Raw genomic sequence first — 56,203 nt, forward strand, 5'->3', positions numbered from 1 at the left:
GAACGTGCTCCTCCAGGCCGGCACGCCCGGGGTGGCCGAGCTGGCCCGGCTCGGGGTGGCCCGGGTCAGCCTCGGCGCCGGCGTGTACGCCGCCGCCCAGGCCCGGGCCGCCGCGATGCTGGCCGCGCTCGCCAGCGGCGACGATCCTTTCGCCGGCTGACCGCCGCGTCGGGTTGCCCCGGGCCGGTACGGCCGGCAAGGTGGGCGGATGAGCGGGGCGGAGGAGACGCGGGACGGGGTCGGACTGACCAACCTGGACCAGCCGCTGCTCGCCGGCGGTGACGAAACCAAGCGGGACCTGGTCGAATACCTGGACGCGGTGCGCGACCGGATCCTGCCCGGCCTGCGGGACCGGCCGCTCTCGGTGATCCGGCTGCTGCGCGGCCAGGACCCGTTCATGCAGAAGAACCTGCCGAAGTACACCCCGGACTGGGTGCGCCGCACCTCGGTCTGGGCCGAGGCGTCGCACCGGCAGGTGTCGTACGCGCTCTGCGACGACCGGCGCACCCTGCTCTGGTTCGCCAACCAGCGGGCGATCGAATACCACCCGACGCTGAGCACCACGACGGACCCCGGGCACCCCACCCACCTGGTGCTCGACCTCGACCCGCCGGAGGGGGAGGCGTTCGGGCCGGTCGTCGGGACCGCCGAGCTGGTCCGGCGGGCGCTCGCCGACGTCGGCCTGGCCGGGGCGGTCAAGACCAGCGGGGCGAAGGGGCTGCACGTCTTCGTACCGGTCGTCGGGGAGACGACCGCGGAGGAGGCGGCCGCCGCCACCCGGGCGCTCGCCGGGCACGCCGAGCGGCTGGACCCGGCGCTGGCGACCACCGCCTTCATCCGCGAGGACCGGGGCGGCCGGGTCTTCGTCGACCCGACCCGGGCCGGCGGGGCGACCGTGGTCGCCGCGTACAGCCCACGGATCCGACCGGGCCTGCCGGTCTCCTTCCCGGTGGCCTGGGACGACCTGCCCGCGGTGACGCCGGCGGACTTCACCGTGCGGACCGTCCCGGCGCTGGTCGCCGAGCGGGACCCGTGGGCGGAGGCGATGCCCGCGCCGCAGCGGCTCCCCGCCGACCTGGTCGCCGAGGGGCGGACCATCCCGGTGGCCCGGGTGCAGGCCATGCACGAAGGGAAGCGTCGTGCCCGTGCCCGCCGGGAAGCCGGCTGAGCGCCGGCCTCCCGGCGGTCCGCCGGCGTCCCGGGGCCGGTTCAGGCGGGCTGGAGCAGGCCGACGACGTTGCCGTCGGCGTCCCGGACGGTGGCGATCAGCTTGCCGCCGCCGACGTCCCGGACGCCCTGCACCGTCTCCGCCCCGGCCTCGACCAGCGCCTTCAGGCTGGCCGCGATGTCCTCGCACGACCTGTTCGCCGTACCGTTCGAGGAGATCGCGCCGATCGTGGACCGCTCGCCGGCCGCGGCGCGGCAGTTGGCCAGCCGGGCCCGCCGACGGGTCCGGGACCCGGCGACCGACGCGGACCCGGCGGCGGATCCGGCCCGGCAGCGGCGGGTGGTGGAGGCCTTCCTGGCCGCCTCCCGGGACGGTGACTTCGCCGCGCTGCTCGGGGTGCTCGACCCGGACGTGGTGCTCCGGGCCGACGGGGCGGCCGTGCGGGCGGGCGCGCCGGCCGAGGTGCGCGGCGCCGACGCGGTCGCCCGGACCTTCTCCGGTCGGGCCCGGGCGGCGCGTCCGGTGCTGGTCGACGGGGTGGTGGGCGCCGCCTGGGCGCCGGGCGGACGGCCGCGGGTGGTGATCCGGTTCGCGGTCGACGGCGGGCGGGTCACCGCGATCGAGATGATCGCCGACCAGGACGCGGTGGTCCGGCTCGACCTGGCCTTCCTGGACGACTGACTCGCGCCGGCCGGGCGCTCCGAGGATCCGGTCCCGGGACGCCCTAGCCCGCGACCCCGGCGTTCAGCGGGTCCGCCAGCAGCTTGTCGAAGGCCAGTTCGGCGGCGCCGACCAGGGGGGCGTCGCGGCCGAGCGCCGCCGCCCGCAACCGCACGTGCTCGCGGGCGGCGGGCAGCGCCATCGCGCCCAGGCGGCGGCGGACCGTGTCCGCGCCGGCGATGTAGACCTCGCGCAGCGAGCCGCCGAAGACCACGGTGTCCGGGTTGACCACGTTGACCAGGTTGGCCACGCCGAAGCCGAGCCAGTCGGCGACCTGCTGGACCGCCGCCCGGGCCGTCCGCTCGCCGTCGGCGGCCGCGCGCAGGACCTCGAGGACCGCGCCGCGCTCGCCCGGGTCCCGGCCGGCGTGCCGCAGCAGCGCCGCCTCGCCGATCTCGGTCTCCCAGCAGCCGCGTGAACCGCACCCGCAGGGCAGGCCGTTCGGATTGACCACCATGTGGCCAACCTTGCCGCTGTGCCCCCGGTGGCCGAGGACCAGCCGGCCGCCGATGATGATGCCGGCGCTGACGCCCACGTCGCCGTGCAGGTAGACGAGATCGTTGATGCCCGCCGCCACGCCCCGGATGTGTTCGGCGAGGCCGGCGATGTCGGCCATGTCGCCGGCGACGAAGCCCGGGCCGGCGGCGAACTCGGCCTCGAGGGCGGTGCCGAGTGTCTCGTCGGCGCCGCCGATCCCGATCTTCCCGCCGGGGCCGCGGGTGGTGTCGGTCACGGCGACCGCGCCGCCCACGAACAGCGCGTCGGCGGCGACGGAGCGTTCCATGTCGCGGACGAGGCCGGCCAGCGGGCGGACGGCGTCGAAGGTCGACATCCCGCAGGGGCGGCTGGCCTCGCGCAGGTCCAGGATGCGGCCGCCGAGACCGATGCGGGCGGCGCGCAGCTGGTCCGTCTCGATGCTCAGCGCGTGCGCGTAGACGCGGTCGGAGCAGGGGCTCACCACCAGCGAGGGACGGCCGGCGCGGCGGGCGGTGGTCGGCGCCTCCTCGGTGACGAGGCCGGTGGCGGTAAGGTCCGCCGCGAGCGCGCCGATGGTGCTGCGGTTGAGGCCGAGCCGGCTGGTCAGTTCGGCACGGGAGGTCGGACCGTGCACGTGGACGTAGCGCAGCACGGCGCCGAGGTTCTGCCGGCGCATCTCCTCCTGGCTCGCGCCGGGCGCCGAGGGCATGGGGAACTCCGGGCCGCGGCCGGGCCCGGGGAGCCCGGACCGCACAGGTGTCACCACGGTCGGGCCTCCTCCCGGGTCGATGCCGCGTCGTTCGCCGGGCGTGATGACGACGAAGGGCCCCGGAAGTAGGACTCCGGGACCCAACGGTCGTCGATGACTACCCTGCCTGCTTACTTGGTGAGCGGCGAGAGCTTCGGGTCGTTCGCGTACGCCTCGGCCGCGTTCGCCTTGGTGACGGCGACCGGCGGGAGCAGGTACGTGTCGACGACCTTGCTGCCGTTGTTGTAGGACTTGGTGTCGTTCACCTCGGCCTTGTTACCGGCCTGCAGCGACTTGACCATGGCGATGGTCTGCTTGACCAGGTTCCGGGTGTCCTTGTTGATCGTCATGTACTGCTCGCCAGCCATGATCGACTTGACCGACTCGACCTCGGAGTCCTGGCCGGTGACGACCGGGACGGTCTTGCCGGCACCCTTGATCGAGGTGATGATCGCGCGGGCCAGCGTGTCGTTCGGGGAGAGGACGCCGTCCAGCTCCTTGTTGCCGTAGGTCGAGGTCAGCAGCTGGTCCATGCGGGCCTGCGCACCCTCGGCCTTCCAGCCCTGGATGGCGGTCTGCTTGACGTCGGTCTGCTTGGAGGCGACAACGACGTTGCCCTTGTCGATCTCCGGCTTGAGGACGTCCATGGCCCCGTTGAAGAAGACACCGGCGTTGTTGTCGTCCGGCGAACCGGAGAACAGCTCGATGTTGTACGGGCCGTTCGGCTTCTTGGCCTTCATGCCCTCCAGCAGGGCCTGGCCCTGGAGCTGGCCGACCTTGAAGTTGTCGAACGCGACGTAGTAGTCGAGGTCCGGCGTGTTGGTGATGAGGCGGTCGTACGCGATGACCTTCGCGCCGGCCTGGTGCGCCGCGGCGACCTGGGTCGACAGCTGAGCGGCGTCGGTCGCGCCGATGACGATGACCTTGGCGCCCTTGGTGACCATGGCGGTGATCTGCGCCTGCTGGTCGGCGACCGTGGTCGACGCGCCCGCGTACTGCACGTCGCTCTTGAAGCCGGCCTCCTTCAGGCCGTTGGTGAACAGGTCACCGGCGAGAACCCAGTTCTCCGAGGTCTTGGACGGCAGGGCGACGCCGATCAGGGAGTCGGCCGCGAAGCCCTTGGCCTCGGAGCCCGAGCCGCCGGATTCCTCGTCACGGCCGGAGCCGCAGGCCGTCAGGGCCAGCATCGCGATGGCACCGATCGCCACCGACTTGCCAAAGAATCTACGCATGAGGAGGTAGTGCCCTTCTACAGAGGTGATACGGGGAGAGAGGTCGGTGGCCGTCAGCCGGGCACCGACGTCCGGGCGGGCTCGCGGTCCGCGTCGGACGATGACGGGGGTGTGGCGGGTGCGTCACGGCGGAACGAGCGGGTGATGCTGCCGATGACGGAGAAGCGCCCCTGGCTCTTGTTGTAGACGTCGAGCGCGACGGCCAGCAGCAGGACCAGGCCCTTGATGATCTGGACCCAGTCTGTGCCGACGCCCAGGAGTTGCAGGCCGTTGTTGAGCACGGCCATGACGAGACCACCGACGATGGAGCCGCTGATGGTGCCGATGCCGCCGGAGACGGCCGCGCCACCGATGAAGACCGCGGCGATCGCGTCCAGTTCCCAGCCGTTGCCGTCCTGCGGCCCGGAGGCCGCCGAACGGGCCACGAAGATCATGCCGGCCAGTGCGGCCAGGACGGACATGTTCATCATGACGAAGAAGTTGACCCGCTTGAGCTTGACGCCGGACAGTTCGGCGGCGCGGGAGTTGCCGCCGATCGCGTAGATGTGCCGGCCGCCCGCGGTGTTGCGGGTGTAGAACCCGTACGCGATGACCAGCGCCACCAGGATGATGCCGGACACCGGGAAGCTGGTGCCGACCCGACCGCTGGCGAAGCGCATCGCGGCGAAGACGATTACGCCGACCATGACGGCCATCCGTAGCACCGAGATCCACAGCGGGGCCGCGTCCGCGTCCATTTCCCGGCGCGTCCTGCGCGCCCGCAACTCCCGCCACACCACGGCGACACACGCGGCCAGGCCGAGCAGCAGCGTCAGGTTGTTGTAGTCGGTGCTCGGTCCGACCTCGGGCAGGAATCCAGAGCCGATCACCCGGAAGCCCTCGGGCACCGGGATCGTGTTCGCGTTGCCGATGTACTGGTTGCCGCCGCGGAACAGCAGCATGCCCGCCAGGGTGACGATGAACGCCGGCACCCCGATGTAGGCCACCCAGAAGCCCTGCCAGGCGCCGATCACCGCGCCGATCGCGAGGCCGAAGATGATCGCGACCGGCCAGGGCAGCGACCAGTCCGCCATCGCCTTGGCCACCAGGATGCCGGCGATGGCCGCGACCGAACCGACCGACAGGTCGATGTGCCCGGCGACGATCACCATCAGCATGCCGATGGCCAGGATGAGGATGTACGAGTTCTGCTGGAACAGCGCGATCAGGTTGTCCGACCGCAGGGTCAGGCCGTCCGTCAGGATCTGGAACAGGACGACGATCGCCACCAGGGTGAAGATCATCCCGAACTGGCGGGCGTTGGAGGTGGTGCCTCCGAAGAGGTTCTTCTGCAGGTCCTTCAATCGGCTCATTGTGTCTGCATCTTCTTCGTCGAGGTCATCTGCTTCATGAGGGTCTCCGGGTCCGCGTCCTGCCGGGCGATCTCGCCGGTGATGGTGCCTTCGAACACGGTGTAGATGCGGTCGCAGAGCCCGATCAGCTCAGGCAGTTCCGAGGAGATGACGACGACGCCCTTCCCCTGGTCGGCGAGCCGCTGGATGATGCCGTAGATCTCGTACTTGGCGCCCACGTCGATGCCACGGGTCGGCTCGTCGAGGATCAGCAGGTCGGGGTCCGTGAACATCCACTTCGCCAGGACGACCTTCTGCTGGTTGCCGCCGGAGAGCTTGGAGACGCTCTCGTCGACCGTCGGGGCCTTGGTCCGCAGTTCCCTGCGGTACGCCTCGGCCGCCTTGTACTCGGCTACCTCGTCGAGGACGCCGTGGCGCGAGATCTTGGACAGCTTGGCGGCCACCGTGGACGCCTTGATGTCGTCGAGCAGGTTGAGGCCGATCGCCTTGCGGTCCTCGCTGACGTACGCGAGCCCGTGGGTGATCGCGTCGGCCACCGATTTCAGTACGATCTGCTTGCCGTCCTTGACGATCGTGCCCGACTCGTACACGCCGTAGGAGCGGCCGAAGACGCTCATCGCCAGCTCGGTGCGCCCCGCGCCCATCAGGCCGGCGAAGCCGACGATCTCGCCGCGGCGTACGACGAAGCTCTCGTTCTTGCAGACCTGGCGCTCGGCGGAGATCGGGTGCCGGACGTTCCAGTCGCGGACCTCGAAGAAGACCTCGCCGACCTTCGGCGTGTGGTCCGGGAACCGGCTGCTCAGCTCGCGACCGACCATGCCCCGCACGATCCGGTCCTCGTCGACCCCGTCCGCCTTGACGTCCAGCGTCTCGACCGTCCTGCCGTCACGCAGGATGGTGATCTGGTCGGCGATCGCCTCGATCTCGTTCAGCTTGTGCGAGATCATGATCGAGGTGACGCCGCGCGAGCGGAAGCCGCGCAGCAGGTCCAGCAGGTGCCGGGAGTCGGCCTCGTTCAGCGCGGCGGTCGGCTCGTCCAGGATCAGCAGCTTGACGTCCTTGGCGAACGCCTTGGCGATCTCCACCAGCTGCTGCTTGCCGACACCGATGTCCTTGACCAGGGTGTCCGGGTCCTCCTGCAGGCCGACCCGGGCCATCAGGTCCAGCGCCATCCGGTTCGCGGACTTCCAGTCGATCGCACCGCGCCTGCGCGGCTCATTGCCGAGGAAGATGTTCTCGGTGATCGACATGTGCGGGATGAGCGCGAGCTCCTGGTGGATGATCACGATCCCGGCGTGCTCGCTCGCGCGGATGTCGGAGAAGCGGGTCTCCGCACCCTGGTAGGTGATCTGGCCGTCGTACGTGCCGTACGGGTAGACCCCGCTGAGGACCTTCATCAGGGTGGACTTGCCGGCGCCGTTCTCGCCGCAGATGGCGTGGATCTCGCCGGCGCGCACCACCAGGTTGACGTCGGAGAGGGCCTTGACTCCGGGGAACTCCTTGGTGATGGAGCGCATCTCCAGGAGGATGGGCACGTCGCTCATGGTTGCCACCACCTCGCCAACGTCATGGATGCCTCCGGAAGGGGTTATGACCTTCGCTTGGTTTTGTTGTCGACGGCAACGTATTCCGAGCGGAAGATGATTCGCAAGGCTCCGGCCGCCCGGAGATGTAACAATCCGGCAATGTAGACGTGCTCTGCCCCCGCAGCCGGGGCGAAAGCCCTCATCACGTCGCATCCCACCCGGCTGCCTGACGGTCGGCGCGGGGTGCCAGGAAGCCTTCGCGCCCAGACCGGTTGGCCGGTCCACCGGGACGTCGTCGCCCACCGGGCGTTCCGGCAGCCCCTCCACGGCGGTGAACGCGAAGATGCCCCGGTGCGCGCACCGGGGCATCTTCGCGTGTTCGTCTGTGTGTGCCCCCGGCAGGATTCGAACCTGCGCCACCGCCTCCGGAGGGCGGTGGGCGCGTCGGTGGGTATCCGGACGCTGACCTGCGCAAACCTGCCGGCTCGGCGGTGTTGGCTTCACGGGTTGGGCACGTATTCGGCACGCGGGGCCGTATCGCAGACTACGCGTGGATCACCGAGGTGCTTGGCGCGCCTGACATCGTCCGTAGGGGACGCAAGTCGGACGACTCCGGTTCGGGCGGGGCACTTACTGAACCGGGGAACCCGCGGATCGCCATAGCGGGATGTCTCGCCCTGCACCCGCTTCCCGCCCTCACCACTTCCGGCGGAATGGAGACCTACCCGGCCGGCGTCTGACCGCCCAGATCGTGCCGATCATTCAGTCCGTCGTGCCGTGCGCCTGGTCGTAGGCGCCCCGGGCGTCGGCGACCGCGGTGTGGTGCCGCTCGGCCCAGCTGGTCAGGGCGACCAGTGATTCGTAGAGCTCCAGTGCGATCGGGGTGGCGGTGTACTCCACCTTCGGCGGCACCGTCGGGTACACCCGCCGGTGCAGCAAACCGTCGCGCTCGAGGTTGCGCAGGGTCAGCGTGAGCATCCGCCGGCTGATTCCCTCGATCTGCCGTTCCAGCTCGGTGAAGCGCACCGGACCCTGGGACGCGGCGACCAGGATGCCGATGCTCCACTTGCCGCCCACCCGGTCGAGCACCTCGCGGACCGTGCACGCCTTCGCCTGGCCGGGGGCGAAGGGGCCGTCGCTGGCTTCGCACCTCGTCAAGCGGCCGGGCATCACGGACACATTGCTGTTCCCCTGGGACATGAAAGTGCCTCCTTACGCTCCGCCCCATGGTCACAGATGATGGTGTCGGTAACAAACCGTGCACCAAGGAGACATCTGATGATGACCCGTCCCGTCCCGTCCCGCTGGCCGGCGCTGCTCGTGCTCTGCGCCGGCAGCCTGATGATCATTCTGGACGGCACCGTCGTCGCGGTGGCGCTGCCGGCGATCCAGCGCGACCTCGGCTTCACCGCGACCGGCCTGGCCTGGGTGGTAAACGCCTACCTGGTCGCCTTCGGCGGGCTGCTGCTGCTCGCCGGGCGCCTCGGCGACCTGCTCGGCCGCCGGCAGGTCTTCCTCGCCGGCGTCGCGCTCTTCACTCTCGCCTCGCTGCTCTGCGCGGTGGCGACCGGGCCGGGGGTGCTGGTCGCCGCCCGCTTCCTCCAGGGCGTCGGCGGAGCGCTCACCATGGCGGTCAGCCTCGGCATGATCGTCCGGCTCTTCCCGGAACCGGCCGAGCGGGCCCGGGCCATCGCCGTCTTCAGCTTCACCGGGGCCGCCGGCGCCTCGCTCGGCATGCTCGCCGGGGGCGTGCTCACCGACCTCGCCGGCTGGCCGGCGATCTTTCTGATCAACCTGCCGATCGGGGTGGTGATCCTGCTGGCCGCCGTACGCCTGATCGGGGCCGACCGGGGCATCGGCCTGCGGGCCGGCCTGGATCTGATCGGCGCGGTGCTGGTCACCGCCGGACTGATGGCCGCCGTGGTGGCGATCGTCGGCACCGGTGAGCACGGCTGGACGTCGGCCCGCACGCTCGGCGCCGCCGCGCTCGCCGCTGTCCTGCTCGGCGGCTTCGCGCTGCGGCAGCGGGCGACCGCCACCCCGCTGTTGCCGCCGAGGGTGCTGCGCACCCCCGGCCTGGTGGCCGCCAACACGGTCCAGTTCCTCATGGTTTCCGCGTTCCTCGGCCTCCAGTTCCTGCTCGCAGTGGAACTCCAGGTGGTCCTCAAGCTCGACGCGGCGGCCACCGGGCTGGCCTTCCTGCCCGCTCCGCTGATGATTGGGGCGGTCTCGATCGGCCTCGCCGGCCGGCTGATGGCCCGGTACGGTGCCCGGGCCGTGCTGCTCACCGGGCTGGCGTTCGCCCTGGTCGCGTTCCTGCTGTTCGCCCGGCTACCGGCCGACGGCGGCTACCTGGCCGACGTGCTCCCCGCGATGCTGCTCTTCGGCCTCGCCGGTGGGCTGTCGCTGCCGGCCGTGACCACGCTGGCGATGGCCGGCGCCAGCGAGGCCGACGCCGGCCTGGCCTCCGGGCTGGTCAACACCACCCAGCAGGTGGGCGGCGCGCTCGGGGTGGCCGCGCTGGCCACCCTGGCCGCCACCCGCACCGACGGCCTGCGGGGGGCCGGCTGGACCGAGGTCGCCGCCCTCGCCGCCGGCTACCGGACCGCCTTCGCCGTGGCAGCCGCTTTGGTCACCGCGGCCCTGCTGGTCGCCCTGGCCACCCTGCGCCGCCGGTCGGCCGGACCGACGCCGGCGGAGGTCGGCGAGTCGGTCCCGGTGCGGGAGCCGGCCGGCGAACTGGCTCACTGACCGGGCGCGACGTCCGGCGCGGCGCGAGGACGGACCCCGCGTCGCGCCGGTCCGCGTCCGGCCTGCGGCCCGCGCTTCTGGTCCCGCGCCGTCCCCGGTCCGCGTCCGCGCTCGCGGCCCGCGCTTCTGGTCCCGCGCCGTCCCCGGCTCGAGCCGGCTGGTCTCGGCGGCCTCGGCGTGGGTCAGGGCCGATCAACGGCACGCAGCACCCGGACCAGCGCGTCGAGGGCCGCCGGATCGGCGTGCCGGCCGATCACCAGGAATGCCCGGCGACGCGATAGGCGTGCGAGGGACGTGCCTCATCTGCTCGGCATGCGCTCCTGAGCTGGGCAAACGCCTGTCGAGGCGGAGAAGCGCGGTCGACTTCGGCACGCATTCGGCACAGACGCCCGCCGCCGGCCGCTGATGGCCGGACACAGCCGGACACACGATGAAGGCCGCTGACCGGGTTCGCCCTGGTCAGCGGCCTTTTTGTGCTGCGCATCGGTCGTGCCCCCGGCAGGATTCGAACCTGCGCCACCGCCTCCGGAGGGCGGTGCTCTATCCCCTGAGCTACGGGGGCTCAGCGACCCGAGAAGAGTAGCAAACCCCTTCCGCGATCGCCGAATCGGTCTCCGGTGATCCACTCCGGGTCGGCGACATCTGCGTTGGCGGCGCCGCTGGGATGCCCCGTGTCGCCGACGGGGCGGCGTCGCGCCGCTGAAAAACCCCCCGGGTCGCCGACGTGGCGGTGTCGGCGACCCGGGGTGGATCAGGCGGTGGGAGCCGGGTCAGGCGGCGGCGAGGGCGCGGCCGCAGCTGGGCAGCGGGTGCAGCACGACGCGGCGGGGCAGCCGGCGCGGCCACTCGTTCTTCGGCCAGGAGCCGTCCACGATCACGTGCACCGTGCGCTCCTCGGCGCCGCTGAGCCGCAACACGAAGTCGCGGGGGAGCGGCGCGTCGACGCCGGGCGTGGTCACCATGAACCGGACCCGCCCCCGGGACGACACCGCCGAGATCACGTCCGCGGCCGGCATGGTGCCGCGCAGCCGTACCCGGCCGATCCAGTGGACCTCGGCGTCGTGCTCCTGGGCGGCCCGGATGATGGCCGGGTACTCGCTGCGTACCCAGCGCTCCACCGCGCCGACGCAGAGGCCGCAGGCGCGCTCCCGCGGCTCCCGCGGACCCAGCCCCCAGGCCCGCAGGTACGCCCCGACCGTGCCGGCGTCAATCGCCAGGTCGAACCGGCGCTGGATCAGCGTGGTGAGGCTCTGCCGCGTCCAGAGCTCCTCGTCCAGCCCGAACTCGTCGGGGTGGACGCCCCGCAGCGCGTCGATCAGTTCGAGTTCCTGTTCGCGGCTGAGCGTTCCCGACTCGCCCTGCCGGTGTCCGCGACGGATGGCTGCCACCGCTCCGTCACCGCCGATGGTGTGGCGCCGGCACCAGCTGGTGACCGAACGCCGCGCGTCTCTGAGTGCAACCCCCACGTCCTGCGCAACGAGCCCGAATCGCAACTGGTCACGATATGTGGGGAGAAAAGTCTCCAACGAGCGCAATGGGTCGGACGTCACAATAGTTATCAAACGGGCAAAAAGGAGGGCCGACGCACGGAGGCCCGCGTCCGCCGGAGCGGTACGCGGGCCTCGGGCCACGCCGGACGGCCGGTCAGCCGCCCAGGCGCTTGAGCGCGTTCTGCAGGTTGGTCAGATCCGTCTGCTGGGTGTTCTTCATGGTCCGCGCGACCTTGAGCACGTCGTCGTCGCCGCCGGCATCGAGGATGCCGTCGAGCATGTGGATCCCGCCGAGGTGGTGATTGATCATCATTCTCAGGAAGAGCACGTCCAGCTCCCGGCCCTGGGCGGCCCGCAGCTTGGCCATCTCCTCCGGGGTGGCCATGCCGGGCATCAGCCCGTTCCGCACCAGACCGGCGCCGTCCGGCATCCAGGCCATCCGCGGCGCGGAGCCGGTCGGGTCCAGCCCCCACGACCGCAGCCAGGTCTGCATGGTGCCGATCTCGCCCTGCTGGCCGCTGGCGATGTCGCCGCCGATCTGGCGCACCTCGGGGTCGGTGCCCCGCTGGAAGGCGATCAGCCCCATCTCCACCGCCTGCGCGTGGTGGCTGGTCATGTCCCGGGCGAAGCCCGCCTCGGCCGAGGTGTCACCCGGGCGGGTGAGGCTCGGCGTCAGCAGGCCGCCCGCGTACCCGAGGAGGAGGCCGACCACGACGGCGGCGGCCAGCGCGAGGACGCCGAACCGGCGCGCGGACCGCCGGTCGCCGTCGGCGGTGGCCGGGATCTCGTCGGGCGCGCTCTCCGTCATCGTGGGAGCGGTCATCGGCCGTCCTTACTGAGTGGGCTGCTGGGGCATGGCGCCCGCGTCACGCGGGGTGGTGCCGGTGGCGGTGATGCCCTCGCTGCAGGGCGCCGTCGGGCCCTCGACCGAGGCGTTCACCCGCAGCGTCTTGATGAAGTCGTCGATCCGGCCGTCGTCGGCGTTGTCGACCTTGAGCTGGTAGCCCCAGGCCTGCAGCGAGATCGCCTTGTCCAGCCCCTCGAACGGGCTGAGCATCAGCTTCTCCTGGCCCTGCACCTTGCTCTTGAGCTTCGCCACCTGGTCGGCCGGCAGGTCCGGACGGTAGGTCATCCAGACCGCGCCGTGCTCCAGGCTGTGCACCGCGTGCTCGCTGGCGATCGGGGCGTCGTAGACGTCACCCATGCAGTTCTGCCAGGCCGCGTTGTGCGGGCCGGCGACCGGCGGGTTCACGTCGTACTTGATCGGGCCCTGCTGGTGCTGGCCGCCCTGGACGAGCTTGGCGTCCTTCTCGCGGAAGTCGACGATGCCGTCGATGTCGGCGGCCCGCTTCTCCCACGGCTTGGAGCCCTGGAAGGCCGCGAACGCGCCGTAGCCGATGATCGACGCGGCGATCACGCCGACGGCGACGAAGAGCGCGATCGGGCCCCAGGAGCGGCCCTGGCTCACCTTGACCGGGGTGACCGGCTTGCGGGGGCCCTTGCCTCCCGAGGTCGGGCGGGGGGCGCCCGCCGACTTGCCGGCCCCGGGCTTGGCGCCGGACGCGGGCCGGCCAGCCGCCGGCTTCTTGCCGGTGCTGACCACGGTCGGACGGCGCTCAGGGCCGCCCGGGGTGCTGATGCTCATCGTGCCTCGTCAGGTCGGTCGGTCAGGGGATTGGCGGGCCGGGTGACGCGCAGGGTCGCCGCCGAATGCCCGAGTCTACCCCCGATAACATGGTTCGGTGACTCCTGCAGAACTCGCCGAGGTCGTCCTCTCCGCAGCCCACGCCGTCCTCACCGAGCGGGGCCTGGACCCCGCCGCGCTCCCGGCGCGCACGGCGGTGGAGCGACCGCGCAACCCGGAGCACGGCGACTACGCCTCCACGCTGGCGCTCCAGCTCAGCAAGAAGGTGGGCGTCCCGCCGCGGGAGCTGGCCACCGCGCTCGCCGAACAGCTCGGCCGGGCGCGCGGAATCAAGTCGGTGGAGATCGCCGGCCCCGGCTTCCTCAACATCCGGCTCGACGCGGCCGCCGCCGGCCAGCTCGCCCGGGTGATCGTCGAGGCCGGCCCGGAGTACGGCCGCAGCGACCGGCTCGCCGGCGAGAAGATCAACCTGGAGTTCGTCTCGGCGAACCCGACCGGCCCGGTGCACATCGGCGGGGTCCGCTGGGCGGCCGTCGGCGACGCGCTGAGCCGGCTGCTCCGGGCCGCCGGCGCTGAGGTCGGCACCGAGTACTACTTCAACGACGCCGGCTCCCAGATCGACCGGTTCGCCCGTTCGCTGCTCGCCGCCGCCAAGGGCGAGCCGGCGCCGGAGGACGGGTACGGCGGCGCGTACATCGCCGAGATCGCCGACGAGGTCCGCAACCGCCGCCCGGACGTGCTGGAGCTGGACGACGCCGCCGCAGAGGAGGTCTTCCGGGTCGAGGGCGTCGCGCTGATGTTCGACGAGATTCGCACCTCGCTGCGCCAGTTCGGGGTGGAGTTCGACACCTACTTCAACGAGAAGGACCTGCACGACCAGGGCGAGCTGGAGCTGGCCCTCAACCGGCTGCGTGAGCAGGGTCACCTGTTCGAGGCCGAGGGGGCGACCTGGCTGCGCACCACCGACTTCGGCGACGACAAGGACCGGGTGCTGCGCAAGTCCAACGGCGAGTGGACCTACTTCGCCGCCGACTGCGCCTACTACCTGGACAAGCGCGAGCGTGGCTTCGAGCGGGTCGTGATCATGCTGGGCGCCGACCACCACGGCTACATCGGCCGGATGAAGGCGATGGCCGCCTGCTTCGGCGACGACCCGGACCGCAACCTGGAGATCCTGATCGGCCAGCTGGTCAACCTGGTCCGCGACGGCGTCCCGGTGCGGATGAGCAAGCGGGCCGGCACCGTGGTCACCCTGGAGGACCTGGTCGACGCGATCGGCGTGGACGCGTCCCGCTACGCGCTGGCCCGCTACTCCAGCGACTCCCCGATCGACATCGACGTCGAGCGGTGGACCCGGGCCACCCGCGACAACCCGGTCTACTACGTCCAGTACGTCGCGGCCCGGACGGCCAGCGTCGGCCGCAACGCCGCCGAGACCGGGCTCGGCCGGGGCGACGCGGACGCCTTCCACCCCGAGCTGCTCGACCACGAGAAGGAGAACGAGCTGCTCAAGGCGCTCGCCGAGTTCCCCGCCGTGGTCGCCTCCGCCGCCGAGCTGCGCGAACCCCACCGGGTCGCCCGCTACCTGGAGGACCTGTCCGGGGCGTACCACCGGTTCTACGACAACTGCCGGATCCTGCCCCGGGGCGACGAGGAGGTCACCGACCTGCACCGGGCCCGGCTCTGGCTCAACGACGCCACCCGGACGGTGATCGCCAACGGCCTGCGGCTGCTCGGCGTGTCCGCCCCCGAGAGGATGTAACCACCCATGCGCGCTCACGAAGCCGGTGCCCTGCACGGCGACATCGGCACCCGGCCGGCCTGGCTGCGTACCCCGGGTGACGTCAACGCCCTGGTGCCGCAGCTGTGGCCGCGCAACGTCGTGCGGGCCGCGGACGGCGTGCTCGCCGTCGCGGGCCGCTCCGTCCGCGACATCGCCGCCGAGTTCGGCACCCCGTTGTACGTGCTCGACGAGGACGATCTGCGCTCGCGCTGCCGGGACTTCCGTGCCGCCTTCCCGGACGTCGACATCTACTACGCGGGCAAGGCGTTCCTCTGCCGGGCGGTGGTCCGGATGATCGCCGAGGAGGGCCTGCACCTCGACGTCTGCACCGGCGGCGAGCTGGCCACCGCGCTCTCGGCCGGGATGCCGGCGGAGCGGATCGGCTTCCACGGCAACAACAAGTCGGTGGCCGAGCTGACCCGGGCGCTGGACGCCGGGGTGGGACGGATCATCCTCGACTCGTTCACCGAGATCGACCGGCTCACCGCGCTGGCCCGCGAGCGCGGGGTACGCCCCGGTGTGCTGATCCGGGTCACCGTCGGCGTCGAGGCGCACACCCACGAGTTCATCGCCACCGCCCACGAGGACCAGAAGTTCGGCTTCTCGCTGGCCGGCGGGGCGGCCGCCGCGGCGGCGTTCAAGGTCATCGACGAGGGCGTGCTCGACCTGCGCGGCCTGCACTCGCACATCGGCTCGCAGATCTTCGACGCCAGCGGCTTCGAGGTCTCCGCCCGCCGGGTGCTCGCCCTGCAGGCGCAGATCCGCGACGCGCGCGGGGTGGAGCTGCCCGAGCTGGACCTGGGCGGCGGCTTCGGCATCGCGTACACCACCCAGGACGACCCGGCCTCGCCCCAGGAGCTGGCCAAGCGGCTGCGCAAGATCGTCGACTCGGAGTGTGCGGCCGAGCGGCTGGCCGTGCCGCACCTGTCGATCGAGCCGGGGCGGGCCATCGTCGGCCCGGCCGTGTTCACCCTCTACGAGGTCGGCACGGTCAAGGACGTCGACGGCATCCGGACGTACGTCAGCGTGGACGGCGGGATGAGCGACAACATCCGCACCGCGCTCTACGACGCCTCGTACTCGGCCACGGTGGCCAACCGGGCCTCGGCGGCCGAGCCGCTGCTCGCCCGCGTGGTGGGAAAGCACTGTGAGTCCGGGGACATCGTGGTGAAGGATGAATTCCTGCCCGCCGACGTGCAGCCCGGAGATCTTGTCGCGGTGCCCGGCACGGGCGCCTACTGCCGGAGCATGGCCAGCAACTACAACCACGTGCCCCGGCCCCCGGTCGTCGCGGTGTGCGACGGGCGGGCGCGCCTGATCGTCCGGCGGGAAACCGAAGAGGACCTGCTCGCATTGGATGTTGGATGACGTCACCTGTGCGTTTGGCGCTGCTCGGCTGCGGAACCGTGGGCAGCGAGGTGGTCCGGCTGCTGCACGAGCAGTCGGCCGACCTCGCCGCCCGGATCGGCGCTCCGCTGGAGATCGCCGGCATCGCCGTACGCCGGGTCGGCCGGGACCGCGGCGACCTGCCGGTCGACCCGGCGCTGTTCACCACCGACCCGCTCGGGCTGATCAAGCGCGACGACGTGGACGTGGTGGTCGAGGTGGTCGGTGGCATCGAGCCGGCGCGCGGCTGGCTGGTGGAGGCGCTGCGGGCCGGCAAGAGCGTGGTCACCGCCAACAAGGCGCTGCTCGCCGAGGACGGCGCGGCGCTGCACGACGCGGCCGCCGAGGGCGGCGCCGACCTCTACTACGAGGCGTCGGTGGCGGGGGCGATCCCGCTGCTGCGCCCGCTGCGCGAGTCGCTGCACGGGGACCGGATCAACCGGGTCACCGGCATCGTGAACGGCACCACCAACTTCATCCTCTCCGCGATGGACGCGACCGGCGCCGGCTTCGCCGAGGCGCTGGAGGAGGCCACCGAGCTGGGGTACGCCGAGGCGGACCCGACCGCCGACGTGGAGGGCTTCGACGCCGCCGCCAAGGCCGCCATCCTGGCCTCGCTGGCCTTCCACACCCGGGTGGGCGCCGCCGACGTGTACCGCGAGGGGATCACCGAGGTGACCGCCGCCGACGTGGCCAGCGCCAAGGCGATGGGCTGCACCATCAAGCTGCTCTGCATCGCCGCCCGGGGCACCGACGGCGCCGGCCGGGAGACGGTCAGCGTCCGGGTGCACCCGGCGATGATCCCGCTGACCCACCCGCTGGCCAGCGTCGGCGACGCGTTCAACGCGGTCTTCGTCGAGGCGGAGGCGGCCGGGCAGTTGATGTTCTACGGCCGGGGCGCCGGCGGCGCGCCGACCGCCAGCGCGGTCCTCGGCGACGTGGTGGCGGTCGCCCGCAACCGGCTCGCCGGGGCGCGGGCGGCCAGCGAGTCCGCGTACGCCGACCTGTCGGTGCGGCCGATGGGGGAGGCGCTGACCCGCTACCACATCAGCCTCGACGTGGCCGACCGTCCGGGTGTGCTGGAGGCGGTCGCCGGGGTCTTCGCCCGGCACGACGTCTCCATCGCCACCGTCCGGCAGGGTCCGGCGGGCGGCGGGCCGGCCGGCCGGGGCGAGGACGCCGACCTGGTCATCGTCACCCACGTCGCCCCGGACGCCGCGCTCGCCGCGACCGTACGCGAGCTGCGTGGGCTGGACATCGTCCGCTCGGTGGCCAGCGTGCTGCGGGTCGAGGGCGGGGCGTAACCCGGCGTCTCGCCTGGTGGTTAAGGGCAAGTGCGCCGGAGCCCGGTCCGGGAGGCTGGGCCACGCTGGAGGGGGCCCCGACGCGACCGGGGCGGCGGTAGAGGCGAGGAGAGCGACATGTGGCGGGGTCTGATCGAGACGTACCGGGACCGGCTGCCGGTCACCGACGCCACCCCCGTCGTCACCCTGCACGAGGGGAACACCCCGCTGCTGCCCGCGCCGGTGCTCTCCGCCCGGCTCGGCTGCGACGTGCACCTCAAGGTCGAGGGGGCCAACCCGACCGGCTCGTTCAAGGACCGCGGCATGACCGTCGCGGTCTCCAAGGCGGTCGAGGCCGGCGACAAGGCGATCATCTGCGCCTCCACCGGCAACACCAGCGCCTCCGCCGCGGCGTACGCGGCCCGGGCCGGGATCACCTGCGCGGTGCTGGTGCCGCAGGGCAAGATCGCGCTGGGCAAGCTGGCCCAGGCGCTGGTGCACGGCGCGAAGCTGCTCCAGGTGCAGGGCAACTTCGACGACTGCCTCGCGCTGGCCTCGAAGCTCGCCCAGGACTACCCGGTGGCCCTGGTCAACTCGGTCAACCCCGACCGGCTGCATGGCCAGAAGACGGCCGCCTTCGAGATCGTCGAGGCGCTCGGCGACGCCCCCGACATCCACTGCCTGCCGGTCGGCAACGCGGGCAACGTCTCCGCCTACTGGATGGGCTACTCCGAGGACCTGAGCCTCGGGAACGCCACGAAGGCCCCGAAGATGTACGGCTTCCAGGCCGCCGGGGCCGCGCCGATCGTCACCGGCCAGGTGGTGCACGAGCCGTCCACCATCGCCACCGCGATCCGGATCGGCAACCCGGCCAGCTGGACCAAGGCGGTCGACGCCCGGGACGCCTCGCAGGGGCTGATCGCCGCGGTCACCGACCGGGAGATCCTCTCGGCGTACCGGCTGCTCGCCCGCGAGGTGGGCGTCTTCGTCGAGCTGGCCAGCGCGGCCAGCGTGGCCGGGCTGCTCCAGCAGGCCGCGGCGGGCCGGATCCCGGCCGGCTCGACGGTCGTCTGCACGGTCACCGGGCACGGCCTCAAGGACCCGGAGTGGGCCATCTCCACCGCCCCGGCCCCGGTGACGATCGCCAACGACGCCCTGGCCGCCGCCCGCTGCCTCGACCTCGTCTGAGCGGCGCCGGCCCCCCGGGTGTCCCCGCCCGGCCGGCGGCACCCGGCGGGGGCGGGGGAGATCGGGTCGGGCACACTTTGCGTACCCCGTAGACCCTCTCCCAGGAGTGAGCCAAGCCGATGTCGCTGCTCGCCAGATCCAGTCTCGCCAACCGGGGGTTGGTCGCCCTCATCGCGGTGGTGACCGCGGTCTTCGGGGCGTTCGCCGTTCCCTCGCTGAAGCAACAGCTGCTGCCGTCGCTGGAGTTCCCGGGGGCGTTCGTCGTCGCGGTCTATCCCGGCGCCGCCCCCGAGATCGTCGAATCCCAGGTCACCGAGCCGATCGAGAACAGCATCCAGGGCATCCCCGGGCTGGAGAAGGTCACCTCCGTCTCGCGGGAGGGCTCGGCCACCGTCTCGGTGCAGTTCGAGTTCGGCACCGACATCGACGACGCGGCCAACAAGATGCAGACCGCGCTGAGCCGGATCGACGTGCAGCTGCCGGACGCGGTGGACCCCCAGGTCATCACCGGGAGCACCGACGACGTGCCGGCCGTGGTGCTGGCCGCCACCGGCGGCGGTGACGAGCGCGCGCTGGCCGAGAAGCTGCGCGCCACCGTCGTACCGGAACTGGAGGGGATCGACGGCGTCCGCACGGTCGCGGTGACCGGCACCCGCGACCAGGTCGTGACCATCACCCCGGACCCGGCGAAGTTCGCCGCGGCGAAGCTGGCGCCGACCGCGATCGGCGCCGCACTGAAGACCAACGGGATCGCCGTCCCGGCCGGCGCGCTCACCGACGGCGCCAAGACCCTTCCGGTGCAGGTCGGCACCCCGATCACCACCCTGGACGAGCTGCGCGGCATCGTGCTGACCCCGACCGCGCCGAAGGCGGCCCCGGTCCGCCTCGGTGACGTGGCCACCGTCGAGCAGCAGCCCGCCCCGGCCACCGCGATCACCCGCACCAACGGCACGGAGAGCATCGGCGTGGCGGTCACCGCCGCCGCGGACGGCAATGCGGTCCGCATCTCGCACGACATCCGGGACCGGCTCGCCGACCTGAAGTCCGCCTCCGGCGCCGAGCTGACCGTGGTCTTCGACCAGGCCCCGTTCGTCGAGCGGTCCATCGAGAGCCTGACCACCGAGGGCCTGCTCGGCCTGCTGATGGCGGTCGTGGTGATCCTGGTCTTCCTGCTGTCGGTGCGCTCCACCCTGGTCACCGCGGTCTCCATCCCGCTGTCGGTGGTGGTGGCGCTGCTCGCGCTCTGGGTCGGCGACTACTCGCTCAACCTGCTCACCCTCGGCGCGCTGACCATCGCGGTGGGCCGGGTGGTCGACGACTCGATCGTGGTGCTGGAGAACATCAAACGGCACCTGGAGTACGGCGAACCGAAGCGGGACGCGATCATCGTCGCGGTCCGCGAGGTGGCCGGCGCGGTGACCGCCTCCACTCTCACCACGGTCGCGGTGTTCGCGCCGATCGCGCTGGTCGGCGGCTTCGTCGGGCAGTTCTTCGCGCCGTTCGCGATCACCGTCACGGTCGCCCTGCTCGCCTCGCTGCTGGTCTCGCTGACCGTGATCCCGGTGCTGGCGTACTGGTTCCTCAAGCCGCGTGCGGCCGGCGCCGACAACGCCGCGACGCGCCGGGCCGCCGAGGAGAAGGAGCTGCGCAGCCCGTTGCAGCGGGCGTACCTGCCGACGATCGGCTTCGCCACCCGCTCCCGGGCCACCCGCTGGATCACCGTGGCGGTCGGGCTGCTGGTGCTGCTCGGCACCTTCGGGCTGTCCACGCAGTTGCAGACCAACTTCCTGGACGACTCCGGCCAGGACACCCTGAACATCAGCCAGAAGCTGCCCGCCGGCACCGGCCTGGCCGGCACCGACCAGGCGGCAAAGCGGGTCGAGGAGGTGCTGGGGCGGACCGACGGCGTCGAGACGTACCAGGTGACCGCCGGGGGCACCGATCGGCCGTGGGAGGGCGGTGGTGGCAACAACACCGCGAGCTGGTCGGTCGCGCTCGGCGGCGGCACCGACGCCAAGGAGATGAAGGAGGTCCTGCGGAAGGAGTTCGCCGCCCTCGGCCCCGAGGTCGGTGACCTCACCTTCGGGCAGGGGCAGGGCGACCAGCTGGAGGTGGTCGTCCAGGCCGCCGATCCGGAGGCGCTGAGCCGGGCCGCCGAGGAGGCCGAGGCCGCGATGACCGGCACGCCGGGGGTCGAGGACGTCCAGACCAGCCTGGCGGCGCGGGTGTCCCGGGTCGACGTCACCGTCGACCGGGTCGCCGCGGCCCGGGCCGGGCTCAGCGAGGCGGCCGTGGGGCAGCTGGTGGCCCAGGCGTACCGGGGCGCCCCGCTGGGGCAGGTGACCCTGGACGGCGGTCAGCAGGACGTGGTGCTGCGGACCTCGGCCACCCCGCCGCTGACGGTGGAGCAGCTGGGCGCCCTGCCGGTCGGTCCGGTGACCCTCGACGCGATCGCGGACGTCTCCGTGGGTGAGGGGCCGCAGCAGGTCACCCGGATCGACGGCGAGCGCAGCGTCTCGGTGACCGGCACGGCCACCAGCTCGAACCTCGGCGCGACCACCAAGGAGCTGCGCGAGCGGCTGGCCGACATCGACGTGCCCGGCGCGACGGTGACCGTCGGCGGGGCCAGCGCCCAGCAGGAGGACGCCTTCGGCGACCTGCGCCTCGCGGTGCTGGCGGCGATCGCCATCGTCTTCCTGATCATGGTGGCGACGTTCCGCCGCATCACCCAGGCGCTGATCCTGCTGGTCTCGATCCCGTTCGCCGCGACCGGCGCGATCGCGCTGCTGCTGGCCACCGGGACCCCGCTGGGCGTGCCGGCGCTGATCGGCGTGCTGATGCTGGTCGGCATCGTGGTGACCAACGCGATCGTGCTGCTGGACCTGATCAACCAGTACCGGGCCCAGGGGATGGGCGTGACCGAGGCGGTGGTCGAGGGCGGCCGGCGCCGGCTGCGGCCGATCCTGATGACCGCGGTCGCCACCATCTTCGCGCTGCTGCCGATGGCCTTCGGCCTCACCGGCGAGGGTGGTTTCATCTCCCAGCCGCTCGCGGTGGTGGTGATCGGCGGTCTGCTCAGCTCGACGCTGCTGACCCTGGTCCTGGTGCCGACGCTCTACACGATGGTGGAGCGCACCAAGGAGTCGCTGCGGGCCTGGCGCTCCGGCGGGTCGGCCCCGGCCGACGAGGCGCCGGCGGCCGAAGCGCCGGCCACCGCGGACCGGTCGGCCGCCGTGCCGGTCCCGACCCGGTCCGGGGGTACGGCCACCGACGGTGGGTCCTCCGTCGGGGAGCCACCGGCCCGCCCGGCGCCGTCGGCCGCCCTGCTGGACGGCACCGACCAGTTCGAGGTGCTGCGGCTGCCGAGGAGCCGCCGCTCGCCGTTGCCGCCGACCGAGTAGTCCCGATCGACGAGGCGCCCCCGGCCCGGTGACACACCGGCCGGGGGTGCGTCGTGTCGGCTCCCGGACAGCCGGTGCCGGCCCGTCGTGGCCGACTACTGTCGGCTGCGGATCACCTACTTCGGGTGATGAACCGGCGGGGGTGCGGATGGCGGACGTGGACGGCGGGCGGTGGGCCCGGCGCACTCTGCTGCGCCGGGGCGTCCTGGTCGCCGGGGGCGTCGCGGTCGGGGCCGCCGAGGGGGCCTGGCTCGCCGACCGGCATCGTCCGATCATCGCCGAGCTGCGGGACCGTGGCTACACCTTCGTCACCGTCTCCGCGCTGCTGCGACGGACCGCCGTGGCCCGGGGCGGCGAGTAAGGTTGCGGCACGTGTCGCCCACCCTCTCGGTCCTCACGGGCAACCGGAACTTCCGCAATCTCTTCCTGGCCGAGCTGGTGGTCTTCGGCGCCGACTGGTTCGTCATGGTGCCGCTGCTGGTGCTGCTGCCGAAGTTGACCGGCAGCGGGGTGTGGGGAGCCCTGGTGCTCGCCCTGGACACCGGCGTGGTGGCGTTGCTGCTGCCGTACACCGGCACCATCGCCGACCGGTTCGACCGCAAGAAGATCATGATGGTCGCCAACGGCGCCGCCCTGTTCGGCGTGCTGCTGCTGCTCGGTGTGCGTAGCGCCGACACGGCCTGGCTGGCGATGGTGGCGATCGCCGCGGTGGCGGTGGGCAAGGCGTTCTACTCGCCGGCCGCGCAGGCAGCCCTGCCCAACGTGCTCGATCCCGACGAACTGGCCGCCGGCAACGCGGTCGCGGGCTCCGCCTGGGGCACGATGACGGTGGTCGGCGCCTCGCTCGGCGGCGTGCTCAGCGCGGCCGCCGGGCCGTACGCCTGCTTCTGGGTCGGCGCGGTCGGCCTGGCGCTGGCGGCGGGCCTGGCCGCGCTGATCCGCCGCCCGTTGCAGGCGCCCCGGGAGGCCGACCGGCCGACGCCGCGCACCTGGGCGGCGATCCGTGAGGCGTTGGGCTACATCGGGCACCGGCCGCGGGTGCTGGCGCTGGTCACCGTGAAGTCCGCGGTCGGCCTCGGCAACGGCGTGCTGACCGTCTTCCCGCTGCTCGCCGGGGTGTACGGCGCCGGGGCGGTCGGGGCCGGCCTGCTCTTCGCGTCGCGCGGCGCGGGGGCGCTGGTCGGGCCGATCCTGATGCGCCGGGTGTTGACCAACCGGGCCTGGCTGCTGCCCGGACTGGCCCTGTCGATGTCCCTGTACGGCCTGGCCTACCTGGGCGTCTCGGTGGCCCACTGGTTCCCGCTGGTGCTGGTGTTGGTCTTCGTCGCCCACTTCGGTGGCGGCAGCAACTGGGTGCTGTCGAACTTCGCCCTGCAGGGCGAGGTGCCGGACCGGCTGCGCGGCCGGGTCTTCGCCACCGACATGATGCTGTCGACGCTGGCCATCTCGGTCAGCCAGCTCGTGGTCGCCGCGGTGGTGGACGTGGTGGACGAGCGGGTGGTGCTGGCCGGCTGCGGCCTGGTGACCCTGGTCTACGCGGTCGGCTGGCGGATCGCCACCCGGCGGCTGTCGCTGTTGGAGCCAACGGACACCCCACTAGCATAAGCCGGTGCCGATGACTTTCGCCTCCGGGCCGGTGCGGGTGACGGTGCCCGCCACCAGCGCCAACCTCGGTCCGGGTTTCGACGCCCTCGGGCTGGCCCTCGGGCTGCACGACGACGTGGCGGCCGAGGTGACCACCGGTGGCGTCCGGGTGGCGGTGACCGGCGAGGGCGCCGGCGAGCTGCCCGAGGACGACCGGCACCTGGTGGTCACCTCCATGCGGGCCACCTTCGACGTGCTCGGCGGGCAGCCGGCGGGGCTGGCGCTGGAGTGCGTCAACCGGATCCCGCAGGCCCGGGGCCTGGGCTCCTCCTCGGCGGCGATCGTCGCCGGGGTGCTGCTGGCCCGCGCCCTGGTCGCCGACGGCGAGCAGCGGCTCGACGACGAGGCGGCGCTGCGGTTGGCCGCCGAGATCGAGGGCCATCCGGACAATGTGGCTCCCTGCCTGCTCGGCGGCTTCACCCTGGCCTGGACGGAGCCCACCGGCGCCCGGGCGGTCTCGCTGGCGGTCGCCGAGGGCGTCCGGCCGACCGTCTTCGTGCCGAGGGAACGCGGTCTCACGGCGACCGCCCGGGCCGCGCTGCCGCCCACCGTGCCGCACGTCGACGCCGCGCTGACCGCCGGCCGGGCGGCGCTGCTGGTGCACGCGCTGACCGCCGAGCCGACATTGCTGCTGCCGGCCACCGTCGACCGGCTGCACCAGGACTACCGCGCGCCGGGCATGCCGGAGACGGCTGCCCTGGTCGGTGGGTTGCGTGAGGCCGGTGTGGCGGCCGTGGTCAGTGGGGCGGGGCCGACGGTGCTGGCGCTGACCGCGCCGCCGGCCGCCTTCGACCCGGGAACAGACTGGCAGGTCCTGCGGTTGCCGATAGAGGTGCACGGAGCCACCGTCGTACGGGGTAGACTGGGACACGCCGAGCGGGACCCTGTTGCCGCAGGTCGGAAGAGTTGATTACGCTCTAGACTTAGCACAGCCGCGAAGCATGCGATCTCTCTGCGGGTCGGCGCACCCCCGAAGCTCTCGGCGGTCAGCCCGTCACCCCTGCCAAGGCCCACGCCGCGCCGCAGTTTCCACAGGTCGCCGCAGACGGCGAGACCTGCTCACCGATGTTGGTGAGTCGGGAAACCGACCGGCTGCTGTGCCACAGACTCCCGCGACGCGTCAATGCGAGGCGGGTGCACCGAGGCCGCCCGGCCACCTGGTTCTTCGACTCCGGGCAGTCACGGCCTATCGAGGGAAGGAATCCATTGAGCGACACCACCGACGTGACGTCGGATGTTTCCAACGTCGCTGGCGATGCCACCACCGCCGCCCCCGCCCGCCGTCGGCGCAGCGGTACCGGCCTGTCGGCGAAGCTGCTGCCGGAGCTGCAGAGCCTGGCCGCGTCGCTCGGCATCTCCGGTACGGCTCGCATGCGCAAGGGCGAGCTGATCAGCGCGATCTCCGAGCGGCAGCAGGGTGGCGCAGCCACCGGCACCCCTCGACCGCGGGCCGAGGTCGCCGCCGCGGCCGCCCCCGCCCGTGAGGAGGTCCACGCCGAGGTACGCGAGGAGCGGGCCGCCGAGCAGGCGCCCACCGCTCCGGCCGCCGCCGGCGAGACCGAGGGTCGTACCCGGACCCGGCGCAGCCGGACCGCCGCGGCCGAGGCTCGGGCCCCCGAGGGTCGCGCCACCGAGGCGCGTACCGAGGAGACCCCGGCCGAGACCGGTGAGCGGGCCGACCGTACCGACCGCGGTGAGCGGGCCGAGCGCGGTGACCGTACCGAGCGTGGTGACCGTACCGAGCGCGGTGAGCGGGCCGAGCGCGGTGACCGTACCGAGCGCGGTGACCGTACCGAGCGCGGTGAGCGGGCCGAGCGTGGTGACCGTAACGACCGGGGCGAGCGCGGTGAGCGCAACGACCGGGGCGAGCGGGCCGAGCGGACCGAGCGCGGCGACCGGGGCGAGCGCGGTGACCGTAACGACCGTGGCGACCGTAACGACCGGGGCGAGCGGGCCGAGCGCGGCGACCGCAACGAGCGGGCCGACCGTAACGACCGTAACGACCGGGGCGTCCAGCGGGACAACGACGGGGACGACGACGGCGAGGGCGGCGGCCGGCGCGGCCGGCGCAGCCGGTTCCGGGACCGTCGCCGTGGCCGGGGCGACCGGGCCGAGGGCGGCAACGACGGTGGCGGCCGCGACAGTGGCGGCCGCGACGGTGGCGGCCGCGAGCCGCAGGTCAGCGAGGACGACGTGCTCGTCCCGGTGGCCGGCATCATCGACGTGCTCGACAACTACGCGTTCGTCCGGACCACCGGCTACCTGGCCGGCCCGAACGACGTCTACGTCTCGATGTCCCAGATCAAGAAGTACGGCCTGCGCCGGGGTGACGCGATCACCGGTGCGGTGCGGGCCGCCCGCGACAGTGGCGGCGAGCAGCGGCGCGACAAGTACAACCCGCTGGTCCGCCTGGACACCATCAACGGCATGGAGCCGGACGAGGCGAAGCGTCGTCCCGAGTTCTACAAGCTCACCCCGCTCTACCCGCAGGAGCGACTGCGGCTGGAGACCGAGCCGCACATCCTGACCACCCGGGTGATCGACCTGGTGATGCCGATCGGCAAGGGGCAGCGGGCGCTCATCGTGTCGCCGCCGAAGGCCGGTAAGACGATGGTGCTGCAGGCGATCGCGAACGCGATCACCCGCAACAACCCGGAGTGTCACCTGATGGTGGTGCTGGTGGACGAGCGGCCTGAAGAGGTCACCGACATGCAGCGTTCGGTGAAGGGCGAGGTCATCGCGGCCACGTTCGACCGTCCGCCGCAGGACCACACCACGATCGCCGAGCTGGCGATCGAGCGGGCGAAGCGGCTGGTCGAGCTGGGCCACGACGTGGTCGTGCTGCTCGACTCGGTGACCCGGCTCGGGCGCTCGTACAACCTGGCGGCGCCGGCCAGCGGCCGGATCATGTCGGGTGGTATCGACTCCACCGCGCTCTACCCGCCGAAGCGGTTCCTCGGTGCGGCCCGCAACATCGAGAACGGCGGCTCGCTGACCATCCTCGCCACCGCACTGGTGGAGACCGGGTCCATGGCGGACACGGTCATCTTCGAGGAGTTCAAGGGCACCGGTAACGCGGAGCTGAAGCTGGACCGGAAGATCGCCGACAAGCGGGTCTTCCCGGCGATCGACATCAACCCCTCCGGCACCCGCAAGGAGGAGGTCCTCTTCGCGCCGGAGGAGCTGGCGATCATCCACAAGCTCCGCAAGGTGCTGCACTCGCTGGACTCGCAGGCGGCGCTCGACCTGCTGCTGGACCGCCTCAAGCAGTCCCGCACCAACATCGAGTTCCTGATGCAGATCGCGAAGTCGACGCCGGGGGAGTGACCTCACCCGGGTGAGACCCCCGAAGGGCACGGCCGTCCGGCCGTGCCCTTCGTCGTCCCCGGGCTGGTGTCGTTCCCGGGGCCGTTGCGGAATTTTCCTTCAATTCAGCCCGAGGGTATTGAAACTTCTGTGCGGGACTGGGTTGACTGACGTCCATGCGTACCCGCAGTCGATCCGCCCGCCTCCCCGGCGTCCTGCTGCTGACGCCGCTGCTCGCCCTGGCCGGCGCCGTCCCGGCGACCGCCGGGCCACCGGCCGACGCCGGCACCGCCGTCGAGGACGCGCCCCGCGCGTCGTCGTACCCGGCCGCCTCGGTCGCGCTGGCCCCCGCCGGCGTCGAGCCCGCCGGCGGCCTGGAGACCGGGAAGACCACCCGGCCGGTCGCCCCCGGCCTCGACCTCACGTCCTTCGACCGCTACGACGCCGCTGGCTGGCTGCGCGCCGACGCGCTCACCGCCGACCTCACCGGCGGGCTGACCGTTGACTACGTCAACTCCGGCGCGGTGTCCCGGGCCGAGCCGCTGCGCGGGGCGGTGGACCACTCCCGGGCCGTCGCCGCGGTCAACGGCGACTTCTTCGACATCAACAACTCCGGGGCGGCCCAGGGCGTCGGCATCCGCGACGGCGAGCTGATCCAGTCGCCGGTCGCCGGGCACACCAACGCGGCCGCGATCACCGCCGACGGGCTCGGCCGGGTGATCCAGGTGAACTTCGACGGCACCGCCACGCTGCCCGCCGGCCCGGTGCTGTTGACCCAGTTCAACAACATGATCCAGGCGAACGGGACCGGCGTGTTCACCCCGCTCTGGGGGTCGTACCCCCGGCAGCGGGCGGTCGCCGGGGCGAGCCGCGTGACCGAGGTGGTCGTCCGCGACGGCCGGGTCGCCACGGTGACCGGCGCGGCTGGCGAGGGCCCGATCCCGGCCGGGACCACCGTCCTGCTCGGCCGGGAGGCCGGGGCGGACGCGCTGGCCGCGCTCCGCCCGGGTGACCCGGTCGACCTCGCCTGGAAGCCCAAGCCGTCGGACGGCAGTACGCTGCACGCCGCCGTCGGCGGCGGCAACGTGCTGGTCCGCGACGGGGTGGTGCAGGCCATCACCGACCCGACGCTGGCGCCGCGCACGTCGGTGGGCTTCTCCGCGGACGGCCGGAGGATGATTCTGCTCACCGTGGACGGACGCCAGGTGGACAGCCGGGGCGTCACGCAGACCGAGATGGGCCGGATGATGGCCGAGCTCGGCGCCCACCACGCGCTCAACCTGGACGGTGGCGGATCGTCCACCCTGCTCGCCCGGGAGCCCGGTGCGGCCGCGGTGCAGGTGGAGAACAGCCCCTCCGACGGCAGCGAGCGGGCGGTGCCGAACGGGCTGGCCATCTACGCCCCGCGGGGCAGCGGCCGGCTCACCGGGTACTGGCTGGAGACCGCGAGTGACCCCACCGCCGCGCCCGGCGTCGCGCCGGTGCGGGGCGGCCGGCCGGACCGGGTCTTCCCCGGACTCACCCGCCGGCTCACCGCCGCCGGCCACGACGAGACGTACGGCCCGGCCGAGGGGGCGCCGCACTGGCGGGCCAACCCGGCCGTACGGGGGACGGTGGCCGACGGGCTCTTCCGGGCCGGCGCCCCCGGCCGCAGCACCGTCACCGCCTGGCGGGACGGGGCCAGCGGCACCCTCGACCTCACCGTCCTCGGCCCGCTGGCCCGGGTGGACTCCACGGTGGACCGGCTGGGGCTGAACCGGTCCGGCGACACCGGGCTGTTCGGGGCGGTCGGCTTCGACGCGGAGGGGAACACCGCGCCGATCGAGCCCGCCGACCTGACCCTGGAGTACGACCGCGACCTGCTCGAGGTCACCCCGACCGCCGACGGCAACCTGTCGGTGACGGCGCGCGGCGACAGCGGCTCCGCCCTGGTCACCGTCCGGGTCGGCGCGCGCACGACCGTCCTGCCGGTCACCGTCGGACTGACCGACGTGCCGGTGGCCGGCTTCGACGACGCCGCGTCCTGGACGTTCAGCCAGGCCCGGGCGAGCGGCGCGGTCGCGCCCGCGCCCGGCCGCACCGGCACCGGGCTGAGGATGACGTACGACTTCAGCCAGTCGACCGGCACCCGGGCCGCGTACGCGAACCCGCCGGCCTGGATCGAGGTGCCCGGCCAGCCGCAGGCGTTCGGCATGTGGATCCACGGCAACGGCACCGGCGAGTGGCCCAGCCTGCACCTGCACGACGCGCAGGACACCCAGCACGTGCTGCGCGGACCGCTGGTCACCTGGAAGGGCTGGCGGTACGTCGAGTTCGCGGTGCCGGCCGGGGTGCAGTACCCGCTGCGGGTCCGCCGGTTCTACGTGGCGGAGACCAACCCGGCCGCCCAGTACACCAGCGAGATCGTCATTGACGACCTGGTGGCGAAGGTGCCGCCGACGGTGGACGCGCCGGCCGAGGCCCCCCGCACCGACCGGCTGGTGCTGCGCGACGGCACGGTGGACGGTGCGCCCTGGCGCTTCGCGGTCATGTCCGACGCCCAGTTCGTCGCCGCCGACCCGGACAGCGACCTGGTCGCCCAGGCCCGCCGTACGCTGCGCGAGGTGAAGGCGGCGAAGCCGGACTTCCTGGTGATCGACGGTGACTTCGTGGACACCGCGTACCCGGCCGACTTCGCACTGGCGAAGCGGATCCTCGACGAGGAACTCGGCGGCGAGCTGCCGTACCACTACGTGCCGGGCAACCACGAGATCATGGGCGCCCCGATCGACAACTTCCGGGCCGTCTTCGGCGACACCTCCCGGGTCTTCGACCACGCGGGGACCCGGTTCGTCACGCTCAACAGCTCCACCGGGTCGCTGCGCGGTGGCGGCTTCGACCAGGTGAAGCTGCTGCGGGAGGCGCTCGACTCGGCCGCGACCGACGACGCCGTCGGTTCGGTGGTCGTGCTGCACCACCACCCGCCGCGCGACCCGAGCCCGGCCAAGGCGAGCCAGCTCGCCGACCGGAAGGAGGCCGCCCTGCTGGAGCAGTGGCTGGCCGACTTCCAGCACCGCACCGGCAAGGGGGCGCTCTTCGTCGGCGGGCACGTCGGCACCTTCCACGCCGACCGGGTGGACGGCGTGCCGTACGTGATCAACGGCAACGCGGGCAAGAACCCGTCCACCCCACCGCAGCTCGGCGGCTTCACCGGCTGGACCGAGTTCGGCGTCGACCCGGTGACCCCGGCCGAGGCGGACCGGGCCCGGCGTGACCCGCTGGCCGAGGGCCCGCGCTGGGTGTCCGCGGAGGTCCACGCTCATCTGGACCGGCTGACCCTGACCGCCCCGCCCAGCGTCGCGCTGGGCGCGCCGGCCCCGGTGACCGCGACGCTGACCCAGCCGGGTGGTCGTACCGTGCCGGTGGCGGCGCCGGTCAGCGCGGACTGGACCGGCTCGCCGAGCCTGCACATCGGGTCCGCCGCCGGCGTCCGGCCCTGGCACGTGGCCCGCTTCGACCCGGCGACCGGTGAGCTGACCGCGCTGCGGCCCGGCGCGTCGGTGATCCTGGCGGTGACCGTCAACGGCGTCCGCGCCGAGGCGACGGTCGCGCTGACGGCGGCGGAGACACCTGGAGAAGCGCCCGCCGCATGACCGGCAGGGGGTCCCGGGTCGACTTCCCGTGTCCCGGGACCCTCGCCTCAGAAGTCGCCGTCGGCGACCTGGAAGACGGTCAGTCCGAGCGAACGCCACATCCGGACCACCTGTGCCCGATCGTCGAAGACCCCGACCACCCGGTAGCGGTCGCGTACCTCCCGCTCGTAGATCTCCTGCTTCACCACCGCGTCCTTCCGGGAGTCACCCACCGCGCGCAGGTGCAGGGCCAGGTACGGCACCCGGACGTGCCGGGCCAGCCAGGCCACCGTGGCCGCCCGGGCCGAGGCGTCCCGGCCGGAGCAGAAGACCACGCCGTACCCGGCGGCGTGCATCGCCCGGACCGCCGCGATCACCGCCTCGTTGGGGTGGTCCTCGCCGACCCGGGTCATGTCGTACGGGCTGCGGGAGACGTTCAGCGCGACGGTGCCGTCGATGTCCACCAGCACGATCTCCGGCGGAGCGGCCGGCGCCACCTCCACCCGGGCGGGCCGGCCGGTGCGGGCCGTCGGTACCGGCAGCGGGAGCGGCCGGCCGGCCAGGTAGCGCTCGTGCAGCCGGCGGATCGCCGCCTCGCCGACCCGGTCCGCCTCGGCCCGTGCGGCGTCCCGGCGCAGGCACTCTTCCAGCGGTACGTCGGTGAAGTCGTGCACCTCGAAGTCCGCGTCGTACCGGGCGGCCAGGTCGGCCCACTCCCGCAGGGTGCGGGACCGCAGGTTGGTGTCGTCCACGCAGACGCTCACCCTGGCCCGCAGCAGCGCCTCCACCTGGGCCCGCTGGGCGAGCGTCACCTGGTACTCGGCCCGCTGGGTGAAGAGTCGCTCGCCGTGCAGCATCCGGCGCAGGTCGTCCCGGTTGACCCGGACCACGGCCGGCTGGAGCGTGCGGGCGAAGGTGGTCTTGCCGGAGGCGGGCAGCCCACGGGTGGCGATCAGCCGGGGCATCCCGCCCACCCCGCGCGGCTCAGGGACGAATCGGGCACGGTCCCACCGTAGCCGGGGCCGGGGAATGCTGGTCGGGACCGGCGGGAATGCGGAAAGGGAGGCGGATGTTTCCACTGCCGGACCGATAGTGTGGCCCGCCCGCCGGGTCGGCTCACGCCCATGGCACACTGGTCAATCGGCCACCGGTTCCGGTTCACGCCCGAGTCCGTCACGCACCAGGTGACGGGGAGATCAGCGGCGACCCGGCGACCATCGACGAAAGGACCGAGGCGACATGAAGCAGAACATCCACCCGGAGTACGTGACCACCGAGGTCTCCTGCTCCTGCGGCAACACCTTCCAGACCCGGAGCACCGCCAAGGGCGGCGCCATCCACGCCGAGACCTGCAGCGCCTGCCACCCGTTCTACACCGGCAAGCAGCGCGTCCTCGACACCGCTGGCCGGGTCGCCAAGTTCCAGCAGAAGTACGCCAAGGTTCAGGCGAAGAAGGCCAAGTAGCTCCACCGACGACGCCCGTGTCCGGCTTTCGCCGGGCGCGGGCGTCTGTCCGTTCCGCCCACTTTTCTGCCCGGACGTCGTCGAAGGAGCATCTCCCGCATGAGCAGCGAGCGTCTGGCCGCCCTCCTCGACGAGTACGCCGAGCTGGAGAAGCGGCTGGCCGACCCGGCCATCCACGCCGACCAGGGCACCGCCCGTCGGGTGGGCCGCCGGTACGCCGAACTGGTCCCGCTGTACAAGGCGGCCGGCGAACTGGAGCAGGCCCGGGCCGACCTGACCGCGGCCCGCGAGCTCGCCGCCGAGGACCCGGCCTTCGCCGCCGAGGCGGATTCGATCGCGGCCAGCCTGCCGGTGCTGGAGGAGCGCCTCGCCGAGCTGCTGATCCCGCGCGACCCGCACGACGCCAAGGACGTGATCATCGAGATCAAGGCCGGCGAGGGCGGCGAGGAGTCGGCGCTCTTCGCCGGCGACCTGCTGCGGATGTACACCCGGTACGCCGAGCGGCACGGCTGGCTCACCGAGGTTATCGACGCGCAGGACTCCGACCTGGGCGGGGTCAAGGACGTGTCGCTGGCGATCAAGACCAAGGGCGTCCCCGACGGCGGCAACGGCGTCTGGTCGCGGCTGAAGTGGGAGGGCGGCGTGCACCGGGTGCAGCGCGTCCCGGTCACCGAGTCGCAGGGACGCATCCACACCAGCGCGGCCGGCGTGCTGGTGCTGCCCGAGGCCGAGGACGTCGACGTCACCATCGAGCCGAACGACCTGCGGATCGACGTGTTCCGCTCGTCCGGGCCGGGCGGCCAGTCGGTGAACACCACCGACTCGGCGGTCCGGATCACCCACCTGCCGACCGGCGTGGTGGTCTCCTGCCAGAACGAGAAGTCCCAGCTGCAGAACCGTGAGCAGGCGATGCGCATCCTGCGGGCCCGGCTGCTGGCGGCGGCCCAGGAGCAGGCCGACGCGGCCGCCTCGGACGCCCGCAAGGCGCAGGTGCGCACGGTGGACCGCTCGGAGCGGATCCGCACCTACAACTTCCCGCAGAACCGGATCACCGACCACCGGATCGGCTACACGGCGTACAACCTGGACCTGGCGCTCGCCGGTGACCTGGACGGCGTCCTCGACGCCCTCGCCGAGGCCGACCGCGCGGCCCGCCTCGCCGGCGACACCGAACTCACCCGCCGCTGACCCCCCCACCCCGTGGTCGGGGCCGTGCACTGTCCCGGAAAGAGCGGCCATTCCGCGCCGGATGGGCACTCTATTCCATGCAAGAGGGGCCAGGGGAGTGTGGGGCGGGGCCCCGGTCAGGAGGCGCGCGGCTGGGTCTTGGCCCGGAGCATCTCCCGGTCGGCGATCTCGAAGGCGGTGCCGAGCGCGTCGCGCAGCGAGCCACCCGCGCCGTCCACCTCGGCGAAGCCGATGCTGACCCCGACCGGGGTGCCTGGCACCAGCGACTCCCAGTCCTCGGTGCGGACCGCCGCGTCGATCCGCCGGGCCACCTCGGCGGCCTCGGCCATCCCGGCGCCGGCGAGCACCACCACGAACTCGTCCCCGCCGTAGCGGGCCACGAAGTCACCCCGGCGCATCACCCGGTTGATCACGCCGGCGATCCGTTGCAGCACCAGGTCGCCGGAGTGGTGGCCGTGCCGGGTGTTGACCGCCTTGAAGCCGTCCAGGTCGCAGACGCCGATCACCACCCGCTCGCCGCGGGACACCACCGAACCGATGTAGCGCTCCAGCCGGCGCCGGTTGGGCAGGCCGGTCAGCGGGTCGGTCAGCGCCTCGCCCTCGTACCGGGCGGCCTCCCGGCGCACCTCCTCGTGGTCGATCCGGGCCGCGATCCCGTCGATGTAGACGTCCCGCAACCGGTCGTTGCGCTGCGCGGCGAGCCGGAACGCCACCCGGTCGGCCCGGTGTGCCGCCGCGTGGTCGCCGGCCCGGGCGAAGGCGATGCTGCGCAGCCGGGCCGGCTCGGCCGCGCCCAGCGTCTCGTTGGAGACCCGGCTGGTGTCCAGCCGGGCGACCGCCTCGATCGGCCGCCCGTCGGCGACGGCCAGGCACACCTGCCCGAGCTGACGCATCTCCCGGGCCCGGACGCTGTCCTCGCCGTGGTTGAGCAGCCGCACCGGATCTGTCTCGGTGTCGGTCTCCACCCGGTCGCCGAGCGCGGCGCGGCGGGCCGCCGCATAGCCGTACGCGGCCAGGCTGCTCGGGCGGATCCGGTCGGTCCGGCCGTCCCGGACGAAGCGGGCCAGGTCGGCGGCGATGTCGCGGAGCACCCGCAGGCAGCCGTCGCTGTCGCCGTTGTGGTCCAGGGCGACCGCGTTGCGCAGCCGGATGCCCGGCGCGGCGAAGACCTCCTCGGGGATGCCGGCGGCCAGGCCGAGTTGCCGAGCCCGCTCGATCGCGCCGAGCGCGTAACCGTGGAAGCTGAGGTAGGAGTAGGCCATCGCCAGGTCGTGCCAGCCCCAGGCGGTGTCCCGGTCCCGGTCCTCCGCCGCGCCCAGCGCCCGGGCCGCCCGGACCAGGTGGGTGACGCAGCGGTCCAGCGCGCCCTGGTGGTGCGCGGCCAGCCCGGCCAGCGCGTTGAGGTGCCCGTGCAGGTACGGCTCGGGCAGGTCCCGGACGGCGGTGGAGGCGTCCTCGATGGCCCGGGTGAACTCGGCCGTCCGACCGAGATTGATCAGCGCGCAGAGCCGCTGCACCAGCGCGTCGGCCCGGGTGTACGGGTCGGAGGTGGTGCGCAGCACCCGGTCGAGGACGGTGACCGCCTCCGCCGAGCGGCTCGCCTCCTGCAGGTCACGGGCGTGCGTGAGGGCATCCACCTGGTCGTCGACCCGGTCGAGCCACCCCACCTCGAACCCTCCCTGTCGGTGTGCGTCCGGACGCACCCGCTCGTGATGTGATCCCGCGACGCTTCATGATTATGTCGTGACCTCCGTGCCGCGCCACCCGTCCGAAGGGACAGAACGCGAACGGCCCTCGCTGGCCGTGGCGCGGGCGGCCCGTACCCTCGCCGCGGCCGGGGTGGAGTCCGCCCGGGTCGAGGCGGAGCTGCTCGCCGCGTACGTGCTCGACGTCCCCCGGGGCCGGCTGGCGCTGGCCGACGGGTTCACCGCCGCCCAGCGCGACCGGTACGACGCGCTGGTCGCTCGCCGGGCCGCCCGGGAGCCGTTGCAGCACCTCACCGGCGCTGCCGGGTTCCGGCACCTGGAGCTGGCGGTCGGGCCGGGGGTCTTCGTGCCCCGGCCGGAGACCGAGCTGCTCGCCGGGTGGGGCATCGCCCGGGCCCGTACCCGCCCCGCGCCAGTGGTGGTCGACCTGTGCAGCGGGTCGGGGGCGATCGCGCTGGCGGTCGCCCAGGAGGTGCCGACGGCCCGGGTGGTCGCGGTGGAGCGGTCCCCGGCCGCGCTGGAGTGGCTGCGCCGCAACGCCGCCGACCGGGCCGCCGCCGGGGACCGGCCGGCGGAGGTGGTCGCCGCCGACGTGACCGACCCGGAGCTGCTGGCCGGCCTGGTGGGCGCGGTCGACGTCCTGCTGTGCAACCCGCCGTACGTGCCCCGCTCGGTGGTCGTACCTCCGGAGGTGGCCGGCCACGACCCGGACGAGGCGGTCTTCGGCGGGGCGGACGGGCTGGACGTGATCCGGCCGGTGCTGGCCCGGGCCGCGCAGCTGCTGCGCCCCGGCGGGGTGCTGGGCGTCGAGCACGACGACACGCACGCCACCGCGGTGCCCGCACTGCTCGCCGCCGACGGCCGGTACGAGGCGGTCGAGGAACACCGGGACCTGGCCGGCCGGCCCCGCTTCGTCACCGCGTCCCGCCGCGGGGACGGCCCACACGCCGACGGAGCCCCGGCGTGGCAGACTGGCTCCTCGTGATGCTCTACGACTGTCGGTCCCCGGCCGACCGGGACCGCGGCATCGCCGCGGCGATCGAGGCGGTCAAGAACGGCGAACTGGTCGTCCTGCCGACCGACACGGTCTACGGGATCGGCGCCGATGCCTTCACGCCGTACGCGGTGAAGGCGCTCGGGGATGCCAAGGGCGGCAGCCGGCAGGCGCCGCCGGTGCTGATCGGCTCCCGGCACACCCTCGACGGTCTGGTCTTCTCGCTGCCGCGCGCGGCCCGGGAGCTGGTCGAGGCGTTCTGGCCGGGGGCGCTGACCATCGTGGTGGAGCACTCGCCGAGCCTGTCCTGGGACCTGGGCGACGCCAGCGGCACGGTGGCGGTGCGGATGCCGCTGCACCCGGTGGCGCTGGAGGTGCTGCGGGAGACCGGCCCGATGGCGGTCGCCTCGGCCAACAAGGCCGGCCAGCCGGCCGCGTTGACCGCCGAGGAGGCGCGGGACCAGTTGGGCTACTCGGTCCGCGCCTACCTGGAGGCCGGGCCCTGCCCGGACCCGGTGCCGAGCACCATCGTCGACCTGACCGGGGAGGTGCCGCGGGTGTTGCGGCTCGGTGCGATCGGCCTGGACAAGCTCCGCGAGGTGGCGCCCGACATCCTCGACGAGCAGGGGGCCTGAGTGCCGCCCTTCACCGTCCTGCACGTCTGCATGGGCAACATCTGCCGGTCCCCGATGGCCGAGCGGCTGCTGGTGCTCGCGGTCCGGGAGCGACTGGGCCGACTCGGCGCGGACCCGGCCGGCTCGGACGAGCTGCTGCACAGCCACAGCGCCGGCACCGGCGGCTGGCACGCCGGTGAGGGGATGAACCCGCCGGCGGCCCGTCAGGTGCTCGCCCGGGGCGGCGACGTCGACGGGTTCGCCGCGCGCAAGCTCCGCTCGGATCTGATCGACGCCGCCGACCTGGTCCTCACCGCCACCGCCGACCAGCAGGAGTACGTGGTGGCGCTGCGTCCGGACGCCGCGTCCCGGACGTTCGTGCTGGGTGAGTTCGGCCGGCTGCTCGGCGTGCTGGACGCCGCCGCGCTGCCCCCGGCGCAGGCGACCCCGGACGTTGTCCACGCCCGCGGGGTGGCCCTGGTGGCGGCAGCCGACGCCGCCCGGGAGGGTGCCTCCCCGTTGCACTCCGACGACCTTGACGACCCGTGGGGCCGGGGCGACCAGTGCTTCCTCCGGGTCGCCGACGAGATCGAGGAGACGGTGCACCCGCTCACCGCGGCGCTGTTGCCCTGACCTCTCCCGGGTGACCCGGGCGGCGTGTCCCGCGGCGCGCGTGCTGTCCGGCTCGCGAGTTTCATCCGGATTCGGAGAAAAGCGAGGGATCGGGCGGTTTCCCGGGTCATGCTGAACGGGTCCTGACGGCTCCTGCGGGGAGAGCTGATGATCCGGGCCCATCTCGACAAGTTGCTGACCGTGTTGATCGCCGGAATGCTCGCCGGGCTGGTGCTGGCGGCCGCGGCCCTCCCGGTCGCCCTGGTGGTCGGAGCCGGGTTCGGCGCGCTCGCCGCCCCCTACTCGGAGCTGCCCAACAGCCTGCGGACGGCACCGACCGCCCAGCGGTCGAACCTGTACGCCAACGACGGCGTCACCCTGATCACCTCCTTCTACACCGAGGACCGGGTGGAGGTGCCGGTGGCGAAGGTGGCGCCGGTGATGCGGCAGGCCATCTTGGCCGCCGAGGACGCCCGGTTCTACCAGCACAAGGGGGTCGACGTCCGGGGCGTGGTGCGGGCCTTCACGGTCAACAAGCGGGACGGGCGGACCCGGCAGGGCGCCTCCACGCTGACCATGCAGTACGTGCGCAACGTGCTCAGAAACGATCCGCGGCTGACCAAGGAGCAGCGGCGGAGGGCCACCGAGATCAGCACCGCCCGCAAGCTCCAGGAGGTGCGGTACGCGCTGGCGCTGGAGCGGGAGCTGAACAAGGACGAGATCCTCGCCCGCTACCTCAACATCGCGTACTTCGGCGCCGGGGCGTACGGGATCGCCGCCGCCAGCAAGCGCTACTTCTCCACCTCGCCGGCGGAGCTGAGCCTGGCCCAGGCGGCCCTGCTGGCCGGGCTGGTCCGCTCGCCGGACACCGACGACCCGATCAACGGCGACGCCGACGCGGCGCTGGACCGCCGGGCGTACGTACTGGACCGGCTGGTCGAGCTCCAGCACGTCCCGGCCGCGGAGGCGGCGAAGGCGAAGGCCGCGCCGCTGACCCTGCGCCCGAGCGCGACCCCGAACGACTGCACCGCGGTGTCGGAGGAGCAGACCGACTGGGGCTTCTTCTGCGACTGGTTCACCCAGTGGTGGAGCGCCCAGCCTGCCTTCGGCGCCACCGCCGCCGAGCGGCAGGACAACCTGCGCCGGGGCGGTTTCCGGATCGTCTCCTCGCTGGACCCGGCCGTGCAGCGGGCCACCCTCCGGCAGGTGCTGGACATCTACGACACCGGCAACGCCCGGGCGGTGCCGACCGCGGTGGTCCAGCCGGGCACCGGCCGGGTGCTGGCGCTCGCGGTGAACCGCAACTACAGCGTCGCCGACAACCCGCCCGGCCAGAAGAACTACCCGAACACGGTCAACCAGCTCGTCGCCGGCGGCAACGGCATCGAGGGCTACCAGGCCGGATCGACGTTCAAGCTCTTCACCATGTTGGCCGCCCTGGAGTCCGGGCTGCCGCTGGAGACCCGCTTCGACTCCCCGAGCCGGATCCTGACCCGCTTCCCGGTTGACGAGGGCGGGGCCACCTGCGGCGGTCGCTGGTGCCCGGCGAACGCCAGCCCGGAGTGGATGGACGGCAACCGCACCATGTGGGACGCCTTCGGCCGCTCGGTGAACACGTACTTCGCCTGGCTGATCGAGCGGGTCGGGGCGGACCGGGTGGTGGAGATGGCGGAGCGGCTCGGCATCGCGTTCCGCGCCGAGGACGACGCCCAACTGGCCCGCCACGGCGCGCGAAACTGGGGCGCCTTCACCCTGGGGGTCTCCTCAACCACCCCGCTGGACCTGGCCAACGCGTACGCCACGGTGGCCGCCGAGGGAACCTGGTGCGCTCCGCTCCCGGTCATGTCGATCACCGACAGCGCCGGCCGGGAGGTGGCCGCCGGTCGCCCGGACTGCCGGCAGGTGATCGACACCGACGTGGCCCGGGCGGCGGCGGACGCGGCCCGCTGCCCGGTCGGCGACCAGTCGATGTACCGCCGCTGCGACGGCGGTACGGCCGAGCGGCTCCGCCCGATGGTGGGCCGACCGGTGGCCGGCAAGACCGGCAGTTCGGAGCGGAACGAGACCGAGTCGGTGGTGGCCTTCACCCCGCAGCTCGCGATCGCCCAGATCGCCGCCAACCCGGACGCCCCCCGGGACGCGGTCGGCGCCGCGGTCCAGTCCCGCATGGTCGACGCCGTCGGCCGACTCCTGATCACCGCCCTCCACGGCCAACCGGTCCGCGACTTCGTCCCCCCGAGCGAGGCGGTGGCCCACCGCGTCACCGGCGCCCGCGACGGCAACTGACCCGGGGCGGGGCGCGGGTCGCCCAGGGCACGTCACGCAGCCGGCCGGCCTTGCGGGCCAGGCAGCGCACCTGGTGTCACTCCGCCAGGAGTTGGGGCGCGAGCCGCCCGCCGAGGTAACCGGTGGCTCCGGTGACGAGGCATCTCACGGCTTCCAGTGTGCGGCCGCCTAGACTCCTTCGCTGTGGAGAACGCGAGGGACACCTTCTGGGGACCGGACTTCCAGCAGCTCAGCGCCGTCGATCCGGAGATCGCCGGGGTGGTGCTCGGCGAGCTGGATCGGCTGCGCGGCGGCCTGCAGCTGATCGCCAGCGAGAACCTCACCTCCCCGGCGGTGCTCGCGGCGCTCGGCTCGACCCTGACCAACAAGTACGCCGAGGGCTACCCGGGCCGGCGCTACTACGGCGGCTGCGCCGAGGTGGACCGGGCCGAGGAGATCGGCATCGCCCGGGCGAAGGAGCTCTTCGGCGCCGAGCACGCCAACCTCCAGCCGCACTCCGGCGCCAGCGCCAACCTGGCCGCGTACGCCGCCCTGGTCCAGCCGGGGGACACCGTGCTCGCGATGGACCTGCCGCACGGCGGGCACCTGACCCATGGCAGCCGGGTGAACTTCTCCGGCAAGTGGTTCCACACCGTCGGCTACACCGTCCGCCCGGACACCGAGCTGATCGACTACGACGAGGTGCGCGACCTCGCCCTGGCCCATCGGCCCAAGATGATCATCTGTGGCGCGACCGCCTACCCGCGGCTGATCGACTTCGCCCGGTTCCGGGAGATCGCCGACGAGGTCGGGGCGTACCTGATGGTGGACGCCGCGCACTTCATCGGGCTGGTCGCCGGCCGGGCGATCCCGTCGCCGGTGCCGTACGCCGACGTCGTCTGCTTCACCACCCACAAGGTGCTGCGCGGCCCGCGCGGCGGCATGATCCTCAGCCGGGAGTCGCTGGCCCAGCGGATCGACAAGGCGGTCTTCCCGTTCACCCAGGGCGGCCCGCTGATGCACGCCGTCGCGGCCAAGGCCGTCGCGCTGCGCGAGGCCGCGCAGCCCGAGTTCCGGGCGTACGCCTCGCAGGTGGTCAGCAACGCGCAGGCGCTCGCCGCCGGGCTGACCGACGAGGGGATGCGGCCGGTCTCCGGCGGCACCGACACCCACCTGGCCCTGATCGACCTGCGCGAGACCGGGGTGACCGGCACCGAGGCCGAGGCCCGCTGCGACGCCGCCGCCATCACCCTGAACAAGAACGCCATCCCGTACGACCCGCAGAAGCCGATGGTCGCCTCCGGTATCCGGGTGGGCACCCCGAGCGTCACCACCCAGGGCATGCGGGAGGGCGAGATGCGGCAGGTCGCCTCGCTGGTCGCCCGCGCGGTCCGCACCGATCCGGCCGCCCCCGGTGGCGCCGACACCCTCGCCGGGATCGCCGGTGAGGTCGCCGCGCTGGTCGCCGCCTTCCCGGCGTACCCCCGTGGCTGAGCCCGGGGGGCGCGCGCCGGAGCGGTCCGAGGACCGGCGCTGGCGGCTGCGCCACCTGCCGGTGCTGCTGGCCGCGTCGGTGGCGCTCGGCGCGGTGGCGGCGGTGGTCGGCGGGGTGACCGGCGGCGGCGACGCGGCCCTGGGCGCGGCTGCCGGGGTGGCCGTGACGGCGGTCAGCTACACGCTCACCACAGTGGTGCTGGCCTGGGCCGACGCGGTCAACCCGCAGCTGGTGCTCCCGTTCGGACTCGGCCTGTACGCCGCCAAGTTCACCCTCCTGGGTGTCGTGATGGTCGGCGTCGCGTCGACCGGCTGGGACGGCCTGATTCCGCTCTGTGTCGGCATCGCGGCCGGCGTCGCGGTCTGGACCGGGGTGCACATCTGGTGGCTGACCAGGGTGCACACCCGACAATGACCGTCCCAGCACCTGGGCGACGCGCGAAACTGTCCGTGATCGGTCATTTTCCGGCGGGCGGAAGGGGAGTAGCGTGCCTCCAGACGACTGCACCCGCCAGACGCCCACACAACGCCGGTTGTGCGGGGGGTGAGGCACAGCCTCGTCTTCCCGGCTGATATCGTTCGCCCCGTCATGGCTGATGACCAAACCCACCGATCCACCGGCGGTCCGGACGATGTTCCGACCGGCGCCGGTCAGGGTTGGACGGCGCTCTCGTACCTCATCGGGGGCATGCTCGTGTGGGGTTTCATCGGCTGGCTGGTCGACCAGTGGCTCGACTCCGGCGGCATCGCCACCGGGATCGGCGTCGTGCTCGGCATGGCCGGGGGAATCGTCCTGGTCATCCGCCGACTCGGCACGCCTACTTAGGAAGGGACGCGGTGTTCGGACAGGCGAACGTCTTGGCAGCGGGCCAGGCGGCATTCCCACCCAGCGTGGAGGACTTCTACCTGCCCAGCATCCTGCCCTGGGGTGCGCACGACTCCTACTGGTTCACGAAGATCACTGCGATGGTCTGGCTCGCCGTCGGCGTGCTGATCATCTACTTCCTGGCCAGCTACCGGAAGCCGCAGCTGGTGCCGACGAAGAAGCAGTGGCTCGCCGAGTCGATCTACGGCTTCGTGCGGAACAACATCGCGGTCGACATGATCGGGCACGCGGGTGTGCGGTTCGCGCCGTACTTCACCACGCTCTTCTGCTTCATCCTGCTGACCAACCTCTTCGCGATCGTGCCGTTCTTCCAGATCTCGCCGAACTCGCACATCGCCTTCCCGGCCTTCCTCGCCGTGATCAGCTACGTGCTCTTCATCTACGCCGGCATCAAGCACCACGGGGCCGGGAAGTTCATCAAGAACTCGCTGATCCCGCCGGCGCCCTGGTACATCCTGCCGCTGCTGATCCCGATCGAGTTCTTCTCGACCTTCCTCGTCCGGCCGTTCTCGCTGGCCGTCCGTCTCTTCGCGAACATGTTCGCCGGCCACATGCTCCTGCTGGTCTTCACGCTCGGCGGCTTCGCGATGCTCAGCGCCAACACCTGGCTCGCGCCGGTCTCGGTGCTGTCCTGGGCGATGACCATCGCTCTCACCTTCCTCGAGTTCCTGGTGATCGTCCTGCAGGCCTACGTCTTCACGGTGCTGACCGCCAGCTACGTGCAGGGCGCGCTCGCCGACGAGCACTGATCCACCTCGCACCAACCGTTGTCGTCCCGCGTGACCGTCACGCGTGATAACCAGGAGGAACCACACCAATGGACGCTAGCGTTCTCGCCGCGGTAGAGGGCAGCACCGCCGCCATCGGCTACGGCCTCGCGGCCATCGGCCCGGGCATCGGCGTCGGCCTGGTCTTCGCCGCCTACATCCAGTCGACCGCCCGCCAGCCGGAGTCGTCCCGGATGACCCTGCCGTACGTCTGGATCGGCTTCGCCGTCATCGAGGCGCTCGCGCTGCTGGGTATCGCCTTCGGCTTCATCTGGCAGGGCCAGCTCTAATCCCGTCCCTCGACCGGGAGGTCATCCATGTTCTTCCTCGCCGCTGAGGGGAGTGAGTCGACCCACAACCCGATCGTGCCGATCTGGCAGGAGATCGTGGTTGGAGGCGTCGCCTTCATCCTGCTCTGCTTCGTGCTGATGAAGTTCGTCTTCCCCCGCATGGAGCAGACGTTCCAGGCCCGGGTCGACGCGATCGAGGGCGGCATCAAGCGCGCCGAGGCCGCCCAGGCCGAGGCGAACCAGCTGCTCGAGCAGTACCGCGCGCAGCTCGCCGAGGCGCGCACCGACGCTGCCAAGATCCGGGACGACGCCCGGGCCGACGCGGAGGGCATCCGTCAGGACATCCTCGCCAAGGCGCGGGAGGAGTCCGACCGGATCATCGCGGCCGGCAAGGAGCAGCTCACCGCCGAGCGGGCCACCATCGTGCGCGAGCTGCGCACCGAGGTCGGCACCATCGCGGTGGACCTGGCCAGCAAGATCGTCGGTGAGTCGCTCGCCGACGAGGCTCGTCGCAAGGGCACCGTCGACCGGTTCCTGAGCGGTCTCGAGAGCGCGGGGGCCCGCTGATGCAGGCCGCCAGCCGGGAGTCGTACAAGGTCGCGGCCGAGCGCCTCGACGCGTACGTCCGCGGCGCGGAGCCGTCGGCGGTGGCCACCACCGCCGACGACATCCTCTCCGTCGCCGACCTGCTGCGGCGCGAGCCGCGGCTGCGTCGGGCGCTGTCCGACCCGGCCCGGTCCGGTGAGGACCGTGCCGGGCTGCTGAGCGGCATGCTCTCCGGCAAGATCGGCGCCGCGGCGCTCGACCTGCTCGCCGCGCTGGTCTCCGGCCGGTGGTCGGCTCCGTCGCAACTGCTCGACGGCGCCGAGCGGCTGGGCGTGGAGGCGCTGCTCGCCAGCGCCGACAAGTCCGGTGACCTCGGTGAGGTCGAGGACGAGCTGTTCCGCTTCGGCCAGGTCGTCTCCGGTCAGCCCGCGCTGTCCAACGCGCTGTCCGACCCGATCGCCCCGGCCGGGCAGCGGGCCTCGCTGGCCCGCGAGCTGCTGGCCGGCAAGGCCCGTCCGGTCACCGTCCGCCTCGTCGAGGTGGCGCTCGGCCGGTTCGGGGGACGCTCCGTCAGCGGGGCGCTCACCCGGCTGGTCGAGCTGACCGCCGACCGGCGGGACCGGCAGGTCGCGTACGTGACCGTGGCGGCCCCGTTGAGTGACGAGGAGGAGCGACGCCTCGGTGCCCGCCTCGCCGCCATGTACGGTCGAGAGGTTTCCGTCAAGCAGACGGTCGACCCCGAGGTGCTCGGCGGGGTGAGCGTGCGGGTCGGTTCCGACCTGTACGACGGCACCGTCCTGCGCCGCCTCAACGAGACCCGCAACGCGCTCGCGAAGCGCTGACCAGCGTCCTCGCAGCCCCTTGAACGACGCCATTCGGACCGGTCGGTACTAGGTATCCCGGGCCCCTGATACTTAAGGAAGCAGAGGATGGCCGAGCTGACCATCTCGACGGAGGAGATCCGAGGCGCCCTGGAGCGCTACGTCTCCTCCTACTCGACCGCCGTCTCCCGCGAGGAGGTCGGCACCGTCGCCGACACCGGCGACGGCATCGCCCACGTCGAGGGCCTGCCCTCGACCATGACCAACGAGCTCCTGGAGTTCGAGGACGGCACGCTCGGCGTGGCGTTGAACCTCGACGTCCGGGAGATCGGTGTCGTCGTTCTCGGTGACTCCGCCAAGCTGGAGGAGGGGCAGCGCGTCAAGCGCACCGGCCGGGTGCTCTCCGTGCCGGTCGGCGACGCCTTCCTCGGCCGCGTGGTGGACGCGCTCGGCCAGCCGATCGACGGGCTTGGCGACATCGCCAACGAGGGCTTCCGCGAGCTGGAGCTCCAGGCCCCGAACGTGATGTCCCGGCAGTCGGTCAGCGAGCCGCTGCAGACCGGTATCAAGGCGATCGACGCGATGACCCCGGTCGGCCGTGGCCAGCGCCAGCTGATCATCGGTGACCGGAAGACCGGTAAGACCACGGTCGCCCTGGACACCATCCTCAACCAGCGCGACAACTGGCGCTCCGGCGACCCGAAGATGCAGGTCCGCTGCATCTACGTCGCCATCGGCCAGAAGGCCTCCACGATTGCCTCGATCAAGGGCATCCTGGAGGAGGCGGGCGCGATGGAGTACACCACCATCGTCGCCTCCCCGGCGTCGGACCCGGCGGGCTTCAAGTACCTCGCCCCCTACACCGGTTCGTCCATCGGGCAGCACTGGATGTACGGCGGCAAGCACGTCCTGATCGTCTTCGACGACCTGAGCAAGCAGGCCGAGGCGTACCGGGCCGTGTCGCTGCTGCTGCGCCGTCCGCCGGGCCGTGAGGCCTACCCGGGTGACGTCTTCTACCTGCACTCCCGCCTGCTGGAGCGCTGCGCCAAGCTCTCCGACGACCTGGGCGGCGGCTCGATGACCGGCCTGCCGATCATCGAGACGAAGGCCAACGACATCTCGGCCTTCATCCCGACCAACGTCATCTCGATCACGGACGGCCAGATCTTCCTCGAGACCGACCTGTTCAACCAGGGCGTCCGGCCGGCCATCAACGTCGGTACCTCGGTCTCCCGGGTCGGTGGCGCCGCGCAGGTCAAGCCGATGAAGAAGGTCGCTGGCTCGCTGCGACTCAACCTGGCCCAGTTCCGCGAGCTGGAGGCGTTCGCCGCCTTCGCCTCCGACCTGGACAGGGCCTCCCGTGCCCAGCTGGAGCGCGGTTCCCGCCTGGTCGAGCTGCTCAAGCAGGCGAACTACTCGCCGTACCCGGTGCAGGACCAGGTCGTCTCGGTCTGGGCCGGCACCGAGGGCAAGCTGGACGACATCCCGGTCGGCGAGGTCCGCCGCTTCGAGTCCGAGTTCCTCCAGTACCTGCGGCACAAGCACGAGGGCACCCTCGCGGGGATCGCCGACAACAAGTGGGACGACGAGATCATCGGCACCCTCGACCGGGCCATCGCGCAGTTCAAGCAGATGTTCCTGGGCAAGGAGGACGAGCAGCGGATCAACGAGGCGCCGGCCAAGCCGCTCGAGGGCGAGGAGAACCGCGAGTCGGTGACCCGGTTCCGCGACGGCGAGACCGACCGCCCGGTAGAGAGCTGATCCATGGCGGCCCAGGTTCGCGTTCTTCGCCAACGGATCCGTTCGGCGAAGGGGATGAAGAAGATCACCAAGGCGATGGAGCTCGTGGCGACGAGCCGGATCGCCAAGTCCCAGGCCCGGGTGCAGGCGTCTCTGCCGTACGCCCAGGCCATCACCGGCGTGCTCACGGCGCTGGCGTCCAACGCCCGGATCGACCACCCGCTGCTCACCCCGCGTGAGCGGGTGCGGCGGGCGGGCGTCCTGCTGGTCACCAGCGACCGTGGCCTGGCCGGCGGTTACAGCTCCAACGCGATCAGGACGGCGGAGTCGCTGATCGCCCGGCTGAAGGCCGACGGCAAGCAGCCGGTCCTCTACGTCATCGGGCGTAAGGGCGTCACGTTCTACCGGTTCCGCAACCGGCCGATCGAGGCGAACTGGACCGGGTTCTCCGAGCAGCCGACGTTCGCCAACGCCCGCGAGGTGGGCGAGACGCTGATCAAGGCGTTCTCGGCCGGTGCGGACGACGCCGACGGCGGCGCCGGGGCGGACGGGGTGCTCGGGATCGACGAGTTGCACATGGTCTACACCGAGTTCCACTCGCTGATGACCCAGAACCCGGTCGCGAAGGTCATCGGGCCGATGCAGGTCGAGGACCGGCCGAGGTCCGAGGGTCTGCTGCCGGCGTACGAGTTCGAGCCGGAGGCGGAGGCGCTGCTCGACGCGCTGCTGCCGAAGTACATCAACACGCGGATCTACGCGGCGTTGATCGAGTCGGCGGCGAGTGAGTCGGCGGCGCGGCGGCGGGCGATGAAGAGCGCCACCGACAACGCCGAAGAGATGATCGAGAAGTACACGCGTGAGATGAACTCGGCCCGCCAGGCCGGGATCACCCAGGAGATCAGCGAGATCGTCGGCGGCGCGAACGCGCTGGCCGCGTCGGGAAGTGAAGTGTGATGACTGCACCAGTGGAGACCAAGACGGCCACGGGTCGCGTGGTCCGGGTCATCGGCCCGGTCGTCGACGCCGAGTTCCCGCGCGACGCCATGCCGGCCCTGTTCAACGCACTGCAGGTGAAGGTGGAGCTCTCCGGCGGCGCGAAGACGCTGACCCTGGAGGTCGCCCAGCACCTGGGTGACAACATGGTCCGCGCCATCTCGATGCAGCCGACCGACGGTCTGGTCCGCGGCACCGAGGTGAGCGACACCGGCTCGCCGATCAGCGTGCCGGTGGGTGACGCGGTCAAGGGCCACGTCTTCAACGCCATCGGCGAGTGCCTCAACCTGGCCGAGGGCGAGGTGCTCCAGGCGGACGACCGGTGGGGCATCCACCGCAAGGCTCCGGCCTTCGCGGACCTGGAGCCGAAGACCGAGATGCTGGAGACCGGCATCAAGGTCATCGACCTGCTCGCCCCGTACGTCAAGGGCGGCAAGATCGGCCTGTTCGGCGGCGCCGGCGTGGGCAAGACGGTGCTCATCCAGGAGATGATCACCCGGGTCGCGAACAACTTCGGTGGTACGTCGGTCTTCGCCGGCGTGGGTGAGCGGACCCGTGAGGGCAACGACCTCATCGCCGAGATGACCGAGTCGGGCGTCATCGACAAGACCGCGCTGGTCTTCGGCCAGATGGACGAGCCCCCGGGCACCCGGCTGCGGGTCGCCCTCTCCGCGCTGACCATGGCGGAGTACTTCCGTGACGTGAAGAAGCAGGAGGTGCTGCTCTTCATCGACAACATCTTCCGCTTCACGCAGGCCGGTTCCGAGGTCTCCACGCTGCTCGGCCGCATGCCGAGCGCCGTGGGTTACCAGCCGACCCTGGCCGACGAGATGGGCGAGCTCCAGGAGCGGATCACCTCCGTCCGGGGCCAGGCCATCACCTCGATGCAGGCGATCTACGTGCCCGCCGACGACTACACCGACCCGGCGCCGGCCACCACCTTCGCCCACCTCGACGCCACCACCAACCTGGAGCGGTCGATCTCCGACAAGGGCATCTACCCGGCCGTGGACCCGCTGGCGTCCTCGTCCCGGATCCTCGCCCCGGAGTTCGTCGGTGCCGACCACTTCCAGGTCGCCACCGAGGTGAAGCGGATCCTGCAGCGCTACAAGGACCTGCAGGACATCATCGCCATCCTCGGTATCGAGGAGCTCTCCGAGGAAGACAAGATCACCGTGGCCCGGGCCCGGCGGATCGAGCGCTTCCTGTCGCAGAACACCTACGCCGCCGAGCAGTTCACCGGCGTGCCGGGCTCGACGGTCCCGATCGCGGAGACCATCGACGCGTTCCGGAAGATCAGCGAGGGCGAGTACGACCACTTCCCCGAGCAGGCCTTCTTCATGTGCGGCGGTCTGGAGGACCTGGAGCGCAAGGCGAAGGAGCTGATGGCGGAGGGCTGACCTCCGGCACACCCACGAAGGCCATCCCGGCGCGAGCCGGGGTGGCCTTCGTCCAGTTGCGCGGTCTGATCGCCCCCGGTGTCCGGGTTTCCGGGGTGAGCGTTTCCCGTCCGCGCGCGGTACCGTTTCGAGCGCGACGCTCGCGAACGCGCGTCGATCCGGTGCAACTTTTCGGCTACGTGCGCCCGTCTCCTAGTCGTGGGCGTGACGAATGGAGATGCTCGTGGTTAAGGCCGGCAAGGGCGGCGCCAAGCCGTCCATCTGGTCGGGTGTGCCGCGGTGGGCCCGCGCCTGCACCATGTTCGGGACCGTGCTCATGCTGCTCAGCGGCGTGGTGCTGGTGGGTTACGAGGCGCTGCTGTCCCGCTACGAGGGCGCGGTGGGCAAGGCCGACCTCTTCGGCGACCAGGCGGCCGGGGCGCAGGAGCGCAAGAGCAACATCAAGGGCCCGTTGAACATCCTGCTGGTGGGCATCGACCCCCGCAAGCCGGAGGCGCGGCCGTTGGCCGACTCGATCATGGTCCTGCACGTGCCGGAGTCGATGGACCGGGCGTACCTGTTCTCCATGCCGCGTGACCTCTACGTCGAGATCCCGAAGTTCGACAAGGCCGGCTACCAGGGCGGCTCCGGCAAGCTCAACGGGGCGATGTCGCACGGCAGCGTCGTGCAGGGGCAGAACCCGAGCACATCGCAGGGCTTCGAGCTGCTCGCCAATACCGTGAAGAACGTGACCGGCATCGAGCGGTTCGACGCCGGGGCGATCATCAACTTCTCCGGCTTCCAGAAGATCGTCGACGCGATGGGCGGCGTCGACATGTACATCGAGCGGGACGTGCGCTCCGAGCACCGCGAGCCGGACGGCCGGCACCGCGAGCCGAACCCGCGCGGCGAGGGCTACATCGGGCCGCAGGCGGAGTACAAGAAGGGCAACGCCCACCTGAAGGGGTGGCAGGCGCTGGACTACGTCCGGCAGCGCTACCCGAAGAGCGGCGTCCCGGACGGCGACTACGGACGGCAGCGCCACCAGCAGCAGTTCGTCAAGGCGATGGCCAGCCAGGCGTTCAGCGCGGACGTGGTGGCCAACCCGATCAAGCTGGACCGGGTGATCCGGGCCGCCGGGCAGTCGCTGACCTTCAGCGGTCGGGGCAACAGCGTGGTGGACTACGGCGTCGCCCTCAAGGGCATCCGCCCGGAGAACATCGAGATGATCAAGCTGCCGGGTGGGGGGATCGGCACCGGATCGGCGTACAAGGGTGAGCAGTTCGTGCCGGCCGTGGACGACTTCTTCACCGCGCTGAAGAACGAGCAGCTCGACGCGTTCATGCTGGAGCACCCGGAGTTCCGCAACAAGGCGAAGTGACCCGTACGCACCGACGGGCCGGCATCGCGCCGGCCCGTCCCGGCGGGTCCGCGCGCCGGGTGGCGCAGGTCTCGCCACCCGCGTTGGGACGCTCCCGGCGGCGGGACTAGACTTTCGGCAATCCCCCGCCGCAGCAAGGAGACAGCGTGGCACAGCAGCTTCACGTCGAGCTCGTAGCCGTCGAGGAGAAGGTCTGGTCCGGCGAGGCCGAGATGGTCGTCGCCCGGACGACCGAGGGTGAGCTGGGTGTGCTGCCGGGGCACGCGCCCCTGCTCGGCCAGCTCGCCGAGCCCAGCCAGGTCCGTATCAAGCAGGCCGGCGGTCAGCAGGTCGCGTACGACGTCGCCGGCGGCTTCCTGTCGGTGACCGGCGAGGGCGTCACGGTGCTCGCCGAGAGCGCCACCCCGGCCACCCCGGCGCGCTGAGCCGTCCCGCCGATGGAGATCGTGGAAGGGATCGGAATCGGCGTCGCGGTCGTGCTCGCCGCGCTTCTGATCCTCTTCATCCGGCGGGCCCTGGTCACCCGTAGCGGGGGCATCATCCGGCTCAGCGTCCGGGTCACCACGGTGCTCGACGGCCGGGGCTGGTCGCCCGGCTTCGGCCGTTTCGCCGCCGACGAGCTCCGCTGGTACCGGATGTTCAGCTTCGCCCTGCGGCCCAAGCGGGTGCTCTCCCGCAAGGAGCTGGCGGTGGAGCGTCGACGTCTGCCCGAGGGCCAGGAGCGCCTCTCCATGCCCGCCGACTGGGTGATCCTGCGCTGTACCAGCCAGCACGCTCCGGTCGAGATCGCCATGGCGCGCTCCACGGTCACCGGTTTCCTCTCCTGGCTCGAGGCCGCCCCGCCCGGGGCGGCCTCGCCGCGTCTGGCCTCCCAGGACTGGCCCGCCGCCTGACCCGCCCCGCTCACCGTCAGGGATTTCCGGGGAGCCCACCCGCTCCGGGCGGTCAGGCCTGATCCCTGCGCGGGCGGGCTCCCCGGAAACCCCTCACGTGCCCCGCTGCGTCGTCTAGGCGCGGTTGTTCACCATGCACCGTCACCGGTCCGGGGAGGCGACCAGCTCGACCTCGTACCCCTGCCCGTCGGTGAGGTAGGCGGCGTAGGTGTCCGGCCCGCCGGCGTGCGGGTGGCGGTCCGGGAAGAGCAGCGCCCAGCCGTGCGCGGGCGCGGCCGCGACCAGCCGGTCCACCGCGGCGGGCGGACCGGCGTGGAAGGCCAGGTGGTTGAGGCCCGGAGCGAGCCGGTCGTGGACCCGCCCGGAGAGCGCCGGGGACTCCTCCATGACCAGGTACGTCGGGCCGAGCCGCCAGGACCGGCCGGCCGGCCAGTCCTGGTACGGCGTCCAGCCCAGCTCGCCCAGGAGCCAGCCCCAGCTGGCCCGGGCGGCGTCGAGGTCGGGCACCCAGACCTCGACGTGGTGCAGCGCCCCGGTGCTCAGCGCTTGCCGCCCGGCACCCATAGCACATCTCCGGCCGGATTTGCCGTTCTTGACAGGATGAAGAGCAGGTCGGAGAGGCGGTTGAGATACTTGGCCGGGAGGGAGCTGGTGCGATCCGGGTCGTGAGCGACCAGGGCCCAGGCCGCGCGTTCGGCGCGCCGGGCGATCGTCCGTGCCACGTGCAGCAGCGCCGCGCCCGCGGTGCCGCCGGGGAGGATGAAGGAGTCGAGCTTGCTCAGGCGTGCGTTGTACTCGTCGCACCAGCCTTCGAGGCGCTCCACGTACTCCTCGGTGACCCGCAGCGGCGGGTACTTCGGGTCCGGCTCGACGGGAGTGGCCAGGTCGGCGCCCACGTCGAACATGTCGTTCTGGATCGAGCCCAGCACGGCCCGCAGCTCGTCGTCGAGCTGCCCCAGGGCGAGCGCCACGCCGATCGCGGCGTTGCACTCGTCGACATCCGCGTACGCGGCGATCCGCGGATCGGTCTTTGGCACCTGCTCGTTGTTGCTCAGCCTGGTCATGCCGGCGTCGCCGGCCTTGGTGTAGATGCGCGTGAGGTGGACGGCCATGACGCACAGCCTACGGATACCGGACCTGACGATCCCGGCGCGGCCGGACCCGACCGGGCGGTCGGGCGGGGTGGGGCCGGGTGACGCCGGTGATCCCGCAGTCGACGCCGTCGACGTCATCCGGGTGGCTGGCGACGCCCGCCTGGCCGGCACGGTCCACGTGGTCGGCGCGAAGAACTCGGCGTTGAAGCTGATGGCGGCGGCGTTGCTGGCGCCGGGGCGCAGCGTGATCACCAACGTCCCCCGGATCACCGACATCGCGATCATGGGCGAGGTGCTGCGCCGGCTCGGCTGCGGCGTACGGTTCGACGCCGACGACCCGGTCGACCCGATGGTCGCGCTCGGCGGGACGGCCCGGTCCCGCTCGGTGATCATCGACGTGCCCGAGCAGCCCGGTGCGGAGGCCGACTACGACCTGGTCCGCCGGCTGCGCGCGTCGATCTGCGTGCTGGGCCCGCTGCTGGCCCGTCGCGGGTACGTGCGGGTGGCCCACCCGGGCGGCGACGCCATCGGCTCCCGGGGGCTGGACATGCACATCGCCGGGCTGACCCGGATGGGCGCGGAGATCTCCGGCGAACACGGCTTCGTCATCGCCTCCGCACCGGACGGCCTGCGCGGCGCGGAGATCGTGCTGGACTTCCCGAGCGTGGGCGCCACCGAGAACCTGGTGATGGCGGCGGTGCTGGCCCGGGGCTTGACGGTGATCGACAACGCGGCTCGGGAGCCGGAGATCGTCGACATCTGCACGATGCTCAACCAGATGGGCGCCCGGATCTCCGGCGCCGGCAGCTCCACCCTGCACATCCTCGGCGTACCCGAGCTGCGCCCGGTCCGGCACGCCACGGTGGGGGACCGGATCGTCGGCGGCACCTGGGCGTTCGCCGCCGCGATGACCCGCGGGGACGTCACGGTCACCGGCGTGGAGCCGGCGTTCCTGGAGGTCGCGCTGGACAAGCTGGTCTCGGCCGGTGCGCTGGTGGAGACCCGCGGTGACGCCTTCCGGGTGCGCGCCGACGACCGCCCCACCGCGGTCGACGTGGTTACCCTGCCGTTTCCGGGCTTCGCCACCGACCTGCTGCCGATGGCGATCGGGCTGGCCGCGGTGAGCGACGGCGCCTCGCTGATCACCGAGAACATCTTCGACGGCCGGTTCATGTTCGCCAACGAGATGATGCGGCTGGGCGCGGACATCAAGACCGACGGCCACCACGCGGTGGTGCGGGGCCGGGACCGGCTCTCCGGCGCCCCGGTACGCGCCACCGACATCCGCGCCGGGGCCGGGCTGATCATCGCCGGGCTCTGCGCGGACGGGGTCACCGAGGTCTCCCATGTGCACCACGTCGACCGCGGCTACCCGGACTTCGTCGCCGACCTGAAGGCGCTCGGGGTGGAGGTGGAGCGGGGCACCACCCCGGAGGCCCCCGACCTGACGATCTGAGGGGTAAGGCCCGCGTCCCGGCCCCGGACGAGGGCCTTAGCCGTCGTTCAGGCTCGCCGACTAGGGTGCAGACAGACACTCAATCGCAGCGAGGGAGAAGCAGATGGCGGGTCGACTCGCGGTCGTCGGGGCCGGGCTGATGGGCTCGGGTATCGCCCAGGTGGCGGCGCAGGCGGGCTGGCAGGTGACGCTGCGGGACCTGGACGACGCGGCCACTAAGCGGGGCGTCGACGGCATCCGGAAGTCGCTGGAGAAGTTCGCCGAGAAGGGGAAGATCGACGCGTCCGAGGTCGACGCGGCGCTGGGCCGGATCACCCCGACCACCGACCTGGAGGCGGTCGCCGACGCGGACATCGTGGTCGAGGCGGTCTTCGAACGGCTGGAGATCAAGCACGAGGTGTTCCGCGCGCTCGACAAGATCTGCAAGGCGGACGCCGTGCTCGCCACGAACACCTCGGCCATCCCGGTGACCCAGATCGCCGCCGTGACCGAGCGGCCGGAGGCGGTCGTCGGGACGCACTTCTTCTCGCCGGTGCCGATGATGAAGCTCTGCGAGCTGGTCCGGGGCTACAAGACCAGCGACGAGACGCTGGCCATCGTGAAGGCGTTCGCCGAGGGCATCGGCAAGACGGTCGTGGTGGTCAACCGGGACATCGCCGGCTTCGTCACCACCCGGCTGATCTCGGCGCTGGTCGTCGAGGCGGTCAAGCTGGTGGAGTCCGGCGTCGTATCGGCGGAGGACCTGGACACCGCCTGCCGGCTCGGCTTCGGCCACGCCATGGGCCCGCTGGCCACCACCGACCTGACCGGCGTGGACGTGCTGCTGCACGCCTCGAAGAACATCTACACCGACACCGCGGACGAGAAGTTCTTCCCGCCGGAGCTGCTCCAGCGCATGGTCACCGCCGGCGACCTGGGCCGCAAGACCGGCAAGGGCTTCTACACGTACTGACGGGGTCCGGGGAGCGGCTGATGCTCCTCGGCCGCTCAGCGGACCGCCGCCGCCGGCGCGGGGGCGGTCCGCCGCAGCCCCGCGGTGAGCACAAGCGTGGCCGCCAGCGACGCCGCGGCGAGCAGCGCAACGGCCCAGTACGCCGGGACCAGGTCCGCGACCGTGCCGGCGAGCGCGGCGCACACCGCCTGCCCGGCCAGCATGCCGTTGCCGTGCAGGCCGAGCACCTGGCCACGGGCCTCGGGTGGCGAGTGGGCGATCAGCCGCTCCTGCAACGGCAGCCCGGCGGCGAAGCCGACCGAGGCGATCAGTGCGACGACCATGGCCAGCGGTAGCGGCGGCGACAGCAGGAAGACACTGCCGTCGCGGCTGGGTGGTCTGGGACAAGCCGACCCGGTTCGGCATGGTGTATCCGACGCGCGGGATCCTGGTCGATCCCACCTCACCGGCACCCGACGGGCTCGCCCGGCTGATCGGCGCGAACCGGGCCAACATCCTCGCCAGGCTGGACACCCCGCTGAGCACCTCGCAGCTCGTGGTGGTGACCGGGCTGTCCCTCGGAACGGTGAGCGACCACCTGCGGGTGCTGCTGGACGCGGGCGCCGTCAGCAAACGGCGGTCCGGGCGCGAGGTGCTCTACTGGCGTACGCCGCTCGGCGTCGCGCTCGCCGTCGGCGGCTGAGCAGGGTCGCTCGGCCGCCGGCGTCGGGGCCGCCCCGCCGGGTCAGCCGTCACGCTTGGTGGTCCAGCGGAAGGTGGTCAGGCAGAGGACGAGGCCGATCACGCACCAGGCGCCGAGGACCAGGGCGACCCGGCCCAGCTCGAACGAGCCGCCGGGCTCCTGGGCGCCGAAGCTCTCCGGCAGGAAGACCGACCGCAGCCCCTGGCACATCCACTTGAGCGGGAAGAGCGCCGCGACCTGCTGCATCCAGGTGGGCAACTCGGTGAAGACGAAGAACACCCCGGAGATGAACTGCAGCACCAGCGCGACCGGAGTGACCACGGCCGAGCCGCTGCGCGCGGTGCGGGCCAGCGAGGAGATGGCGATCCCGCACAGGGTGCACGCGGTCACCCCGAGCACGGAGACCCAGCCGAAGGTGAACCACCTCGCGGCGGTGCCGGGCAGGTCGAGGTCGAACAGCGTCACGGCGACGGCTAGCAGCAGCGCGGTCTCCGCGACGCCGATCGCCACCACCATGATCACCTTGCCGGCGAACCAGACCCACTTCGGCATCGGCGTGCCCCGGTAGCGCTTGAGCACCCCCCGGTCCCGCTCGATGGGGATCCAGATGCCCAGGTTCTGGAAGCTCACGGTCATCAGCCCGGTCGCGATCATGCCGGTGATGAAGTACTGGGTGTACTTCACCCCGCCGCCGATGGTGCCGTCGAAGATCGCCGCGAAGATCAGGATCATGATGATCGGGAAGCCCATCGTGAAGACGACGGACTCCCGGCTGCGCAGGAACTGGGTGATCTCCAGCCGGCCCTGCCGCAGCGCGAGGGCACCGGGCCCGACCCGCCGGCCACCGGTGGCGGCGACCGGGGCCGCCGGCTTCGTCGTGGTCGTCATGAGTGTCCGATCATCCGCAGGTAGACGTCTTCCAGGGTCGGCCGGGTCACGGTGAGGCCGGGGACCTCGCCGCCGAAGCGCGCGGCCAGCTCCGCCACCAGCGCCGTCGGCGTCGCGCTCTCCGCGGTCTCCGGCGTCCCGTCCGGGGTACGCCAGGAGACCGTCGCCAGGGCCTCCTGCCGGTTGCCGAGCCGGTTCGGCGGGGCCACCTCGACCAGCCGGCCGCCGGCGATCACGCCCACCCGGTCAGCCAGCGCCTCGGCCTCGTCCAGGTAGTGCGTGGTGAGCACGATGGTGGTGCCGGCGGCGGCCAGGTCGCGGATCAGCTCCCAGAACTCCCGGCGGGCCTCCGGGTCGAAGCCGGTGGTCGGCTCGTCCAGGAAGAGC

51 protein-coding genes, 1 tRNA gene and 1 pseudogene (2 of these 53 cut by a window edge) are annotated in these 56,203 nt (G+C 72.3%); 36 read left to right on the forward strand and 17 right to left on the reverse strand.

Features of this window, described 5'->3' with window-relative positions; genetic code table 11:
* The 3 genes from ACLQ2U_RS24240 to ACLQ2U_RS24250 form a co-directional block, all read left to right on the forward strand.
* A protein-coding gene (locus ACLQ2U_RS24240) for an isocitrate lyase/PEP mutase family protein (protein WP_425753046.1) crosses the window boundary here: on the forward strand, positions 1–160 show its end. 602 nt of this gene lie to the left of the window's left edge; the window shows 160 of its 762 coding nt (coding positions 603–762); the start codon falls outside the window, past its left edge; it ends in the stop codon at positions 158–160.
* A gap of 48 nt (positions 161–208) precedes the next feature.
* The gene (locus ACLQ2U_RS24245) at positions 209–1,168 is read left to right on the forward strand and encodes a DNA polymerase domain-containing protein (RefSeq protein WP_425753047.1); all 960 of its coding nucleotides are present in this window, start codon (positions 209–211) and stop codon (positions 1,166–1,168) included.
* A gap of 177 nt (positions 1,169–1,345) precedes the next feature.
* Positions 1,346–1,849 carry a hypothetical protein gene (locus tag ACLQ2U_RS24250; protein ID WP_425753048.1) on the forward strand — a complete coding sequence of 168 codons (504 nt, stop codon included), beginning with the start codon at positions 1,346–1,348 and terminating at the stop codon, positions 1,847–1,849.
* Between the two features lie 43 nt (positions 1,850–1,892).
* On the opposite strand, the gene ACLQ2U_RS24255 is transcribed toward ACLQ2U_RS24250, so the two are convergent.
* The 5 genes from ACLQ2U_RS24255 to ACLQ2U_RS24275 all read right to left on the reverse strand — a co-directional run bounded on the left by ACLQ2U_RS24255 (position 1,893) and on the right by ACLQ2U_RS24275 (position 8,393).
* On the reverse strand, positions 1,893–3,131 hold the full coding sequence (locus tag ACLQ2U_RS24255) for an ROK family transcriptional regulator (RefSeq protein WP_425753049.1): 1,239 nt from the start codon (positions 3,129–3,131) through the stop codon (positions 1,893–1,895).
* Between the two features lie 113 nt (positions 3,132–3,244).
* The gene (locus tag ACLQ2U_RS24260; RefSeq protein WP_425753050.1) at positions 3,245–4,345 is read right to left on the reverse strand and encodes a substrate-binding domain-containing protein; all 1,101 of its coding nucleotides are present in this window, start codon (positions 4,343–4,345) and stop codon (positions 3,245–3,247) included.
* A gap of 53 nt (positions 4,346–4,398) precedes the next feature.
* Positions 4,399–5,697 (reverse strand): multiple monosaccharide ABC transporter permease, encoded by a 1,299-nt coding sequence (gene mmsB / locus ACLQ2U_RS24265; protein ID WP_425753051.1) that lies wholly within the window; start codon positions 5,695–5,697, stop codon positions 4,399–4,401.
* Positions 5,694–7,241, reverse strand: coding sequence for a multiple monosaccharide ABC transporter ATP-binding protein (gene mmsA / locus ACLQ2U_RS24270; RefSeq protein WP_425753052.1), 1,548 nt, complete (start codon positions 7,239–7,241; stop codon positions 5,694–5,696). The genes mmsB and mmsA overlap by 4 nt, the downstream gene beginning before the upstream one ends.
* A 744-nt stretch (positions 7,242–7,985) precedes the next feature.
* Entirely contained in the window at positions 7,986–8,393 is a 408-nt protein-coding gene (locus tag ACLQ2U_RS24275) for a winged helix-turn-helix transcriptional regulator (protein ID WP_425753053.1), read from the reverse strand.
* A 108-nt stretch (positions 8,394–8,501) separates the two neighbouring features.
* Here ACLQ2U_RS24275 and ACLQ2U_RS24280 point away from each other — a divergent pair, with 108 nt between their 5' ends.
* Positions 8,502–9,974 carry an MFS transporter gene (locus tag ACLQ2U_RS24280; protein ID WP_425753055.1) on the forward strand — a complete coding sequence of 491 codons (1,473 nt, stop codon included), beginning with the start codon at positions 8,502–8,504 and terminating at the stop codon, positions 9,972–9,974.
* A gap of 490 nt (positions 9,975–10,464) precedes the next feature.
* On the opposite strand, the gene ACLQ2U_RS24285 is transcribed toward ACLQ2U_RS24280, so the two are convergent.
* The 4 genes from ACLQ2U_RS24285 to ACLQ2U_RS24300 all read right to left on the reverse strand — a co-directional run bounded on the left by ACLQ2U_RS24285 (position 10,465) and on the right by ACLQ2U_RS24300 (position 13,109).
* A tRNA-Arg gene (locus tag ACLQ2U_RS24285) sits at positions 10,465–10,536 on the reverse strand.
* Positions 10,537–10,744: 208 nt separating this feature from the next.
* Positions 10,745–11,440 (reverse strand): winged helix-turn-helix domain-containing protein, encoded by a 696-nt coding sequence (locus tag ACLQ2U_RS24290; RefSeq protein ID WP_425753104.1) that lies wholly within the window; start codon positions 11,438–11,440, stop codon positions 10,745–10,747.
* A gap of 178 nt (positions 11,441–11,618) precedes the next feature.
* Positions 11,619–12,287 carry a DUF305 domain-containing protein gene (locus ACLQ2U_RS24295; protein ID WP_425753056.1) on the reverse strand — a complete coding sequence of 223 codons (669 nt, stop codon included), beginning with the start codon at positions 12,285–12,287 and terminating at the stop codon, positions 11,619–11,621.
* A gap of 9 nt (positions 12,288–12,296) precedes the next feature.
* Positions 12,297–13,109 (reverse strand): DUF3105 domain-containing protein, encoded by an 813-nt coding sequence (locus ACLQ2U_RS24300; protein ID WP_425753057.1) that lies wholly within the window; start codon positions 13,107–13,109, stop codon positions 12,297–12,299.
* Positions 13,110–13,206: 97 nt separating this feature from the next.
* On the opposite strand from ACLQ2U_RS24300, the gene argS reads away from it, so the two are divergent.
* The 10 genes from argS (at position 13,207) to ACLQ2U_RS24350 (ending at position 30,732) form a co-directional block, all read left to right on the forward strand.
* Positions 13,207–14,871, forward strand: a complete 1,665-nt coding sequence (argS, locus tag ACLQ2U_RS24305) for an arginine--tRNA ligase (protein WP_425753058.1) — start codon at positions 13,207–13,209, stop codon at positions 14,869–14,871.
* A 6-nt stretch (positions 14,872–14,877) separates the two neighbouring features.
* Positions 14,878–16,260 (forward strand): diaminopimelate decarboxylase, encoded by a 1,383-nt coding sequence (gene lysA / locus ACLQ2U_RS24310; protein ID WP_425753059.1) that lies wholly within the window; start codon positions 14,878–14,880, stop codon positions 16,258–16,260.
* A gap of 8 nt (positions 16,261–16,268) precedes the next feature.
* Complete coding sequence (locus ACLQ2U_RS24315) at positions 16,269–17,582, forward strand: homoserine dehydrogenase (RefSeq protein WP_425753105.1); 1,314 nt, start codon at positions 16,269–16,271, stop codon at positions 17,580–17,582.
* A gap of 117 nt (positions 17,583–17,699) precedes the next feature.
* Positions 17,700–18,749: a threonine synthase gene (gene thrC, locus ACLQ2U_RS24320; protein WP_425753060.1), complete on the forward strand. Its 1,050-nt coding sequence runs from the start codon at positions 17,700–17,702 to the stop codon at positions 18,747–18,749.
* Positions 18,750–18,868: 119 nt separating this feature from the next.
* Positions 18,869–22,150 (forward strand): efflux RND transporter permease subunit, encoded by a 3,282-nt coding sequence (locus ACLQ2U_RS24325; RefSeq protein ID WP_425753062.1) that lies wholly within the window; start codon positions 18,869–18,871, stop codon positions 22,148–22,150.
* Positions 22,151–22,298: 148 nt separating this feature from the next.
* Positions 22,299–22,511, forward strand: a complete 213-nt coding sequence (locus ACLQ2U_RS24330) for a hypothetical protein (protein WP_425753063.1) — start codon at positions 22,299–22,301, stop codon at positions 22,509–22,511.
* An 11-nt stretch (positions 22,512–22,522) separates the two neighbouring features.
* Entirely contained in the window at positions 22,523–23,755 is a 1,233-nt protein-coding gene (locus tag ACLQ2U_RS24335; protein WP_425753064.1) for an MFS transporter, read from the forward strand.
* Between the two features lie 10 nt (positions 23,756–23,765).
* Complete coding sequence (gene thrB / locus ACLQ2U_RS24340) at positions 23,766–24,704, forward strand: homoserine kinase (RefSeq protein ID WP_425753106.1); 939 nt, start codon at positions 23,766–23,768, stop codon at positions 24,702–24,704.
* A 296-nt stretch (positions 24,705–25,000) separates the two neighbouring features.
* A complete protein-coding gene (gene rho / locus ACLQ2U_RS24345; RefSeq protein WP_425753065.1) occupies positions 25,001–27,121 on the forward strand; it encodes a transcription termination factor Rho in 2,121 nt (706 codons plus the stop codon).
* 155 nt (positions 27,122–27,276) lie between these two features.
* A complete protein-coding gene (locus ACLQ2U_RS24350; protein ID WP_425753066.1) occupies positions 27,277–30,732 on the forward strand; it encodes a phosphodiester glycosidase family protein in 3,456 nt (1,151 codons plus the stop codon).
* 47 nt (positions 30,733–30,779) lie between these two features.
* On the opposite strand, the gene ACLQ2U_RS24355 is transcribed toward ACLQ2U_RS24350, so the two are convergent.
* Entirely contained in the window at positions 30,780–31,676 is an 897-nt protein-coding gene (locus ACLQ2U_RS24355) for an AAA family ATPase (protein WP_425753067.1), read from the reverse strand.
* Between the two features lie 274 nt (positions 31,677–31,950).
* Between ACLQ2U_RS24355 and rpmE the strand changes: the two genes are divergently transcribed.
* The gene (gene rpmE / locus ACLQ2U_RS24360; RefSeq protein ID WP_425753068.1) at positions 31,951–32,175 is read left to right on the forward strand and encodes a 50S ribosomal protein L31; all 225 of its coding nucleotides are present in this window, start codon (positions 31,951–31,953) and stop codon (positions 32,173–32,175) included.
* Between the two features lie 99 nt (positions 32,176–32,274).
* Positions 32,275–33,363, forward strand: a complete 1,089-nt coding sequence (gene prfA, locus ACLQ2U_RS24365) for a peptide chain release factor 1 (RefSeq protein ID WP_425753069.1) — start codon at positions 32,275–32,277, stop codon at positions 33,361–33,363.
* Positions 33,364–33,479: 116 nt separating this feature from the next.
* Here the strand turns inward: prfA and ACLQ2U_RS24370 are convergent, their stop codons facing one another.
* Positions 33,480–35,030, reverse strand: coding sequence for a GGDEF domain-containing protein (locus ACLQ2U_RS24370; protein WP_425753070.1), 1,551 nt, complete (start codon positions 35,028–35,030; stop codon positions 33,480–33,482).
* A gap of 76 nt (positions 35,031–35,106) precedes the next feature.
* Here ACLQ2U_RS24370 and prmC point away from each other — a divergent pair, with 76 nt between their 5' ends.
* The 4 genes from prmC to ACLQ2U_RS24390 all read left to right on the forward strand — a co-directional run bounded on the left by prmC (position 35,107) and on the right by ACLQ2U_RS24390 (position 39,575).
* Positions 35,107–36,054: a peptide chain release factor N(5)-glutamine methyltransferase gene (prmC, locus tag ACLQ2U_RS24375; RefSeq protein ID WP_425753072.1), complete on the forward strand. Its 948-nt coding sequence runs from the start codon at positions 35,107–35,109 to the stop codon at positions 36,052–36,054.
* Positions 36,054–36,698 carry an L-threonylcarbamoyladenylate synthase gene (locus ACLQ2U_RS24380; protein ID WP_425753107.1) on the forward strand — a complete coding sequence of 215 codons (645 nt, stop codon included), beginning with the start codon at positions 36,054–36,056 and terminating at the stop codon, positions 36,696–36,698. The genes prmC and ACLQ2U_RS24380 overlap by 1 nt, the downstream gene beginning before the upstream one ends.
* Positions 36,699–37,310, forward strand: a complete 612-nt coding sequence (locus ACLQ2U_RS24385) for a phosphotyrosine protein phosphatase (protein ID WP_425753073.1) — start codon at positions 36,699–36,701, stop codon at positions 37,308–37,310.
* A gap of 147 nt (positions 37,311–37,457) precedes the next feature.
* Positions 37,458–39,575, forward strand: coding sequence for a transglycosylase domain-containing protein (locus ACLQ2U_RS24390; RefSeq protein ID WP_425753074.1), 2,118 nt, complete (start codon positions 37,458–37,460; stop codon positions 39,573–39,575).
* A 10-nt stretch (positions 39,576–39,585) separates the two neighbouring features.
* Here the strand turns inward: ACLQ2U_RS24390 and ACLQ2U_RS24395 are convergent.
* Positions 39,586–39,723: pseudogene (locus ACLQ2U_RS24395) on the reverse strand (NAD-dependent epimerase/dehydratase family protein); the annotation flags it as partial.
* Between the two features lie 35 nt (positions 39,724–39,758).
* Here ACLQ2U_RS24395 and glyA point away from each other — a divergent pair.
* The 13 genes from glyA (at position 39,759) to ACLQ2U_RS24460 (ending at position 50,744) form a co-directional block, all read left to right on the forward strand.
* Positions 39,759–41,048 carry a serine hydroxymethyltransferase gene (gene glyA / locus ACLQ2U_RS24400; protein ID WP_425753075.1) on the forward strand — a complete coding sequence of 430 codons (1,290 nt, stop codon included), beginning with the start codon at positions 39,759–39,761 and terminating at the stop codon, positions 41,046–41,048.
* Entirely contained in the window at positions 41,041–41,463 is a 423-nt protein-coding gene (locus tag ACLQ2U_RS24405; protein WP_425753076.1) for a hypothetical protein, read from the forward strand. The genes glyA and ACLQ2U_RS24405 overlap by 8 nt, the downstream gene beginning before the upstream one ends.
* A 174-nt stretch (positions 41,464–41,637) precedes the next feature.
* Positions 41,638–41,874, forward strand: coding sequence for an AtpZ/AtpI family protein (locus ACLQ2U_RS24410; protein WP_425753077.1), 237 nt, complete (start codon positions 41,638–41,640; stop codon positions 41,872–41,874).
* An 11-nt stretch (positions 41,875–41,885) separates the two neighbouring features.
* Positions 41,886–42,683, forward strand: a complete 798-nt coding sequence (gene atpB, locus ACLQ2U_RS24415; RefSeq protein ID WP_425753078.1) for a F0F1 ATP synthase subunit A — start codon at positions 41,886–41,888, stop codon at positions 42,681–42,683.
* Between the two features lie 68 nt (positions 42,684–42,751).
* Complete coding sequence (locus ACLQ2U_RS24420; protein ID WP_377514782.1) at positions 42,752–42,991, forward strand: F0F1 ATP synthase subunit C; 240 nt, start codon at positions 42,752–42,754, stop codon at positions 42,989–42,991.
* A 27-nt stretch (positions 42,992–43,018) separates the two neighbouring features.
* Positions 43,019–43,558 (forward strand): F0F1 ATP synthase subunit B, encoded by a 540-nt coding sequence (locus ACLQ2U_RS24425; RefSeq protein WP_425753079.1) that lies wholly within the window; start codon positions 43,019–43,021, stop codon positions 43,556–43,558.
* A complete protein-coding gene (locus ACLQ2U_RS24430; protein ID WP_425753080.1) occupies positions 43,558–44,379 on the forward strand; it encodes a F0F1 ATP synthase subunit delta in 822 nt (273 codons plus the stop codon). Before ACLQ2U_RS24425 ends, ACLQ2U_RS24430 begins: the two co-directional genes overlap by 1 nt.
* 87 nt (positions 44,380–44,466) lie before the next feature.
* Positions 44,467–46,119, forward strand: coding sequence for a F0F1 ATP synthase subunit alpha (atpA, locus tag ACLQ2U_RS24435; RefSeq protein ID WP_425753082.1), 1,653 nt, complete (start codon positions 44,467–44,469; stop codon positions 46,117–46,119).
* A 3-nt stretch (positions 46,120–46,122) separates the two neighbouring features.
* On the forward strand, positions 46,123–47,052 hold the full coding sequence (locus ACLQ2U_RS24440) for a F0F1 ATP synthase subunit gamma (protein ID WP_425753083.1): 930 nt from the start codon (positions 46,123–46,125) through the stop codon (positions 47,050–47,052).
* The gene (gene atpD / locus ACLQ2U_RS24445) at positions 47,052–48,491 is read left to right on the forward strand and encodes a F0F1 ATP synthase subunit beta (protein ID WP_425753084.1); all 1,440 of its coding nucleotides are present in this window, start codon (positions 47,052–47,054) and stop codon (positions 48,489–48,491) included. Before ACLQ2U_RS24440 ends, atpD begins: the two co-directional genes overlap by 1 nt.
* Before the next feature lie 217 nt (positions 48,492–48,708).
* Positions 48,709–49,851: an LCP family protein gene (locus ACLQ2U_RS24450; RefSeq protein ID WP_425753085.1), complete on the forward strand. Its 1,143-nt coding sequence runs from the start codon at positions 48,709–48,711 to the stop codon at positions 49,849–49,851.
* A 146-nt stretch (positions 49,852–49,997) separates the two neighbouring features.
* Complete coding sequence (locus tag ACLQ2U_RS24455; RefSeq protein ID WP_089012816.1) at positions 49,998–50,276, forward strand: F0F1 ATP synthase subunit epsilon; 279 nt, start codon at positions 49,998–50,000, stop codon at positions 50,274–50,276.
* Positions 50,277–50,288: 12 nt separating this feature from the next.
* Positions 50,289–50,744 (forward strand): DUF2550 domain-containing protein, encoded by a 456-nt coding sequence (locus ACLQ2U_RS24460; RefSeq protein WP_425753086.1) that lies wholly within the window; start codon positions 50,289–50,291, stop codon positions 50,742–50,744.
* A 141-nt stretch (positions 50,745–50,885) separates the two neighbouring features.
* Here ACLQ2U_RS24460 and ACLQ2U_RS24465 read toward each other — a convergent pair whose 3' ends face one another.
* Together ACLQ2U_RS24465 and ACLQ2U_RS24470 are read right to left on the reverse strand one after the other, a co-directional pair.
* Entirely contained in the window at positions 50,886–51,308 is a 423-nt protein-coding gene (locus ACLQ2U_RS24465) for a VOC family protein (protein ID WP_425753087.1), read from the reverse strand.
* Positions 51,284–51,856: a cob(I)yrinic acid a,c-diamide adenosyltransferase gene (locus tag ACLQ2U_RS24470; RefSeq protein WP_425753088.1), complete on the reverse strand. Its 573-nt coding sequence runs from the start codon at positions 51,854–51,856 to the stop codon at positions 51,284–51,286. Before ACLQ2U_RS24470 ends, ACLQ2U_RS24465 begins: the two co-directional genes overlap by 25 nt.
* On the opposite strand from ACLQ2U_RS24470, the gene murA reads away from it, so the two are divergent.
* Both murA and ACLQ2U_RS24480 read left to right on the forward strand, forming a co-directional pair.
* Positions 51,855–53,294: a UDP-N-acetylglucosamine 1-carboxyvinyltransferase gene (gene murA / locus ACLQ2U_RS24475; RefSeq protein WP_425753089.1), complete on the forward strand. Its 1,440-nt coding sequence runs from the start codon at positions 51,855–51,857 to the stop codon at positions 53,292–53,294. The two genes, ACLQ2U_RS24470 and murA, sit on opposite strands and share 2 nt — an antisense overlap.
* A 103-nt stretch (positions 53,295–53,397) precedes the next feature.
* Entirely contained in the window at positions 53,398–54,246 is an 849-nt protein-coding gene (locus tag ACLQ2U_RS24480) for a 3-hydroxyacyl-CoA dehydrogenase family protein (RefSeq protein ID WP_425753090.1), read from the forward strand.
* Between the two features lie 35 nt (positions 54,247–54,281).
* Here the strand turns inward: ACLQ2U_RS24480 and ACLQ2U_RS24485 are convergent, their stop codons facing one another.
* The gene (locus tag ACLQ2U_RS24485; RefSeq protein ID WP_425753091.1) at positions 54,282–54,569 is read right to left on the reverse strand and encodes a hypothetical protein; all 288 of its coding nucleotides are present in this window, start codon (positions 54,567–54,569) and stop codon (positions 54,282–54,284) included.
* Positions 54,570–54,619: 50 nt separating this feature from the next.
* Between ACLQ2U_RS24485 and ACLQ2U_RS24490 the strand changes: the two genes are divergently transcribed.
* Positions 54,620–54,928: an ArsR/SmtB family transcription factor gene (locus ACLQ2U_RS24490; RefSeq protein WP_425753093.1), complete on the forward strand. Its 309-nt coding sequence runs from the start codon at positions 54,620–54,622 to the stop codon at positions 54,926–54,928.
* Positions 54,929–54,970: 42 nt separating this feature from the next.
* Here the strand turns inward: ACLQ2U_RS24490 and ACLQ2U_RS24495 are convergent, their stop codons facing one another.
* Positions 54,971–55,816 (reverse strand): ABC transporter permease, encoded by an 846-nt coding sequence (locus ACLQ2U_RS24495; protein WP_425753094.1) that lies wholly within the window; start codon positions 55,814–55,816, stop codon positions 54,971–54,973.
* Positions 55,813–56,203 carry the 3' portion of an ABC transporter ATP-binding protein gene (locus ACLQ2U_RS24500; RefSeq protein ID WP_425753095.1) on the reverse strand. The gene runs 458 nt beyond the window's last position, so only the last 391 of its 849 coding nucleotides appear in the window; the start codon falls outside the window, past its right edge; the stop codon is at positions 55,813–55,815. Before ACLQ2U_RS24500 ends, ACLQ2U_RS24495 begins: the two co-directional genes overlap by 4 nt.

Source organism: Micromonospora sp. DT47, from assembly GCF_049844475.1.
Classification (GTDB): Bacteria; Actinomycetota; Actinomycetes; order Mycobacteriales; family Micromonosporaceae; genus Micromonospora.

Excerpts from the sequence above, each read along its gene's own strand:
- ACLQ2U_RS24245 (WP_425753047.1), top strand. The coding sequence starts at position 209 with ATGAGCGGGGCGGAGGAGACGCGGGACGGGGTCGGACTGACCAACCTG.
- ACLQ2U_RS24250 (WP_425753048.1), top strand. The coding sequence starts at position 1,346 with ATGTCCTCGCACGACCTGTTCGCCGTACCGTTCGAGGAGATCGCGCCG.
- ACLQ2U_RS24260 (WP_425753050.1), bottom strand. The coding sequence starts at position 4,345 with ATGCGTAGATTCTTTGGCAAGTCGGTGGCGATCGGTGCCATCGCGATG.
- mmsB (WP_425753051.1), bottom strand. The coding sequence starts at position 5,697 with ATGAGCCGATTGAAGGACCTGCAGAAGAACCTCTTCGGAGGCACCACC.
- mmsA (WP_425753052.1), bottom strand. The coding sequence starts at position 7,241 with ATGAGCGACGTGCCCATCCTCCTGGAGATGCGCTCCATCACCAAGGAG.
- ACLQ2U_RS24275 (WP_425753053.1), bottom strand. The coding sequence starts at position 8,393 with ATGCCCGGCCGCTTGACGAGGTGCGAAGCCAGCGACGGCCCCTTCGCC.
- ACLQ2U_RS24280 (WP_425753055.1), top strand. The coding sequence starts at position 8,502 with ATGATGACCCGTCCCGTCCCGTCCCGCTGGCCGGCGCTGCTCGTGCTC.
- ACLQ2U_RS24295 (WP_425753056.1), bottom strand. The coding sequence starts at position 12,287 with ATGACCGCTCCCACGATGACGGAGAGCGCGCCCGACGAGATCCCGGCC.
- ACLQ2U_RS24300 (WP_425753057.1), bottom strand. The coding sequence starts at position 13,109 with ATGAGCATCAGCACCCCGGGCGGCCCTGAGCGCCGTCCGACCGTGGTC.
- lysA (WP_425753059.1), top strand. The coding sequence starts at position 14,878 with ATGCGCGCTCACGAAGCCGGTGCCCTGCACGGCGACATCGGCACCCGG.
- thrC (WP_425753060.1), top strand. The coding sequence starts at position 17,700 with ATGTGGCGGGGTCTGATCGAGACGTACCGGGACCGGCTGCCGGTCACC.
- ACLQ2U_RS24325 (WP_425753062.1), top strand. The coding sequence starts at position 18,869 with ATGTCGCTGCTCGCCAGATCCAGTCTCGCCAACCGGGGGTTGGTCGCC.
- ACLQ2U_RS24330 (WP_425753063.1), top strand. The coding sequence starts at position 22,299 with ATGGCGGACGTGGACGGCGGGCGGTGGGCCCGGCGCACTCTGCTGCGC.
- thrB (WP_425753106.1), top strand. The coding sequence starts at position 23,766 with ATGACTTTCGCCTCCGGGCCGGTGCGGGTGACGGTGCCCGCCACCAGC.
- ACLQ2U_RS24350 (WP_425753066.1), top strand. The coding sequence starts at position 27,277 with ATGCGTACCCGCAGTCGATCCGCCCGCCTCCCCGGCGTCCTGCTGCTG.
- ACLQ2U_RS24355 (WP_425753067.1), bottom strand. The coding sequence starts at position 31,676 with ATGCCCCGGCTGATCGCCACCCGTGGGCTGCCCGCCTCCGGCAAGACC.
- rpmE (WP_425753068.1), top strand. The coding sequence starts at position 31,951 with ATGAAGCAGAACATCCACCCGGAGTACGTGACCACCGAGGTCTCCTGC.
- prfA (WP_425753069.1), top strand. The coding sequence starts at position 32,275 with ATGAGCAGCGAGCGTCTGGCCGCCCTCCTCGACGAGTACGCCGAGCTG.
- ACLQ2U_RS24380 (WP_425753107.1), top strand. The coding sequence starts at position 36,054 with ATGCTCTACGACTGTCGGTCCCCGGCCGACCGGGACCGCGGCATCGCC.
- ACLQ2U_RS24390 (WP_425753074.1), top strand. The coding sequence starts at position 37,458 with ATGATCCGGGCCCATCTCGACAAGTTGCTGACCGTGTTGATCGCCGGA.
- ACLQ2U_RS24410 (WP_425753077.1), top strand. The coding sequence starts at position 41,638 with ATGGCTGATGACCAAACCCACCGATCCACCGGCGGTCCGGACGATGTT.
- ACLQ2U_RS24420 (WP_377514782.1), top strand. The coding sequence starts at position 42,752 with ATGGACGCTAGCGTTCTCGCCGCGGTAGAGGGCAGCACCGCCGCCATC.
- ACLQ2U_RS24425 (WP_425753079.1), top strand. The coding sequence starts at position 43,019 with ATGTTCTTCCTCGCCGCTGAGGGGAGTGAGTCGACCCACAACCCGATC.
- ACLQ2U_RS24430 (WP_425753080.1), top strand. The coding sequence starts at position 43,558 with ATGCAGGCCGCCAGCCGGGAGTCGTACAAGGTCGCGGCCGAGCGCCTC.
- atpA (WP_425753082.1), top strand. The coding sequence starts at position 44,467 with ATGGCCGAGCTGACCATCTCGACGGAGGAGATCCGAGGCGCCCTGGAG.
- ACLQ2U_RS24440 (WP_425753083.1), top strand. The coding sequence starts at position 46,123 with ATGGCGGCCCAGGTTCGCGTTCTTCGCCAACGGATCCGTTCGGCGAAG.
- atpD (WP_425753084.1), top strand. The coding sequence starts at position 47,052 with ATGACTGCACCAGTGGAGACCAAGACGGCCACGGGTCGCGTGGTCCGG.
- ACLQ2U_RS24450 (WP_425753085.1), top strand. The coding sequence starts at position 48,709 with ATGCTCGTGGTTAAGGCCGGCAAGGGCGGCGCCAAGCCGTCCATCTGG.
- ACLQ2U_RS24460 (WP_425753086.1), top strand. The coding sequence starts at position 50,289 with ATGGAGATCGTGGAAGGGATCGGAATCGGCGTCGCGGTCGTGCTCGCC.
- ACLQ2U_RS24465 (WP_425753087.1), bottom strand. The coding sequence starts at position 51,308 with ATGGGTGCCGGGCGGCAAGCGCTGAGCACCGGGGCGCTGCACCACGTC.
- murA (WP_425753089.1), top strand. The coding sequence starts at position 51,855 with ATGACGCACAGCCTACGGATACCGGACCTGACGATCCCGGCGCGGCCG.
- ACLQ2U_RS24470 (WP_425753088.1), bottom strand. The coding sequence starts at position 51,856 with ATGGCCGTCCACCTCACGCGCATCTACACCAAGGCCGGCGACGCCGGC.
- ACLQ2U_RS24480 (WP_425753090.1), top strand. The coding sequence starts at position 53,398 with ATGGCGGGTCGACTCGCGGTCGTCGGGGCCGGGCTGATGGGCTCGGGT.
- ACLQ2U_RS24485 (WP_425753091.1), bottom strand. The coding sequence starts at position 54,569 with ATGGTCGTCGCACTGATCGCCTCGGTCGGCTTCGCCGCCGGGCTGCCG.
- ACLQ2U_RS24495 (WP_425753094.1), bottom strand. The coding sequence starts at position 55,816 with ATGACGACCACGACGAAGCCGGCGGCCCCGGTCGCCGCCACCGGTGGC.